The sequence below is a fragment of the Hymenobacter sp. DG01 genome (genome assembly GCF_006352025.1).
In the GTDB taxonomy this organism is placed as follows: domain Bacteria; phylum Bacteroidota; class Bacteroidia; order Cytophagales; family Hymenobacteraceae; genus Hymenobacter.
Map to the genome: position 1 here is coordinate 3,040,001 of NZ_CP040936.1, position 56,450 is coordinate 3,096,450.

Consider the following 56,450-nt stretch of genomic DNA (forward strand, 5'->3'; position numbering starts at 1 on the left):
ACCCATTAGTTGGCTTTTGCAAGGAAAAGTGAAAAGTTTTTTTGCTGCTCTCGCCCGCTTCCGGCTGAATCGGGGTGCAAAGGTAACACCACCCGTTTCACTTTCGCAAGCCTGAATCGAAAAAAACTTTTTGCGTGTTTTCTTCGAGAAAAGGGCCTGGGCCAGATGCCATCGGCTTGATCGGGCAAGAAGCGCACCGCGTCTTCTTCCGCCGCCCCTACCGCGTTTCGGTTTGGGAGTGCAAAAGTGCAGGGTCTGCTTCGGATTTCCAAACCCAGTCCCGCCTTTTTTCGTTCAAGGCCGTTGTTGTAAGGTCTGTTGGCACGGCTATTACCTGATAATCAGATTTCTACTTACCTGAGTGTTTTGATACTTTTTCACCTTACCGTTGCGGGTGAGAATACATCAGATAAAATAGGGAGGGTAGTACGTGGCCTTTGGGACTCGTAGCGGGCTATTGTTTCGCCTAGAGCAGCGAGAAAAGGCAGACCGATGGACTCGTACTCATAGACTCCATCATTAATAACACCATCTTTATTAACGTATAGGACCGCACTAAGGAAAAACTCTGTGCGGCGCGTGGAATCGGCAAAGTAGGCCACATCGGCGAGATAGCCGTGGGACATGCCCACTACATTATATATATGTACATCCGATTGGGCCGGGTTGGTGCGCTGGCGGCCGTAGTAGAGATATTTCTTGTAGGCATCGAAATAGCTTGATGATTTATACAGACTGTAGCCTGAGCTATGAGGAGTTTGGTGCAGGTAGTAGCGCAGAAACGCGTAATCGGTGGGGGTTAGCTGGAAACGCTGGTGCTCAGGTACGCTTGCCGGAAACAGAATAGACTTCAGTATATCTGTAACGTCTTGCAGAGGTAAGTAATTGGCGGTGGTAAAGTCATACGCGCGCTGGATTATACGGCCGCCGGCTTGGTGGGCGCGTCCTTTAGCAATAGGGCCTATGGGGTAGGTATAAGGAAGAGGATTCAGGGTAGCAGCCTGCCGGTAACTTATCTGACCGGTATGGGGGTCCTGGAACTCAATAGGGTTTGTGTGGCGGTTAGCAGTTGTATCACAGGGAGCGAAACGGCGAACAATGCGAGCATTTGAGTACCCGAGCTGGCTTAGACGAGCATTAATAGCTCCTTGGCCGAGAAATTCATAGAGCCGATTATAAGCCTGGTTGTCGCTGACCAGCAACATGCGCTTGATATAATTTCCGACGGTGTTGATTCGGTCTGAATCGGAGGAGGCAATGAATGGGGCCGCCGTCTGGCATCGGAAGCCTACCCCGGTGGCCATGGGTGAACGACGCGTAAGCCCGGGCCGGCGCAGCTGGTCAAGCTTTTCCAAGGCTAAGGCCGCGGTAGGGAGTTTGACCAGACTAGCTGGGTTGAAATACTGACGGGCATCGAGGCGGAAATCGTGCTGTACGAAATGAGGCTGTTGGTTGGCGTCGCGGTTAATTTGGGTATAGATGATTTGCAGCTCGTATTGGCTGGCGCGACTTACCACAGAGGTCAAGCGTGAATCAGTGTGCAGCAGACTATCCAGCAGGGAGCTGTTAGGGACCCGCACGGGAATACTGGCAGGGGTAACCCGGGCGGCGGGATACTGGCTACTGCACACAAAAGCGCACCACAGGAGCAGGATAGTAGAAGTGAACCGAGAGTACATACTATATAAGGTAGGTAAAGGTGGTCAGTCCGTTTCTATACCCCCTTCTAAAAGAATAAGAGCTGCTCCGGGAAGAAGCAACTCTTATTCTTTTAGAAGCAGGACCGATTCTGCTACTGCACGGGGGTAGTACGATGCGCCAGGAGAAGGTTTGACTCGTTGGGGCGCCAGTTGTAGCCGGTGCCGAAGGGTAGTAGCCGGGCCGGGTTGGCGGTGTCGGCGTAGGCTGTGGTTAGCTCCGGCTGGTAGTGCTTGGCAAAGAGGTTGATGGGGCGTTTATAGGTTCCGTAGAAGGTAAACTGCCAATCGGCAGCCGGCCGGAAGTACTTCATGGCAATACCCGAATCGTCCTGCAAAACATAGTTGCTACGCTCCAATACCAGATTCCGGACTTTGCTGAAATAGGTTTTATGCATGAGGTAGGTGGCCGATTTTACATAGGTAGTCAATGGACCTAAGGAACGGACATACTTCAGGGCAGCCTCCTGGGTAGTACCCAGTTTCCAGTCGCTGAGGTCAGCAGAGAAATACAGAACGGTCTTTTTCTGGCCGGCCGGGGTGCGCAGGATCATTTCAACCCCAGGTACCATTTTAGGTCCCGGGCGCTGAATGGCCGCCGTATCGGCCGCAGCTAGTTCTCCTTCGGGGGTAAGCTGGATGTAGCGCACGGCCTCTACCTGATGATTGGTGCGGGCAGCAAACAGCATCATCAGAGGTAGGGCCCCATCCAGCTCTACTGATTTCAGATCCACCGCCATGTCATTGGTGCGGAAAAAGCTGAAGTTGAGCACTGACCACAACGAGGCTTTTAGGGCCGTGAACAAACGGGGGTTCGCCAGAGTAGCCTGGCGCGGAACACTCCCTACCGGCTCCAGTCCCATAAGCACATACGTGGAGCTGGTGGGGAACATGGTGGTTACGTTCAGGAAATCGGGGCCACTAAAGGGGTAGAAGATGGTAGGACTGGCCGCGCGGGCAGAATCAAGCTCCTGCCGAGCCCAGGCTTCTATCTTAGTGGTGCGGGTAGCATGATAGTTGGTCCAGCTTTTGGCGGCATCGGCGGCGTAGGACTGCCAGCCCGGCTGGGCGGTCAGCGGCCGCAGGCCACTGGCCTTGCTGACGGGTAGCCCGGCCAGGTAGGCTGCTACGTTGTGGGTCGCCGATGTATCGGGGGCGGCGGGCTTGGCGGCCGGCACCGGCGAAGTGGTGGCTGAATCGGGCGGCGTGGCCGGGGATGCGGCGGGCTGCTCAGTACGAGCTGACTTTTGATCGGAGCAGGCGGCCAGCACCGCTACCATAACCGGCAATAGCAGCCGGGTGACGAAAGAACGCATACAAACTATACAGTGGAGAGAGGGCCGAAAGGTAAATAATATAGCGCTGAGCTTATGCGGCTCAGAGCTTCTCGCCGCAGCGCCAGCAAAATTCGGCTTCCGGCCGGTGCTCAGTGGCCTGGCAAACGTGGCAGATAACCTGTTTATAAGGAGCAGGTGTGTTTTGCGGTGAGGCCATCTGGGCGGAAACAATGCCGGTAGGCACGGCAATGATGGCATAGCCCAGAATCATGAGCACCGAGGCCAGTGTCTGACCCAGAACCGTAACCGGCGATATATCTCCGTAGCCTACCGTAGTTAGGGTAACGATGGCCCAGTAAATACTTTTCGGAATACTGGTAAAGCCGTTTTCGCCACCTTCTACTACGTACATCAAAGTCCCAATAACCACTACCAGCGTCAGTACGGCCGTCAGGAAGACCAGTATTTTGAAGCGGCTGGCTTTGAGGGCCCGCACAATAAACTCGCCTTCCCCAACGAAGTGGCCCAGCTTGAAAATGCGGAATACGCGCAGCAGGCGGAGCGTGCGAATGACGAGCAGGTACTGACTACCGGCAACCAGTAAACTTATCAGGGTAGGCGCCAGGGCCAGAAAATCGATGATACCCAGCAGGCTTAATGCGTAAGTGAGCGGGCGCCGCACCACAATCAGGCGGGCCAGATACTCCAGCATGAAAGCGCCAGTGAATATCCACTCCACTACCCGCAGGTAGGGCCCGTACTGCGCATTAATGCTTCTGACGCTTTCCAGCATCACTACTACCACACTCAGCAAAATAGCCCACAGCAAGGCAATGTCGAAGGAACGCCCGGCGGGCGTATCCGATTCGAAAATGATGCTGTAAGCCTTCTGTTTCCAGGAAGGCAGCGGGTGGGCGTCGGGGGTTTCCATACCGTAGAGAAAGTCTGATTACGACTGGGAGCTGGCCTGGGGTTGATGCCCCAGCCGCTGTCCCACGAAATAAACCAGCAGCCCAACGGCGAGCGTACCCAGCCCATACAGCGTTTCCCAGGGTTTGCTGCCGGCAATAAACCAGAGCGTCCAGCCATTGAGCAGCAGGAAAAGCAGCGGAGTAACCGGATACCCCCACGCCCGGTACGGCCGCGGAAGCCTGGGCTGCCGAAAACGCAGCACAAACAAGCCCAGAACCGTCAGGAACGTGAACAGGCTCAGTACAAAGCCAGCATAGAGCAGCACCTGCTCGAACGTAGCAGTCAGGATGAAAAGCAAGGTAAGCGCGGTTTGAAACAGGGTTGCCCGCACCGGAATACCTTTCGGGCTTACGCGGGCCAGGGGCCGCAGGGCCGGCAGGTCCTCCCCCATTACTTGCACAATACGCGGCCCAGCGAAAATCATGGAGCTAACCGTGGACACCAGCAAAACGGCAATGGCGCCGCCCATCACCCGTCCGGCCGTAGGCCCGAACAGCGTAGTTGCTACCACAAAGCCTACCTCCAACTGTCCTTTCAAGGCGCTGATAGGGGTTGAGTAGAGGAAAACGAAGTTCAGACCAACATAAAGCAGCAGAACGATAATTGTTCCGACGAGCAGAATCCGGGGCAGGTTCCGCTGGGGCTGGTGCACTTCGCCCGTCAGGTAAACGGCCGCGTTCCAGCCCGAGTAGGCATACGAAACATAAATCAGCGAAACGGCAAAGGCGGGGCTAAGCAGCTGGCCCCAATCGGCTGAGGTACGGGGCGCGAAGTGCATGGCCTGCGGACTAGCCACGGCCAGCCCTACCCCAATAAAACTCACCAATACCAGCACTTTCAGGGCTGTAATCAGTACCTGCAGGCGGCTGCCAGCCTGCCGACTGCTCATGTGCACGGCTGCCAGGGCCAGCACTACCCCTATCGACATGCCGACGGGTGACACCGCAGGCCATACACTCTGGGCGTAGCGCCCCAGAGCCATAGCAGCCAAGGCGGTGGGGGCCGCAAACCCTACCGTAGAGGATACCCACCCCGAGAGAAACCCCACCGCAGGATGATAAATGCGGGATAAATAGTGGTACTCGCCACCTGAGCGGGGCATGGCAGCGGCCAGCTCACCGTAGCTCAGCGCGCCGCACAGCGCAATAATCCCCCCTACCCCCCACAACATCAGCAAGGCAAATCCGCTCTGGATATCGGCTACCTGAAACCCCAAGCTGGTAAAAACCCCTGTGCCCACCATGTTGGCTACCACAATGGCAATACCCGTCAGGACGCTGATTTTGTAAGTAGAAGGAGCTGATGAAGGCATGCAATGGTTAGGTTAGAGGAAACCAAAGATGCGGAGGTTCAGGATAACGCTCTCGTGCAAACCCCATAAAAAGGCCTTCGGGTGAAGAGGCACCGGCCGGAAAACCAGCCAACGCCTCTTCACTCGAAGGCCTTTTTGTATTTCGCTTCAGTTGGAAACGTCCTACTGCTGTACTGCTTTCGGGCGCTTATACAGCGGAACCGTGCTGCAGGGCTCGCCATACATAATGCTGCTGGTTACCGGCAGCAGCTTCTGCATGATGGCTACATAGGCGTAAGTAGGCACAGGTTTGTCGCCGCAGCCTTTTACTACCACTTTCGCATCGTGGTACTGCGCTACATCAATGGCAGCAATAGCCTCATGGAACAACTCCTGCTCCAGAGCTTCCAGGCTCCCGAACACGTAGCGGTGCGCATGATTCTGAAGCTTGGTGGCCAGCAGCATGTAGGCCCAGGTTGGCACAATGGCATCGGCCGAGCAGATGATGGCCACGTTTTTGCCGTCGTACTGGCTCCAGTCGTGGGTTTTGATAAACTCGCGGAAGTCTTTCTCACGCAGCATCAGCCCGTGAAACAAATTATCCTTGATGTCATACTCTACCCGCTCGCCCGGATGAATAAACTCTTCGAGGTTGAGGGTAGTAAGGGCGCTTTGCGCCACGCGGTTGATGAATTCGTCCATGATATACGCCAACTTAAGGTTAGCTATTGACTGAAACGGTCATTGCCTTTTGAAACTACCGGGCCTGGGGGAGCAGCCTACTGGCCCGGCTTATTTTTGGGAGTGGTAGTGTGCACTTCCTTTAAGTAAAAAGGCTCGTAGTAGGCTACGCTCTGAAATTCCTGCTGCTGGTAAGCGGCTACGCCCAGCGCGCCCACTGCTACCGCCGAAGGCTCTACCCCTGACAGAAACTCAGCGCGGGTGTTAGACCCTACCAGCGGCTGGAACTTCTGCGCCCCACCACCAAAGAATAACAAGGAGTGGTGGGCTAAATGTTCGGCCAGTGTGGCCTGGTCCAGCACCAGGGGGGTAGGCGCCAGCACTTCCGTTGCGTCGGAGCGGTAGATGGCCGCGTATACTTCCATCCGGCGGGCGTCCAGCATGGGGCAGTACAGGTACTGCTCAGAGCGGGCCGTGCGGCTAGCTACCTGGTAGGCCATACTGCGTAGGGTGCTCACGGCCAGCAACGGAATATCCAGGGCGTAGCACAGTCCTTTGGCGGCAGCAGCCCCAATGCGCAGCCCCGTGTACGACCCCGGCCCATCCGATACAGCTACCGCCGCCAGGTTGGGTAGGGTATGCAGGGTATTCTCCAGCAGCTGATGGATGAGTACGCTCAGGTGCGAGGAGTGCGACTTTTCCAGCCGCAACTCCGATTGGCCTATCAGCTTCCCATCATCAATTTGATGCAGAGCAACAGAGCAAACCGGCGAGGAGGTTTCAAGGGAAAGCAGCAACTTAGACATGATGCAAAGGTAAGGCAGCTACCGGGAAGACGGTTGCAAAAGCAAAAAGCAGCTCGTTCTGAGCTGCTTTTTGCTTTCTGGAGTTCTTAGTTTCCTGCTGTGCTACTTCCCTCCTGCCGTGCTACGCTTGGCTTCGGGGCGGGTTTTGGCCTCCAGGGTGCCGGGCTTGAGCAGGGCGGTGTAGCGGGGCTGGTCGTTGAGCACGTTCAGAGCCATCAGGATGTTGGGGTCGTCGTCGAAGCTGGCCTCCACGCTGCCCTTCTGGAAGTAATAGCGCGACACAATTTCCTGCTCCAGCAGCTCCCGGATTTCAGGCTTGAAACGCATGAGGTCGTTGGCCTTGTTGGTAGTTACCTTTTTGCGCATGCCCTCCAGCTCCGTTTTCACGTCGTCGTAGTGCTTTTCCTCCTTCACTTTTTTAGTAAGCTCGGCCAGCGCTTTTTCCGCGTCGGTGCTGTAGCTGATGTCCTTGCCCTTCAGGTAATCAACAAACTTCTGGTAGTCGGCATCCGAGAGCTTGAACTGCCGGGCGGGGGCAATGCTGGCGTGCTCAGACCGGTAGCGGGTGGCGTAGTCGAACAGGTAGCTTTTCTGGAGCAGCACACGGGTGATGTCGGCAATTTCGCGGTCCTGCACTTCCACATCAGGAGCTACCCCGCCACCATCATACACCGTGCGGCCAGCCACGGTCCGGAAGGACGTACGCAGCGAGTCGGGCACTTTGCCCAGCGTCCCGTCTTCGGCCCGGTGCGTGTAGTCGATTTCCTGAATGCAACGGCCACTGGGGATATAGTATTTGGCCGTCGTCACTTTGAGCTGGGAGTTGTAGCTCAAGGGGCGGGTAGCCTGCACCAGACCTTTACCAAACGTACGCTCCCCTACCAGCACGGCGCGGTCGTAATCCTGCAGTACGCCGGATACAATCTCGGAGGCCGAAGCCGAGCGGTTGCTGGTAATAACCACCATCGGAATCTGGGTGTCCAGCGGGGCATCGAGGGCCTTGTAGGTTTTATTCCAGTCGGAAACTTTGCCTTTGGTGCTCACGATGTCGCGGCCCTTGTCCACGAACAGGTTGGAGATATTCACGGCCTCGTTAAGCAGGCCGCCCGGGTTGTCCCGAATATCAAAGATGAGCTTTTTAGCGCCCTGCTCCTTAAGCTTGGCCACGGCCAGCCGCACTTCCTTGCCCGCGTCCACGGTAAAGCCCGACAGCTGGAAATAGCCGACTTCCGAAGTGAGCATGCCGTAGTACGGCACATTATCCACCTGAATCTTGTCGCGGGTGATGTTGATTTCTACGGGCGCATCCTGGCCGTAGCGCGTCACCATCAGCTTCACCAGGGAGTTGGCCTGGCCCTTCAGCAGCTTGCTGATGTCGGAGTTGGTTTTCTTATCAACGCTGACCCCGTTAATGCTCAGAATTTCGTCGCCGGGCAGCAAACCAGCTTTTTGGGCGGGGTAGCCTTCGTAGGCTGCCTGCACAACCGTTCGTCCGCTTCGCTTCACGACTACTGCCCCGATACCCCCGTACTGCCCGGTGGTCATGGTCCGGAAGTCCTCGATATCGTCCTCGGGAATGTAGTTAGTGTAGGGGTCCAGCGACTTGAGCATCGCATCGATACCCGTTTTCACCAGCTTGGCCGGCGGCACCTCGTCCACGTAATAGGTATTCACTTCCTTGAACAGGGTAGCGAAAATGTCGAGGTTCTTGGCTATTTCGAAATACCGCTCATTATCAGAAGCCGAGCGGAAGGATACGAGCAGCGCCGCTCCACCAAGCAGGGCAACGGCGGCCAGGGATTTTTTGCGCATAAACGGGGCTGAAAGCAACTAAACGACCCTACGGTATGCCTTGCTTCCGTTCTTCACGCTCAGGGTGAACAGCCGGATAGCCAGGCATCTGTACCTAAGAACCGGCTCCTCCCGCAGGAGTTGCACGGGCTTCATTGAGCAAACGCTCTAGCCCTGAAATTAATTTTTTTTCAACCAGCGCGAAAGGCTTTTTTTCCTTGCCCGTGTAGATAATTGCCAGGCGGCCGAGGCAATGCCCCCCCTCGGCTTCCAGGAGCCGATATTTGTTGAGGCGGTAGGCTTCGCGCATCAGGCGCTTAAGGTAATTGCGGTCCACGGCGCGCTTAAAGCTGCGCTTGCTAACGCTTACCAGCACCTGGGGCGGCTCGGCGGTAGGCACTTCCGTAGGCAGCCACACGAGCCGCAGGGGGTATAAACCAAAAGAAGAACCCCGGCCGAAAAGCTCTTCGATAAGCTTTTTACGGCACAGATGTTCTTCTTTCGGAAACGAAAAGGAGCGCACGTCGGGTGTAGAGTTCATCGGCCCCGAGAGTGGCTGCACAGAAGCCGGCAGCGGCTTAGCGCTTATGACGGCCTTCGTCGGATACGGTCAGGCGCTTGCGGCCTTTGGCACGACGACGGGCGATTACGCTGCGGCCGTTAGCGGTTTCCATGCGCGAGCGGAAACCGTGCTTGTTGCGGCGCTTGCGCTGCGAGGGCTGAAAAGTACGTTTCATGGTATGGTTAAGTGACTCAGTGACAGGTAAGGCCGGCAAAGGTAACGGTATGAATTGGAAAAGGCAATGCCCCGGGCGGGTTTTTCACCTCTGATTCTTTGCCTTTTCCCAGAAATGTTCCTGCCGCCGGCTGGTTCTTTTCCGGGCGGAGCCGTATGAAACCCGGCGGCATCCGACCCGCAAATTCGTAGCTTTACGTCCAGGTATCCCGGCCTTTGCCGCCGCTTGCGCTTCCATGATTCACTACCACGTCTCGTTCGAGAACCCGCTGACTTTCTACGTTCAACTCCAGATGACCTTTGAGGTGCCGGCAACGGCTACCGAGGCCCTGGAACTACAGCTTCCGGCCTGGCGACCGGGTCGCTATGAGCTACAGAATTTTGCTCAGAAGCTGCAGCACGTGGTGATTGAAGACGCGGCTTCGGGCGAGGCCCTCACAACGCGGAAAACCACGAAGGACCGGTGGCAGGTGACGGGCGCGGCCGGCCGCACGGTGCGAGTACGCTACAACTTTTACGCCCACCAGATGGACGCGGGTGGCTCCTGGCTCGATGAAAGCCAGCTGTACCTGAACCCAGTGCAGGGCTTTATGTACGTGGAAGGGCGCCAGCAGGAAACCTGCCAGCTGCTGCTGGAGCTGCCGGAAGGCTGGCAGATTGCCTGCGGCCTACCCCAGAGCGGCCCCAATACCCTACAGGCCCAGAGCTTCGACCACCTGGCCGATTCGCCGCTGATTGCTAGTCCTACCCTGCAGTACCGTAACTACGAGGTGGGCGGGCTGCCCTTCTACATCTGGATTCAGGGAGAGTGCCCGGTTGACTGGACCCGACTGGTGGAGGACTTTCGAGCCTTCAGCCAAGAGCAGCTAGCCTTATTCGGCTCTTTTCCGGCCCAGGATTACCACTTCCTGAACCAAATTCTGCCCTACAAGCACTACCACGGGGTAGAGCACCTCAACTCCACCGTAATTACCCTGGGGCCGGCCGAGCTGCTTATGACGGAGGGTCTGTACAAAGAGCTGCTGGGCATTAGCTGCCACGAGCTGTTCCATGCCTGGAACATCAAGAGCATCCGGCCGGCTGAAATGCAGCCCTACGATTACGCGCGGGAAAACTACTTCCGCACCTGCTTTATTGCCGAGGGCATTACTACCTACTACGGCGAGTACCTGCTGGCCCGGTCAGGCGTGCGGAGCACAGAGCAATATTTCCAGGAGCTGAATACCGTGCTGCGCAAGCACTACGACGATTACGGCCGCTACCACCTCTCCGTGGCTGATGCCAGCATGGACCTGTGGCTGGATGGCTACAAGCCCGGCATTCCGGACCGCAAGGTTTCAGTGTACCACAAAGGGGCTTTGGTGGCGCTGCTGCTCGACCTTACGCTCCGGCAGCTTTCGGGGCACAAGCGCAGCCTCGATGATGTAATGCGCCGTCTGTGGGAAGAGTTTGGCAAAACCGGGGTGGGCTACACCGAGGAAGACTACCTCCGCATCGTGAACGAAACGGCTGGGCGCGATATGCAGGCCTATTTTGATAAGTTTATTTACGGTACTGCCCCGCTGGAAGAACCCCTGAACCGGGTGCTGGGTTTTGTGGGCTGCCGGCTGCAGCTCGACGAGAACCTATCCGTTTCGGAGGGCACTTACGGCTTCCGGACGGTAGTCAAGAATGGCCGCACCGAAGTAACCGACATCCTGCCCGACTCGCCGGCGGCGCTGAGTTTGACCGTGGATGATGAGGTAGTAGCCGTGAACGGCCGCCGGGTGGATATGAACCTGCAGAGCCTGCTCAGCGACGGCGCCGACCACCATGAGCTGACGGTTTTCCGCCAGAATCGGCTGGTTACCGTAGCACTGCTAGCCGATCCGGCCCACCGCTTCTGGCATAAGGTTACGGTAGAGAAACTGGCCGTCCCTACCCCGGAGCAGCAGGCCAGCTTCCGCCAGTGGATGAAGCAGGATTTTTAGCCAGTCAGCTGCCCTGCTCGCCACGGACAGGCTGTATAAGTCCTGGCCTTCTTTCTTCGTACTGCCCCTCCGGGTCCGGATCAACCACATTCGCTTATCAACGCTTCATTTTTATCCCCCTCGACTAAAAATTCTGCGTATTTTCTGATGCGCCGAACTTTCTGCCGGCATTTTTCTTTTCGCTCCCTGTCCACCAGACGTCGCGCATCTCGAATCAACTCTACCCCTATCATGTTTCGGTTTCGAACCGTGGCGGCCGTACTGCCGCTGGCTGTGGCTTTGCCGGCATGCTCGCTGCGGATGCAGCCGGCCGAAAAGCCTCGGCCAGGCGTTGCAGTGTATCCGGTGCCGGCCCCTAAGCCGCCGCGCATCTACCGCCTGGAACACCTCGATACCCTGGTGCAGGTACCGGGCCGCGTACTACGCATTTACCCCGCGGCCCGCCCCGTGTATGAGCGGCTGCCCAGTCCCGAGTGGGTAGCCAGCAAGCCCGCTTCGGCGGCCGAGGAGGAGTCCTTTCTGGATTTTGCTGCCCAGGAAAAGCGGCGCTTAACTCAGGCTGGCCCCCGAGTAGTGCGCACCGGCCGCATTCTGCGCCTGCGCCCTACGGCAGGCTCCGAAGTGCGCCTCGTGAACAACCCGGTAGAGGATGAGCGCAACATCGCCTACGAATACCTGGCCACACTCCCTGAAATCAGGCAGTGGCTGCTTTCAGTGCACCTCTATGAGGGCGGTTACTACATGCTGGTAGATCAGCGCACGGGCCACCGTACTCAGTTGATGGCCCCACCGGTTATTTCGCCCGATGGGCAGCACTTCGTGTGCGGCAACTCTGATGTGCTGGCCCGCTTTGAGCCCAGCGGCTTGCAACTTTGGACCATGGATGGGGGTAAGCCCCGGTTGCTTTGGGAGCGGCAGACAGAGTGGGGCTGCACTCAACCGCGCTGGCTCGACAACAAAACCATCCTGTTCGAGCAGGACTTCTTTGATAAGGGCGACGTGGACACCCGAGTAGTGCGCCTGAAGGTGGTGCCATAGCTTTTTCCAGTGACCTATATTGCCAAAAAAGCCCCTCCGACGAAAATCAGAGGGGCTTTTTTGGCGATATGCGCACTACTTAAGGTTCTGCTGACTTGGGTTTGGATTGTGCCGGGGCTTATTGGCTTGCGAAGTCCGCTGTTGTTCACTGTCGCCACCACCGGGGGCGTTATTTCGGGTATGATTACCGGCTTCGTTCAGGCCGTTTTGATTGTCGTTCTGTACGTGCGTGCCGCTACCCCGCATATCGGGGTCAACCGAAGATGCGTGTTGCAAGGCATCGGGGCCCATAGCTGAGTCGCTTTTTTGATTCGAAACCGGGGAATCTTTTTTATGCTTAGACATGGCAGTAGAGGCTTAAGGATGAGAAATGTATTCTCTTTTACCCCCTAGCTTTCTACAAGGTTGCCAAAAAGAAAGGGCCTTTGCCTCTGAGAAAGCTCAGAAGCAAAGGCCCTTTTCGCAGAAGACCGGAAAACCTACACGTTTTGCACGGCCGTAGCGGGAATTACCGCTACCAGGTCGGCAAACTGCTGCTCGCGAGCTTCAATTTCTTCCTGAGTCAGGTTCAGCAGACGTTCCGTACCGAACTTTTCCACGCAGAACGAAGCCATGGCCGACCCGTGAATAACGGCGCGCTTCATGTTGTCGAAGCTGATGTCGTCGGTGGCGGCCAGGTGGCCGATGAAGCCGCCCGCGAAGGTGTCGCCGGCTCCGGTGGGGTCAAATACTTCTTCCAGCGGCAGGGCCGGGGCATAGAACACCTTATTCTTGTGGAACAGCAGCGCGCCGTGCTCACCCTTTTTGATGATGAGGTATTTGGGGCCCATCGCCATGATGATTTTGGCCGCTTTCACCAGGGAGTGCACCCCCGACAGCTGCCGCGCTTCTTCGTCGTTGATGCTGAGCACATCCACCATTTCGATGGTGGTTTTCAGCTCATCCAGGGCCACATCCATCCAGAAATTCATCGTATCCATTACGATGAGCTTGGGGCGGTTCACGAGGCGCTGAATCACCAGCCGCTGAATCTGGGGTGTGAGGTTGCCCAGCATCAGATACTTGCAATCCTGGTACGAGTCGGGAATGATGGGGTCGAAATCAGCCAGCACGTTGAGCTCCGTTACCAGCGTTTCGCGCGAGTTCAGGTCGTTGGAGTATTTACCCGACCAGAAGAACGATTTCTCTCCCTGCTTGATCTGCAAGCCCTCCGTATCGACGCCGTGCTCCTGCAGCGACAGAATATCGGACTGCGGAAAATCGTCGCCGACTACCGCTACTACCTTCACGGGTTTCACGGAGTAGGAGGCCGACAGGCCGATGTAGGTGGCGGCACCGCCTACAATTTTGTCGGTTTTGCCGAAGGGCGTTTCCAGGGCGTCGAAGGCCACTGTGCCGATAACAACCAGACTCATAGATCAGAGGGGGAAAAGTGGTTCATGTTCTACTATTACTGCCCCGCAACACAGCGGTGTTCCAAATCCTTCCGGACTAAGCCAAAAAAGAATAAAAATGGACCGGCAGGGGCAAAGAAAAAGGCCTCATACGTTACGTTTGAGGCCTTTTCGGGGTGGGTAAGTAATGGGGCTCGAACCCACGACCTTCGGAATCACAATCCGACGCTCTAACCAGCTGAGCTATACCTACCGTGTTGGGTATTGGAGCCACAAAAGTAGCGGGCGGCAGGTTATTTGCAAATGTTTGACCGAGTTTTTTTCTAATCACGAGTCTAACTAGCTGGTAGGCTGAAGGCAAGGCTTAGGGCTCAACCCCTGCAGTTGCTACCCCATGCTGAGGGCCAAGCCTTGGCCGGGCACCGCGCACTGCCCGTATTACCCGTACCTTTGTGGTTTACAATACGCTTTTACCATGTCTGAGACGCCCCAGCCGCTGTCCTTCGCCGATTTCAAGCTCAACAAGCAACTCCTCATGGCCGTGGAGGAGGCCGGTTTCGAGCAGCCTACCCCCGTGCAGGAGCAGACGATTCCGCTGCTGCTGGCCGGCCACGACGTGCTGGGCATTGCCCAGACCGGGACAGGTAAAACCGCAGCCTTCGGCCTACCTCTGCTGATGAAGGTAAAGTATGCCCAGGGCATACACCCGCGGGCGTTGGTGCTGGCCCCGACCCGGGAGCTGGCTATGCAGCTGGAGGCCCACCTCAAGAAGCTGGCAACCTACACTGACCTGCGCATTTTCGCTATATATGGCGGTTTAGGCCCCAAAACGCAGATTGAAACCATTGCTAAGGGGGTAGATATTCTGATTGCTACCCCCGGTCGCCTCATGGAGCTATACCTGAAGGGCGACCTGGTGCTGAAAGAGCTGAAGACGCTGGTGCTGGATGAGGCCGACAAGATGATGGACATGGGCTTTATGCCCCAAATCCGGCGCATCCTGGAGGTGATTCCGCGCAAGCGCCAAAACGTGCTGTTCTCGGCCACCATGCCCGAGAAAGTAACCACCTTGAGCGAGGAATTCCTGGAGTTTCCGGTGCGGGTAGAGGTTACGCCGGCCGCTACCTCAGCCCAGAATGTAAGCCAAAGCCTCTACGAAGTACCGAACCTGGTCACGAAAATCAACCTGCTGGAGTATCTGTTCCTGGACTGGGATACGTTCCACCGGGTCATGATTTTTACCCGTACCAAGGAGCACGCCGAAAATGTAGCCAGCTTTCTGCAGCGCAAGGCCCACGGCGAGGTGCGGGCCATACACGGCAACAAGGGCCAGAACGTGCGCATCAACGCCATGGAAGCCTTCAAGGCTGGGGACGTGCGGTTTCTGGTAGCTACCGACGTAGCGGCCCGCGGCATTGATGTGCCCCAGGTTTCGCACGTTGTAAACTTCGATGTGCCGCTGGTGTACGACGACTACGTGCACCGCATTGGCCGCACGGGCCGGGCCCAACACACCGGCGCAGCCATCACCTTCGCCAATGAAGCCGAAATGCACCATATGCACCGCATTGAGGAGCTGATTCGGCAGCAGATTCCGGTGCTACCCCTCCCCCCCGAGGTAGAAATTGCCAAGACCAGCTTCGATGAGCAGCAGAGCATGGACCGCGAGAAAGATGAGCGCCGCAAGCGTGAAGACCCCACCTTCCAGGGAGCTTTCCACGAGCGCAAAGAGTGGATCAAGCCCGGCGTAACCATCGACAAGCGTACCGGCCGCGAGTTTGTGGCCGGGCCCAACCGCAGCCAGAAGGGTAAAAAAGCTAACCCCTCAAAAGGTAAGTCTTCGTCGCCCGCCGCTAAAGCCGCCAAGGCCGCCAAAGGCCGCGCCGAGCACCGGAGGAAGCGGTAAACTGTCATGGCGAGGACACCGAGGCCGCCCTTCCTCTGCATGTGCGAAGCCTGATAAACAGACAAGCCCCTGACGTATGGTATCGTCAGGGGCTTGTCACGTTTCAAGGGGGTAGGGAATTGTCAGGAAGGATGGCTTGGGTGCCCTCGCCATGACACACTTCAATCATTTACTCGCTACCTATAATGGTCGAAGATGGGGAGGTGGCTGAATTTAACGGCCAGCAGCGTGAAGGTGATGCCCCAGAGGGCGGCGCTCCAGAGCATGTGCAGCATAATGCGCCAGCGCGGTACGTGCAGTTGGGTGGCAATAACAGTTCCGCCCACCGGGCTAAACAGGATAGGCGTCAGGAAGGCAATGCCCACCATGCCGAAGCGCCGATAAATACTGACCACGGTCCGGCTGCGGCGGCTAAACAGGGGCTTGCCTTTCTCCTCGCGCTTGCGCCGCTGGTGCAGCGCCCAGCTCCGGCCCAGGCCCGAAATGAGAACCACCGTCGTCATCATGCCGGCCACCGATAACCCCCAGATCAGCATTACGGGCAAGCCTGCGGCTACCCCGGCAATGGGCGCGGCCACAAACTTGAACATGCCAATGGCAAAAACGGAGGCGTATTTGAGCAGGGCAGGTAACACGATACGATGAAATAGGCGGAAGAAATACAGCAGGCCGCATCTGTGAAGATAACAGGTTTGGGCTACCGCAAGGTTGTGGCGGTGTTACAGATTCGCTACGAAAAACCGCTGGCGTTGCTACAATTTACTGCCGTACGACAGGTCGCCGGCGTCGCCGAGGCCGGGGATGATGTAGGCCTGCTCGTTGAGGCCCTGGTCGATGGCGGCCACCCAGAGGGTAGCCTCGGGCACTTCGCGGGTTACGTACTCCACGCCCTGCGGCGAGGCAATAACGGCGGCAATGTGTACCTGCCGGGGCGTGCCGAAGCGCAGCATGGCCCGGTACGTTTGCACCAGCGACTTGCCGGAGGCCAGCATGGGGTCGGCCAAAATCAGGACCCGCTCATCGAGGCTGGGGGCCGAAAGGTAATCGACCTGCACCTGCACCTGGGCCGTGCCCTCGATGCGGTACGCGGCGGCAAAGGCCGAGGGCGACTGGTCGAAGTAATTCAGGAAGCCCTGGTGAAACGGCAGGCCCGCCCGTAGCACGGTGGCCAGCACCGGGAAGTCGTGGAGGAGCTTGCCGCTGGACTCGCCAAGCGGAGTGCGCACGCTTTGGTCGGTGTAGCTGAGGTGGGAGCTGATGCGGTAGGCAATGATTTCGCCGAGGCGCTGCAGGTTACGGCGGAAGCGCAGAGAATCCTGCTGCACCGTCACGTCGCGCAGCTCAGCCAGGAAGTGGTTGGCAATGGAGGGCTCGGCACACACCTCATGCACGCGGCTGCGGTCGGGAGCAGGGGTAGCGGCCGAGGCAGCAGGGGCAGAAGAATCGGCGGAAGGGGGCGTCAGCGCATCCATTTCAGATACCAGGGGCGTTGGGTGAACGATAGGGCCGCGTAGGGTACGGGCTCGGCCCCGAAATTGGCGAAAAAACGAGCAATTGACGGTATCGTGCCGCCTTCAAAATCCAGAACCAGCCCGGGCGTACCCGCGTGCCGCTGAATTACATCATCGAGCAAGACCAGCGGAGCCCCCGCCTTTTTTCCTTCCAAGGAAGCCGCCGCGAAAAAATAGATCAGCCGCGTCCGGTAACGCACAAATAAGGCCCCAGCCAACAGCTCCCCTGTTTCGAGCTGGCGCACTTCCAGGGTTTCCAGCATCTGGCGCTCCTGCAGGGCTTTTATCAGTCGGCGCAGCTTAGCGTAATGCCGAGCCTTCAAGCCAGCCTCGGGGCCTTTGGTTTCCTGGAATAGCTGAAGCAGAGGTTCCGCCGTACCAGCCTTCCGAGCTACCAGGGGGGTAGGGGCCGCTTGGTTGAGGCGCAGGCGGCGGCGGTAGTCGGGGGCGTAAGCGGCCAGGAGTTGCTCGTAGGGCTTAGTCAGGGGCAGGTGGTAGGTCTGGCGCTGATTTACCACCAAACCCTGGTTTAGCGCTGGTGTGAAGGCAGCGGACTCTCCCTCATTACCATCATTGAGTTGGGTGTAGAAACGGGGGTAGCGCGGCAGCTTCCCGGCTGTCAGCATTTGCCGAAGGGTTGGGCTGTGCTCATGGCACGTCAGCAAGCCCAGCTGCTGGGTAAAGGGCGGCTGATACACTTCTTGGCCCCAGGGGCGCCACTTTACGGGCAGAGGCCACACGGCCAGGTAGCGGCCGGTGGCTTCCTCCACCTCCACCAGCGCGTCCCAGCGGCCGGCTGTAGCCTGCAGCCACCATGCGCAGGCGTAAGGCACCACCTGCCGGGCCGAATTAACGCAGGCGTCCCAGGCAGCAAGGTCGATTTCGGGGTAGCGGAGCAGGCGCGTGGGCATGGGGCAAAGGTACTGCCGCGTAACTTGCGACGTTATACCCCGTGCTTCCCCGTCCAATACTGCGCAAACTCCGTAGGTTTGCCCACCCGAGCGCCCGCCCCGGCGTAAACGGCTCTGCTTATGAGAAAATCCTACCTTCTACCCCTGGCTTTTACCAGCCTGCTGGCTACCTCGGCGGGGGCCCAGGACACCCCTACCCGCCCCACCGACGGCAAAGGCACCTGGCTTGATTACTCGGGGGCGCCCAAGCCCTACCGGCCCGCCGCCTGGAACCTGGACTCCGATGAGCCGTCTAGGTCCACGATGGGCTCTACCTACGTGCCCCTGGATGCCGACGTGTATCGCCTCATTGACCGGTATGCTATTCTGCACGGCTCCGATTCGCTGGTGCGCCTGCACACCGGTATCCGGCCCTACACCCGCGCCGATGTAGCCCGGCTGGCCGAGCGCATGCTGCTGGATTCCACGGCCGGCTTCTCGCGCCAGGACCGCTTCAACCTTCGCTACCTGCTGCGCGACAACTGGCACGATGCCCGCCTGGACTCGGCCACGAATCTGCGCGAGCAACCCATTCTGAAGCATTTCTACGAGCGGCGCTCGGACCTGTACAGCATCGAAACGCCCGATTTCTCGCTGCGCGTAAACCCCGTGCTGGCCCTGAGCCTGGGCAACTCCGATGGCTCCAAAAGCTACAGCTTCCTGAACACGCGCGGTGTGCAGGTAGAAGGCACCATTGATAAGCGCCTGGGCTTCTACACTTTTCTGGCCGATAACCAGATGGCGGTGCCGCTCTACGTGCAGGAGCGCATAGCCCGCGACAGTGCCGTGGCCCACGAAGGGTTCTGGAAACCATTCAAGAACACGCCCGGCCAGTATGATTTTCTTTCGGCCCGCGGCTACCTCTCGTACGCGGCCGGCAAGCACGTCAGCCTGCAGCTGGGCCACGACCGGAACCAGATTGGCAACGGGTACCGCAGCCTGATTCTGTCGGATTACGCGGCGCCCTACCTCTTCCTGAAGATCAATACCCGCATCTGGAAGTTTCATTACCAGAACCTGTTTGCCCAGTTGGTGGCCGATAACCCGGCTCTTGACCGGGACTACCAGCGCAAGTATCTGGCCTTCCACCACCTGAGCTTCGACATCAAGCCCAACCTGAACGTGGGTGTGTTTGAAAGCGTGATGTACAGCGGCTACCAAACGGTGACTGACTATATAGGGCCCAACAAAACTCCGGTAAACCGCCAGCGCCGCCGCGGGTTGGAGCTGCAGTACCTGAATCCCATCATCTTTTACCGGGCTGTGGAGCAGAGTGCGGGCTCCGAGGATAACGCCCTGCTGGGGGCCGATTTTAAGTGGAACATCCGCAACCGGGTGCAGCTCTACGGTCAGCTGATTCTGGATGAGTTTGTACTGAGCGAAATCCGGAGCGGCAATGGCTGGTGGGCCAATAAGCAGGCCGTGCAGTTGGGGGCCAAATACCTCAATGTGGCCGGCATCCGCAATTTCGACCTGCAGGGCGAGTTCAACTTTATCCGCCCCTTCACCTACCAGCACGAAGACCGATTCCGGGCCTACCAGCACGCGGCTCAGCCCTTGGCCCACCCCATGGGCGCCAACCTCTGGGAACTGATTGGCATTGCCAGCTACCAGCCCCTACCCCGCCTGAATGTGGTAGCTAAGGGCTTCCTGGTAAAGCAGGGCCTCGACCCAGCCGGGGCTGATCCGGCACTCACCAACTACGGCAACAACGTGCTGCGCTCCTACAACACCCGGCCCACCGAGTACGGCTATAAAGTAGGCGCGGGCCTCACCTCCTACCTCTTCCACGGCGACCTGACCGGTACCTGGCAGGCCGCTCACAACCTCTGGCTCGATGGCAAACTGGTGTACCGCCACCGCTCCTTCGATGGCCCCGTAGCTCCCAACTTCACCGCCGATGGCGGGGTACTGGCCTCGGTAGCCCTGCGCTGGAACATCGCCCAACGCCTGCACGAGTTTTAATTTTTGGGTGATGGGGTAATAAGGTCAATAGAGAATGGGCAGGAATGCCCAGCCGGGCCAGACAGCGAAAACTCTCCACCTCATTACCCCATCACCTCATCACTCTATCACCAAAATGCGCCACGAGTCTGCCACGACGCTGCTGTACCGCCCCGTAAATCAGGCGGAGCTGGATTTGATTGCGGCATCGGGGTGGCTGGCGTTTCCGCCGCGCCTGCCGGAGCAGCCTATTTTTTACCCGGTCCTGAATGAACAGTATGCGGCCCAGATTGCCCGCGACTGGAACGTGCCTTATTACGGCGTAGGCTACGTACTCCGCTTCGCGGTGGAGGCGGATTATGCCGACCAGTTTCCGGTGCAGAACGTAGGCGGGCCGGAGCATGATGAGTTGTGGATACCGGCCGAAGAGCTGGCGGAGTTCAACCTTCATATCATTGGTCAGATTGAAGTGGTAAGCGTGTTTAAGGCCGAGTAAGCAGCCCGAGGCCCTACCCCCTCAGGCTCGTGAAGCCCTGCGCCCGATCCGGCGCGGGGCTTTGCTCTTATGGCAGCTTCCAGAATGCCCTACCTTTGCCTTTCCGATGAAGACCTACCTCCGCATTCTGCAGTACGCCCGGCCGTGGGCCGTATTTCTGCCCCAATACCTGCTGTTCACCGTGCTGACCATCTTTTTCAGCATTGCCAACTTCACCCTCATCATTCCGCTGCTGAAGGTGCTGTTCGACAAAACCGGCACCGTGGAAATGCAGGCTCCTGACCATATTCCGGCGTTTCGGCCTTCCATTCAGTGGGTGACGGACACGTTCAATTACTTCTTCGCCGATGTGCTGGCCGACCGCGGCAAGCTTGGGGCTCTGGCCTTTGTGTGCCTGGTAGTGGTAGGCTCGGTGCTGCTCAGCAACGTGTTTCGCTACCTGAGTTTGCGGCTGCTGGCCAAGGTGCGGGCCCGCGTGATTCGGAACCTGCGCCGCGACCTGTACCACCGCATCGTGGGGTTGCAACTGGGCTTTTTCAGTGGGGAGCGGAAAGGTGATTTGATGTCGCGCTTTACTTCTGATGTGCAGGAGGTGGAAACATCCGTGGTGAACACCATGACGGCCGTTATCAAGGAGCCCCTGACCATCATTGCCTACTTCGCGGTGCTGTTTCATATTTCGATGCCCCTGACCCTGTTCACGCTGATTCTGCTACCGATTTCGGGCGGCATTATTGCCACGGTAGCCAAGCGCCTGCGCACTCAGGCCAAACAGAGCCAGAGCACGCTAGGCACTATGCTGTCGGTGATTGACGAAACGCTGGGCGGCATCCGGGTTATCAAGGCATTCAACGCTCAGGACTACATCAAAGGCAAATTCGAGGACCAGAACGACCAGTACGCCCGCACGTCCCGCGCCATCGACAACACCCGCGACCTGGCCTCGCCTTTCTCGGAGTTTGCCGGCGTTTCGGTGGTAGCGGGCCTGTTGTACTTCGGCGGCACCCTTATTCTGGGCGGACAGTCGGAGCTGAACGGGGAAACGTTTATCGGCTATGTGATTCTGTTTTCGCAGGTGCTCACACCGGCCAAGGCTTTGTCGTCGTCGTTTGGTAACATTCAGCGCGGGCTGGTGGCCGGCGAGCGGGTGTTGAGCATTATTGACACCGAGCCCGTCATTCGGGACAAGCCCGAGGCGCGGGTCCTACCCCCCTTCGAGCAACAAATCGAGCTGCGGAATCTGCAGTTTGGCTACGGCGATACGCCCGTGCTCCAGGACATCAACCTGACGATTCCGAAGGGCAAGACGGTGGCGCTAGTGGGTCCCAGCGGCGGCGGTAAAAGCACCCTGGCCGATCTGCTACCCCGCTTCTACGACCCAACCGGCGGGCAGCTCCTCATCGACGGTCACGACGTGCGCGACTGCACCATTCATTCCGTGCGCGACCAGATGGGCATCGTTACCCAGGAAAGTATCCTGTTCAACGACACCATTTTCAACAACATCCGCTTCAATACCCAGGCCACCGAGCAGGAGGTGATGGAAGCCGCCCGCATTGCCAACGCCCACGATTTCATCATGGCCTCGCCGGAAGGCTACCAGACGGTTATCGGTGACCGGGGCTCGCGGCTTTCCGGGGGACAGCGGCAGCGCCTGAGCATTGCCCGCGCCATTCTGCGCAACCCGCCCATCCTGATTCTGGATGAAGCCACCTCCGCCCTCGACACCGAAAGCGAAAAGCTGGTGCAGGAAGCCCTGACGCGCCTCATGCAAAACCGCACTTCCCTGGTTATTGCCCACCGCCTAAGCACCGTGCAGCACGCCGATGAAATTGTGGTGCTCCAGCACGGCCGCATTGTGGAGCGCGGCACCCATGAGCAACTCCAACGCCGCGAAGGTGGCCTTTATCAGCGCCTGAGCCTGATGCAAACCAGCAACGCGGCCCTGGTATAACACCGGCGGTTGTAAAGTAACCCCTGTCATCCTGCGCTGGTAACGCAGGATGACAGGGTTTTTTGTCGATTAGCCAGCGGAGCTCCTACCCCCTTCCAGGCAAGAAGCCACACATAAAAGGACACACGCAAGCGGCCACTACAGCGAGCTGAACCATAGAGCCTATTCCCATTGTGAAAAGCCTATATTTAGTCCGCGAATTGGGCTGCTCCGTATGAGGGCTAGTTCTGTACTCCACCACAACCTGCTACTGCTCATGCTTGCTCTCAAACGACTGGTTACGATTCTGGTGATGGTATTCCTGCTGCTGGCGCTGCTGGTACTGCTGTTGCCCTCCGTGCGCGCCAGTTTTGTGGGCATGGCTGGCACCCCAGAAGCTTTGTACTTCGGGATGCTGGTAGCGGCCGTGGTGCTGCTAGGTCTGCAGCTCATCACCGAAAACCTGGATAGCGTGCTGCTACGCCGCGAAGTAACGGCCCGCGACGCGAAAATTAACGAGCTTAAGGCCCGCCTCTACGACTACCAGATGGAGCAGCGAACCACCGCCGAGCGGGCTCCCGGCGCCCCCCGGACTGGCACCACCACTTACCCCGATGGCGAGCCCCGGTCGGGCTATTCCGCCGCCGACCCGGGCCTGAGCAACGCCCCGCGCCCTACCCCCCTCTCGCCGCCCGATGCTCCGAACCGGCCGCTCTAGTATCTTTGGGGCGTGACTCAACTCCCGCTTTCTGACCTCATTCGGGCCGAGCTGACCGAAGCGCAGTCGGTGCTCGACCGTTTTCTGCAAGATCCCGCCAACCTGCAGGCCATTGAACAGGCGGCCCGCCTGATGGCCGCTTCCCTGGACCAGGGCGGCAAAATCCTGACCTGCGGCAACGGCGGCTCCCTCTGCGACGCCCAGCATTTTGCCGAGGAACTAACCGGCCGCTACCGCCAAGACCGCCGCGCCTTGGCCGCCATTGCCCTCACCGAAGCCTCGCACATGAGCTGCGTAGCCAACGACTTCGGCTACGACCGGGTGTTCAGTCGCTTCGTGGAAGCCCTGGGCCGCCCCAACGATGTACTGCTGGCCATCAGCACCAGCGGCAACTCGCCCAATGTGTTGCTGGCCGCCGAAGCCGCCCGGGCGGCTGGTATGCAGGTGGTAAGCCTGACGGGCAAGGACGGCGGCAAGCTGGCCGGCCTGAGCGATGTAGAAATTCGGGCTCCGCACTCCGGCTACGCCGACCGGATTCAGGAAATCCACATCAAGGCCATTCACATCATGATCATGCTTATTGAGCAGCTGGTGAAGTAACGTAGCACGGGCTTCAGCCCGTAGCCGGAGTTTCGGAAGAATATATTTCCAAACTCCGGCTACGGGCTGAAGCCCGTGCTATATTTCCTGTATTTTCGCTATCCGTTACCTTCTATCATTTTCTTAGTTACAGTATGCTTACCAAGACCTACGGCTCCGCCGTTCAGGGAGTTAACGCCAATACCATCACCATTGAAGTTGTAGTATCACAGGGCACGGGGTTCTTCGTGGTGGGCCTGCCTGATAATGCCATCAAGGAAAGCCAGCAGCGGGTGGAAGCGGCCCTGAAGTTTCGGGGGTACCGCATGCCGCGCACCAAAGTGGTGGTGAACATGGCGCCCGCCGATATCCGCAAGGAAGGCTCGGCCTACGATTTGCCCATTGCCCTGGGTATTTTACACGCCTCTCAGCAGCTCACCACAGAACGCTTGAACGAGTACGTCATCATGGGGGAACTGGCGCTGGATGGGGAGCTGCGCCCGATTCGAGGTGTACTGCCCATTGCCATTCAGGCCCGCAAGGAGGGATTCAAAGGGTTTATCCTACCCCGCGGCAACGCTCAGGAGGCGGCCATTGTGAACAACCTCGACGTAATTCCGGTGGACACCATGCAGGAGGCCGTCGATTTTCTGGAAGGCCGGCTGGAAATTGTGCCCGTAACGGTGGACACGCGCAACGTATTCCAATACACCGCCAACCAATACGCCGCCGACTTTGCCGATGTGCAGGGCCAGGAAAACATCAAGCGGGCCCTGGAAATTGCGGCGGCCGGCGGCCACAACGTTATCATGATCGGCCCGCCCGGCGCAGGCAAAACCATGCTGGCTAAGCGCCTGCCCAGCATCTTGCCCCCGCTGAACATGCAGGAGGCCCTGGAAACCACCAAAATCCATTCGGTGGCGGGCAAGCTCGGCGCTGATGCTTCCCTGCTGAACACCCGTCCGTTCCGCAGTCCGCACCATACTATTTCCGATGTGGCGCTGGTAGGCGGTGGGGGCAACCCGCAGCCCGGCGAAATCTCGCTGGCCCATAATGGTGTGCTGTTCCTGGACGAGCTGCCCGAGTTTAAGCGCACGGTGCTGGAAGTGATGCGCCAGCCGCTGGAAGAGCGGCGCGTGACTATCTCAAGGGCCAAAGTCAGCATAGATTTCCCGGCGAATTTTATGTTGATAGCCTCGATGAACCCGTGCCCATGCGGGTATTATAACCATCCGGAAAAAGAGTGCGTGTGCGGGCCAGGGGTAGTGCAGCGCTACCTCAACAAAGTGAGCGGCCCCTTGCTGGACCGCATCGACCTGCATGTGGAGGTGACGCCTGTTACGTTCGATCAGATGACGGAAATGCGCCGCGCCGAAGACAGCCGCTCGATTCAGGAGCGGGTGGAGCAGGCCCGGCAGCGCCAGGCGGAGCGGTTTCGGGAGTTTCCGGATATCCACTCTAACGCCATGATGCCCTCCCAAATGGTAAAGGACATTTGCCGGGTTGACGCGGCGGGACTGGCCCTGCTCAAAACCGCCATGGAGCGTCTCGGCCTCTCGGCCCGCGCCTACGACCGGATTCTGAAGGTAGCCCGCACCATCGCCGACCTGGCCGCCACCGACGACATCCAACTCCCCCACCTGGCCGAAGCCATTCAGTACCGCAGCCTCGATCGGGAAGGCTGGGCGGGGTAGCAGTGAGATAGAGATGGTGAACTAGTGAGTTGGCGAGGGCACCGAAACCGTCTGTCCTGACCAATTCCCTACCCCCTTGAGACGTAATAAGCCCTTGACGACTGTGCGAGCGTCAAGGGCTTGTCTGTTTATCAGGCTTGTCACACGGAGAGAAAGCATGGGTTCACACCGCTCACCATTTCACAATTTCACCACCTCACCACCTCACTCTCTCACCATTTCGCCACCTTTGCGGTGCCATGTACAAAGCGCTGCTTAAACCGCTCTTCTTCCGGCTCGATGCGGAGGATGCTCACCATCTGGTGTTTAACAACCTAAAACGGGCCCACCGCCTGCCGGGCGCGGCCGCCCTGCTGCGCGGGCTTTATGACTACCAGCACCCGAGCCTGGAGCGGGAAGTGTTTGGGTTGCCCTTCCGCAATCCGGTGGGCATAGCGGCAGGGTTCGACAAAAATGCGGAGCTGACTGATGAGCTGGCGGCCCTGGGTTTTGGCTTTGTGGAAATAGGCACCGTGACGCCCCGCCCCCAGCCCGGCAACCCCCAACCGCGCCTATTCCGCCTACCCCAGGATGAGGCCCTGGTGAACCGCATGGGTTTCAATAACCAGGGCGCCGAAGCCGCCGCCGACCGCCTGCGCCAGCGTCGCAACCGAAACCTGATTATCGGGGGCAACATCGGCAAGAACAAGGACACCCCCAATGAGCTGGCCGCCCAGGACTACGTGGCTTGCGTGGAGGCCCTGCACGAGGTGGTGGACTACTTCGTGGTGAACGTATCGTCGCCGAACACACCGAACCTGCGGCAGCTGCAGGAGCGGGAACCCCTGATTGCCTTGCTCCAGCAGGTGCAGGAGCGCAATCAGGCCCTGCCCACCCCGCGCCCCCTGCTGCTCAAAATTGCCCCCGACCTCACCGACTCCCAGCTTGACGACATTCTGCTGATTGCCCGGGAAGCCGAGCTGAGCGGACTGGTAGCTACCAACACCACCATCAGCCGCACCGGGCTTACTACCCCCGAAGCCCAGGTGAATGCCCTGGGCGCGGGCGGCCTGAGCGGCCGTCCCCTGCGCCAGCGGGCCACGGAGGTTATCCGCTACCTCAGCCGCCAGAGCCGGGGCAAAATGCCCATTATTGGGGTTGGAGGTATTCACTCAGCCCAGGATGCCCAGGAGAAGCTGGCCGCCGGTGCGGCGCTGGTGCAGCTGTACTCGGGCTTCATCTACGAAGGGCCTTCCCTGGTGAAGCAAATCAACCAGGCCCTGACGGTTTCCTGAGCCAAACCTGCCGGCTGGCGCCGCGTAAAATCCGGGTAGTTTTCACCTTCTAACCGTACGTAGCACCATGGGCAAAGGCGACATCAAAACCAAACGCGGCAAGCGTAACAACGGCAGCTTCGGCGTGCATCGTAAAAAGAAGCAAGCCGCGAAAAGCACCGTTAAACCGGCCGAGAAAAAGTAACTCTTTGGCCCCAAGCTACGGCTTGGGGCTTTTTTATGGGCTACGCCCGAGCACCGGGCCTACAGCTTCACCCCCAGCCGGCACTCAATTACATCGGCGGCGCCGCGGTGCACTTTTAGGTCCACGTTGCCGAACAGGTGCTCGGTGAAGTGGTATTTCAGCCCCAGCCGCTCGTAGTAGAACTTATTGGATTTGTACGGATTGTAGAGGTAAAAGCCCAGGTGCGACACAAATGCCAGCCGGCCGAACAGCAGCTCGTGGCCTACATACACACCGGCTTTTTTAACGTCGGGCAGGTTGGTGTCGGTGCGGGCAGTGTCCCGAAGCTGGGCCCGCAGGCTCCGGTCGTAGAAGCCTTCCAGCCCCGTTACCAGGTTGCTTTTGCGGTTGAGGCGCCACCCGGCGGCCAGGGTTACCGAGTTGACAAGGTAGCGGCGGGGGTCGGTTTCGTTACGCTGCTTCCAGCCCACGGAGGAGCTCAGGTTCAGGAAGGTGCGGCCTACATCGGCCGGCATTGGCTCGGGCGGGGTATCGAGCGGGCGCGCCGGGCGCTGCTGGTGGTAGTTAAGGCCCAGCAGCAGGGTAGGCAGGTTAATGCCAAAGTTGGGCTTGGTAGTAGCGCCGTTGGAATAGTGGTTGAGCCCTACCCCCACCAGCAGCCCCAGGTGCTCGGTCAGGGCCCTGTCGTACTCCAGCCGGGTTTGAATGGTGGCGTTCAGCCGCGAGCTGACGATGGTGTTCTTGTGGTTGCTGAGTTGGTCGTAGCGCACGGGAAAGTACCCTACCCCCGTGCCAATCCGGAAGCTGATTTCCTGTCCCTGACGCCGCCAGAAGGCCTTATTGATATAGATACTGGCCGCGTACGACTTGCCCAGCACCGGGTTGTGGTAGTCGTAATACACCAGGGCCAGGCCCACTTTGGGGTAGCGGTACCACGCATGCCAGGGTTCAGAGCCGTTGGTTTGCCGCTGCAGATTCAGCTCGAAGCCGGTGGGGTGCGAAACGGCCAGGTGCTTCACTGCCGGCGTATGGGCAATGATGAAACTGCCTTGGGCGTACGCTCCTACCACCACAGGAGCAGGAGCTACGGCCGGGGCCTGCCCGTAGCCCAAGGCCGCGCTACTGAGCAGAACAGCTACCAGCAGTCCGTTCCGAATTGTCATAGAAGGCCGATTGCAAAAGGTACCAAAGTACGAAAACCTGCCTGTGTTGCCACGGAAACCAGCCGGGTATAGGGCGCCGGTAAGATGCTTCTACTGTTGATGTTTACTGGAAACGAACAAGTTATCCTTTCTTTATTCTTAAAGAAAAAGCCTGCTCATCCGCAACCTTGTACACCAAATTTGCGCTAATAGGCCCAGAAATCCACACTGCGCGTGGTAGTTGTGCGTCTGACATTGTGTTGTTGACCGCGTCCCCTAACTCCTTCTCCTCTTTTGTTATGAAAAAACTTGCAGCCCTCTCGCTTGCACTCGTATCAGCCGCTTCTATTGCTCAGGCTCAGGACGCCGGCGGCTTCCGCATCGGCCTGAAAGTTGGCGGAACCTACTCTAACATTTCTGGCGACAACGTAAGCCAGATTACCGGCTCGGGCTACAGCACGGACCTCGGCGACTACAAGCTGGGCTACAACGCCGGCATTGGGCTGAGCATTCCGCTGAGCAGCGACGGGTTCTTCTCCTTCGCGCCGGAACTGCTTTACAACCGCAAAGGCTACGAAATCCAGTCGAAGCAAACGGGTAACCTGGGCACCGAAAACGGCAAGACCGTGGAAAGCCGCGAAATTGAGCAGAAGCGCGTGCTGCACTACCTGGATGTGCCGCTGCTGGCCAAAATCAACGCGGGCGGCTTGTTTTTCGAGCTAGGCCCGCAGGTAAGCTACCTGTTCGGCTCGAAAAACAAGCAGCAGACGACCACCAAATACACGGACGGCACCAAAAACAAAACCGATAACGACGGCGGCTTCCTGGATTACAGCGGCATTAAGCGCGGCGAATCGTCGAAGTCGGACCTGGCCCAGTTTGATATCAGTGGGGTGGCCGGCGTAGGCTACATGACCGATGGCGGCATCAGCCTGGGGCTGCGCTACGCCCGCGGCTTCAACTCCCTGATTGACACCAAGGACCAGGACAACGAGCCCAAGGCCTTCAACAACGCCTTTACCTTGCAGCTGGGCTATCTGATTCCGACCAAGTAAGCTGCCCTGCACACATTATACAAAGGCTGCTCTCCACGCGGGGGCAGCCTTTTGTTTTGGCCCTGTCTGTAAGCTACCTCATACCCTACTGAGCAAGAGAAACTTCAGCGCAAACGCAGCCAAGCGTGGAACTTTTTCGGGATAAAACTGCAAGGCTGGCACACTTTTCGAAGTTAGCTCAAGCGTGCATCTTTCACTCAACCTTCTTTGCACCATGAAAAAGACCGTCTTTTTTGCCGCTGCCCTGCTGGGTGTAGCCGCTGTTTCCTCTTCTTCCTACGCCCAGGGCGTGCGCCTGGGTCTGCGCGCCGGCGCCAACTACTCTAACCTGGCCGGCAACATCCGCAACGAAAATACCTTCAACAACAAGTTTGGCTTTCTGGGCGGCGTGATGCTAAACGCCGACGTTACCGGCGACGGGTTCTTCTCCATCCAGCCGGAAATTCTCTACTCTCAGAAAGGCTTCGAAAACAAGCCCACCGAGTACACCAACACCGTGCTGGGGGTAGGATACACCGAGAAGCGCGAGGGCAAGGTAAACTACAATTACCTCGATGTGCCCGTGTTGCTGAAGGTAAACGCCGGCGGCCTGATTGTAGAGGCCGGGCCGCAGTACTCCTACCTGCTCAGTGCCAACGATGAAACCCAGATAACCCGCACGCGTCAGCCCAACGGCACGCCCCAGGTAACGGAAGTGCAGAACAAGAAAGACGTGAGCGGCTTTAAGCGCAGCGAGTTGGGCTATGTGGCGGGGGTAGGCTACCAGGCCGATAACGGCCTCAGCCTGAACCTGCGCTACACCGGCGCGTTCAGCGACTTCGTGAAGAGCGACAATGGCAGCTACTTCAACGGCGACCTGGCCAACGCCCGTCACTCGGCGTTTCAGCTTTCTTTGGGCTACCTCTTCCCGAGCAAGTAAGCTCCGGCCCGACCCCACATCCCAGCCCCGACTGCCCTGCCCGGACCGTCGGGGCTTATTTTTGCTGATTCCGGCTACTTTTGCCCGGCTTTCACATTTCATCCTCATGAAAAAAATCACCCTTTCCCTGTTGCTGGTCGCTGGTGCGGCTGGTCTGGCCCGGGCACAGTCGGTGCAGGTAGGCATCAAGGCCGGTGCTACGCTGGCTACCATCACCGGCGACGACGCCAATGATGCCAACAAGTACAAGGCCGGCCTCAATGCCGGGGTAGCCCTGCAGTTTGGGCTGGCGCCTAAGAATTTCATTGCTCTGCAGCCTGAAATCCTGTACTCCATGAAGGGCGCCCGCACCGAAAACGGAGCGGTAGAATCGAAATCGACCCTACACTACATTGACGTACCGGTGCTGCTGCGCATCAATGCCGATGGCCCCTTCTTTGAGCTGGGCCCGCAGGTAGGCTTTCTGGTAGGCGTGAAAAACGAGTTGAAAAGTGGTACAGGCTCCATTTCGGGCACTGATAAAAGCCTTTACAACACGGTGGATATTGGGGGTATAGCTGGGGTAGGCTACCAGTTCGGCAGCGGCCCCAGCCTGGGTATCCGCTACAACATGGGCTTCACCCCGATTTACAAGGACGTGCTCGGCAACCGGATAAAGCAGTTTAACTCGGCTTTTCAGTTGCAGCTGGGCTACCGTATTGGGGGATAAGCCGCCGGGGCAAGTAGCTCTTGCGGCTAAGCGCACCGCTGTATAAAAAAGGCCTGCCCGGTTCCCCGGGCAGGCCTTTGTGCGCGAAACAAACCGTACGGCTACTGCATGCGGGCCGCGTAATTGCGGTAGAAGTGCGGAATGGTTTCGATGCCCTTCAGGAAGTTGAACACGCCGTAGTGCTCGTTGGGCGAGTGGATGGCATCGGAGTCGAGCCCAAAGCCGAGCAGCACGGAATCCAGGCCCAGCTCCGTCTTGAACATGGCCACAATCGGGATGGAGCCGCCACCGCGCGTTGGGATGGGGCGTTTGCCGAAGGTGGTTTCCATAGCATCGGCAGCGGCCTGGTAAGCCACCGAGTCGGTGGGGGTTACTACCGGCTCGCCACCGTGGTGGGGCTTTACTACTACCGTTACGCCGGCGGGCGCAATGCTCTCGAAGTGCTTCTGGAATATTTCCGTGATTTCCTCGGAGGTCTGGTGGGGCACCAGGCGCATAGAAATCTTGGCGTAGGCCTTGGAGGCAATAACGGTTTTGGCGCCCTCGCCGGTGTAGCCGCCCCAGATGCCGTTCACGTCCAGCGTAGGCCGGATGCCGATGCGTTCCACGGTGGTATAGCCTTCCTCGCCGTAGGTAGCGGGCAGGCCGATGCTCTGCTTAAACTCCTCATCGGAGTGAGGCACACGGTTTAGCTCGGCGCGCTCGTCTTCGCTCAGTACGGCTACCTTGTCGTAGAAGCCGGGGATGGTGATGTGGTTGTTTTCGTCGTGCAGGGAGGCAATCATCTTGCAGAGCACGTTGATGGGGTTGGCCACGGCGCCGCCGTAGAGGCCGGAGTGCAGGTCGCGGTTGGGGCCGGTTACTTCCACCTCGTGGTAGCTCAGGCCACGCAAGCCTACCTCAATGCTGGGCTGGTCGTTGCTCAGGATGCCGGTGTCGGAAATCAGGATAACATCGGCCTTGAGCTTCTCGCGGTTGTTGCGGACGAAGATGGCCAGGTTGTTGGAGCCGATTTCTTCCTCGCCCTCAATCATCACCTTCACGTTGCAGGGCACGCCGCCTTCCTGGTTCATCAGCTCCAGAGCTTTTACGTGCATGTACACCTGGCCTTTGTCGTCGCAGGCGCCGCGGGCGTAAATCTTGCCGTCCTTGATAACGGGCTCGAACGGACCCGAATCCCACAGCTCGTAGGGGTCAGCGGGCTGCACGTCGTAGTGGCCGTACACGAGTACCGTGGGCAGCGCGGGGTCAATGATTTTTTCGCCGTACACGATGGGGTTGCCGGCCGTGGGGCACAGCTCCACGTTTTGCAGGCCCACTTCTTCAAAGCGGGTTTTCAGGTACTCGGCGGCGCGCAACACGTCGCCATGAAACTTGGGGTCGGCGGATACGGAGGGGATGCGGAGCCAGTCAATCAGCTCACTCAGGAAACGTTCCTGGTTCTGCTCGAGGTAGGAAGCCATGCGGCGGTGGGGTTGGTTGGAAATGCGGGGGTAAAGGTAGTAGGCCTTACACGAACACTATAATTCAGCTAAACTGTTTTCTATACACTGACTGCGTCTTACTCAAAACGCATTGTCAGTAGATTGTAGAACAAGATTTTTTTTGTAGCGGCTACCTCAGGATTTAGTTCGGGTGTAACACAAATTCTTACCCTTTTAGAATTAACGTACTCTACACCGCAAGCCCACACAGTAGAAGAGGCACTTCGGGGAAAAGATGAAATGGGAAAAGGGCTAAAGTCTTTGAGCGAATAGCTTCGGCCTAGCATCCCTTTAGGTCCATAAGCAACAAACACATTAGCCCCGCGCCCCACAGAACCCCAATTATCAAGTGCTATAATGGAACTACCGTCGGGAGCTACAACTGCACTTGCAGGCGCTTCTTTATTCAGAAGATTTCGCTGCCATTTTAGCGCTACACCTTTTGCTCTGTTTTCATATACTTTTACATAGCAAGCAGTGGCACGGTTTGCTGGAATGACATCGGCAAAATATGCACGATTAGATGAATAATAGCGCTTCTTCTGTAGTTCCGGCCACTCGTCGGCGAAGCTGTATGATGATAAACAACACCAGAATAGTAGTAGGTTAATTTTCATATTAATGGCTTTTACTTCTTATCCCACGGCATGGGCACGCGGCTTTCGGTGCCGGCACGCAGGCGGCCAATGTTAGCGCGGTGGGTGTACACGAGCAGGGCGGCTAGCACGAAGCCAAACCAGAGCAGCAGCGAGTTATCGGGCCGGAACTGGGGTAGCAGCTGCAGCAGGGCAAATACCACCCCGGCCGTCATGGAGGACAGGGACACGTAGCGCGAAATCAGCAGCACCGTGATGAACACCAGAATGCACACGCCTACCGTGGCGGGGGCAATGGCCAGCATCATGCCCAGCACAGTTGCTACCCCCTTGCCACCCCGGAACCCTGCCCAGATAGGGTAAATGTGCCCTACCACCGCCAGTACCCCACAAGCCAGCTGATAATACAGTAGCTGCTCGGGCAGAATGGCGCCCTGGTTAAGCATGACCTGAGCCAGAGAGGTAGCAGCCCAGCCCTTGAGCACGTCCACGGCCATCACGAAGGAGCCCGGCTTCTTGCCCAGCACCCGGAAGGTGTTGGTGGCTCCGGAGTTGCCCGACCCATGCTCCCGAATATCCAACCCGAAAAACATGCGGCCTACCCACAGAGCCGTCGGGATAGAGCCAATGAGGTAAGCGGCCACCAGCAGGCCAAGCACTAAGGGGAGATTCATGGAAAGGGTGGGTAGCAGTTCAATCAATGAGGTAAAGATACGAGCCGAGTGGGGTGATGGTAGAGGAAGAAGGCAATGGAATAGCATGATGAAGCTATTCACCTCACTTGTCATCCTGAGCTAAGCAAAGGACCCTTACCGTTAGTAGTCACTACCCCCAACGAAGCGGGAGAGGTCCTTTGCTTAGCTCAGGATGACAAGCGGCGTGGCTCCTACCCTACCCTACCCTACCCTACCCTACTGGCCAGCAAAAAGCCCCGGCAGATTTTCTGCCGGGGCTTTTTAAGTTACTCGTCGCCGAAGGGGTCGTTGGCGTCTTTCTTCTTTTTCTTTTTCGACTCCTTCTTCGGGTCTTCAGCGGGAGGCGTGTCGGTAGGCGGGGTAGCCTCTATTGCCTCTTTCTTCTTTTTCTTGCCAGTGTCCTCGGCGGGAGCGGCCGTAGGAGCGGCCTCTACGGGCTCGTCTTTTTTCTTCTTTTTCTTGGAAGTAGGCTCTTCCTCAGCCGGGGGGGTAGCGTTGGGGTCGGCCTGCAGGGCCTCCTCTACCGGATCTTTCTTCTTCTTTTTCTTTTTAGAGTCAGCCTCCATGAAGTCGAAGTTGCCGGTGCTCTGGGGCTGGGTGGTGTTTACTTTCCGCTTGCCGGTTTCCTTGAGGTAGTCTTTGCGGAAGTGGTTGAGGAAGGTTTGCACCTCTTGGTCGTCGCCGAGGTAGAAGCCGTATTCCGTGGCCGTGTTGTAGTCGCCTTTGGCTTTCAGGCCGATGATTTCGTCGAAGGAGCCGTGCTGAGCTTTCGCCAGAACCACGTTGTTGGAGTACTTGATGTAGTACCAGGTCTGGGGCTCGGCTTCCAGGTACAGCTCCACGGCGTCGCCGGTGCTTTCCTTCTTGATTTCGATGTAGCCGTCAATCAGGGCGTTGATGTCCTTCTTGCCCACGCTCACCAGGCCTATTTTGCCGACTGAGTACCAGGCCTTGAACTTCTCATTCCAGCGCAGATTCACCTGGCTCAGGACCACCGTGTGCAGGAACTTAGCCGATACCTTCTGGAGCGGCACGTAGCCTCCCTTGCGGGTGCTGTAGTCCTGTACCACCTTGCTGCCTACAAACTCGCCCATCTTGTAGAGCTGAGCCGCCGAGCCATCGAGGGCCTCGGGGGCGCCTTTGGCGTTGGTGGCCAGGTCAGCGGCCATGGCCTCCACTGCCTTCTCCGGCAGGTTAATGTCGAAGGTCAGGAAGGAGTTCAGGTCGTAGATGGCGCTGTCGGGCTTGGCGTAGCCCAGACCGGCGGCCGTGAGGGTGTAATCTTTGTTGGAGTTGATGAGGTTGAACTTGCCCCGGAAGTCGAGGGCGCCCGTCGAGTCGGTGAGGGTCAGCACGGAGCCCTCGTACACGTCGGGGTTAGCGGGGTCGTGGCGGCTGATGGTGTACTGCCCGCGCTTTTGGTTGAAGCGCAGGTCACCGTCCACCTCAAACAGGTTCATATCCGTTACGCCGGGCTTGGTAGCCACGAACAGCGGGTACACCTTGCCGGTACCTTCCGAGAGGAACAGGCCCGACAGCATCGGCGTCCCATCCTGCGACTTGGGCTCATTCAGTTTGATGCGGATGCCTTTGGGGTCAATAGTATCCTGCACAGCAAACCAGTCAGAAGCCGCCGTCGATTTCACGAAGTTCAGCTTGGCTTGCCCATCGAAGGTAAAGCCCTTCTTCTGGGAGTTCATAGTTACGCCGCCCCGGTAGGCAATGCGCGGAGCCAGGTGAAACTTGTCGGTGGCCTGCAGGGTAGCTACGGCAATAGTGGGCGGCGAAGCCGGCTGGTCCTCGTCGGACGGGCCCCGCTTGAGCAGGCCTTTCACGCCGCCTTTGCTGCCGTTCTTGCCCAGTGAGGCTGTCATGGTCGCCATCGAATCGACGTGGAAGTTGGCGAACTTAATGGCGAACGAGTCGGCGGAGGCGTTTTTGTAGTTGTACAGGGCGTTGCCCGAGAAGGCCAGGCGCGAAAGCACCCGGATTTCGCCCTTGTACAGCTGGTGGTAGCGGTGCAGCGTATCCATCACCACGCCGGCATTCTGGAAGGCGCGCATCTCGGCGTTGGGCAGGATGTACACCTTGCTGGAGTCGGGCGTAACCCAGGCATCGGCCGTGGAAATGCGGGGCACGCCGCCGGCCACCAGCCGGTAGCGGCTCAGGTCGTACTGGCCGGTAGCGGCCTGGAACTTGAGGCCCTTCTGCTCGGGCTTGGTGCTGTAGAAGAAAGAGCGCGAAGAGTCGGCGCCGGGTGCCACGCGCAGCTGCACCAGCTTCTTCTTGAAGTCCCACTTACCACCCGAAAGCGTAGTGCGGTACTGCGAATACGGCAGCTCGATGCTCGATTTGTTGTCGCCTTCTTCACGGGCAAACTCGGTGTTGCCGGCTTTCAGGTCGTAGGTGAAGTTTACGTTGTTGGCCGTCAGGGCCGGCTTGTTCACCTCCGCCGACTTAATGTTCAGGGTAGCCTTTTTGCCGGTATAGCGGGTAGGCTTGAAGGCAAACTGCGTAGAGCGGATAAATGACTGGGGGCCATCCATGCGGCCGTCGCCGTAGAGGCCGCCGGGCGTGTAGGTGAGCGTGCCCTTGAAGCCGTTGAGGTTGTCGTAGAGCTTGAAGGACTCGCCCTGCTGCTGGGAGGTCAGGTACATCGAGTCCTGCTTCACGGCCCATTTCATCTGGTAGCCGGGCAGCAGGGTTACTTTGGCAAACTCCGTCCCGTTGAGGGGCCCCGGCAGAATAGTACCGGTTTTGCCCACCGTCACCACCGAGTCGCGGTAGAACACGAACTGCTCGCTGTTAAAGTCGCCGGTCAGGTACTTGATGTTGCCTACCCCCTGCAGGCCCTGGTTGTTCATGCGCACCTTGTTATAGAGGCGGCCCTTACCCCCATAAAGCGGGAAACCGTCTTTGGGCAGGTTGTACACAAAGCCCAGAGAACCGTCTTCCTGCATGCTGAGCTTGGTCTGGAAGTCGGGCATGATGCCGCCCGACACGAACGTGCCCTTGAAGCCCACGGCAACCCGGTTTTTGTTATTGAGCGAATCCAGCTTAAAGGGCGGAATGTCAAAGTACATGGTGGTATCGTAGGCCCCGCCCAGCACTTCGGGCTTATCGAAGTACACGTAGGCCCCGGTACTGGCATCAAAGGTGGGGTAGGCACCCAGCTTCTTGCGGCCCGATTTGTTGTTGGGCGCATTGATGTAGAGGCGGCCGGCCGAGGTTTTCTTTTTATTGGTCAGGGTCCAGTCCACGTCCTTGCGGGCCTTCATCACCGAGCCCTTCGAGCCCTTGCCCTTCACGATGATGGAGTCAATCTTCACCAGATCGATATAGAACCCGTCGTAGTCGAACTTAAACTCCTTGCCCTTAAACACGAAGGCCGAGGCCACCACGGTACCGTTGAACTGCACGCCCCGGTTTTTCTGGATGCGAATCACGCTGGAGTCGGGCTTCACGAACACCGTCACGGAGTCATCGGAGAAGTTGAAGCGGTCCACGCCCCGCACAATCAGGTCGTTGGAGTTCAGGTCGAGGGTAGCGTTTTTGCCCGAGGGCGAGAGGCTCTTAATGGCAATGTGGTCGTAGTCCTTTTTGCCCCGCGAGGAATTTACGTAGTGCATGGCTTTGGGCAGCAGCACTATCTGGTCGGTTTGGGGGTACCAGGCCACGTAGCCGTCACGCGCCAGGCCGGCCACCGCCGTGCGCACGTTGTCGGGCTTCAGCTGGCGGAAGGTGGCGATATCCTGCACCGTAAACACCTTTTTGTTGCCGTTTTCCAGGCTGTAGCCCACCACCATCTGCAGGGGGTGGAGCTTATTGATGGCCTTGATCTGCTGGTAGCGGGTGTTGGTATAGAATTCCTTGGACTCGAAGTTGGCCGTTACCTGGTTCTTGGCCGTCAGAATGGAAAAGTCGATGTAGGGCGTGCGCACGGGCCAAGTCAGCAGCTCGGCCGTCACTTCCATCTGGTGGTAAGAGTCGTAGAAGGGCGTGGTTTTGTAGAGGCCACTTTCGCGGGCCAGCTGCAGCACCTGGTTGTTTTTGCTGTACTTAAGCTTTACGCCGGGGTGAGTCAGCGAGTCCTGCTTGTCTTGGTAAATGGTTACGGAAGCGTGGGCAGCCGTAATTACGGAGTCGCCCAGCTCATACACCCGCGAGGCAGCCCGGAACTTGGGCTTACCGTCCACATCCACGATAATGCGCGACAAGGCCCCGTCCAGCGACGAGGACAACGCCCGGTTACCCGAAAGCGAAAAGCCCCCGAAGTAGCGGATGTTCTCCCCGATGTTTTTCACCTGGGCATCGTTGGTGTTGGAGATAAAGCGGGGGTAGCCCGTATCAGTAGTGGGCGTTTTGCGCTTGAGGCTGCGGTAGGCCAGCCAGCCCTGTACGGGTTGGGCCAGCACGGCAGGGTAGGTAAGCGTAACGGGCTGGGCCGTAAACTCGGGCCGGCTGATGTCGAAGTCGTAGGTGGTCAGGTCGGCCGTAACGGGGCTGGTGTTTACCTGCCAGCCAAACTGCCCCCCGTAGCCCACAAAGCGGCTGCGCGTAGCCACTACCGCCCCGCTGGTTTTGCGGATATACACCGAGTCGCCGGAGGAGGTCAGAAACAGGTCCGCGTCCTTCAGCAGCAGCACCGGGCCGCGGGTAGAAGGTGCCATGTAAGTGTTATAGCTAGGCGCCTGATCGGCCCAGCCATTGTCGGCGGCCGGCTTGGCCGCCGTGCCGCTGCCCTTCTTGGGCGTATCCCAGCCATTGTCGGAGCCCCAGGGGTCTTCGTCGCCCCAGCCGTTGTTTTTCTTGGCGGCTTTGGTGTCAAGCTTCTTGGTAGAAACCGTGGCGGGGGCCGGCGTTACCGGGGCCGCCGGAGCGGGCGGCGCCATGGAGGGCATGTCGGTTTCGTTGTAGGCGAAGCTGAACGTGCCGCCTACCACCCGCAGGGTGCTATAACGCGAGCGGTAGAGAAACTTGCCGTCGAGGAACTGGGCGGCACTGGCCAGAAACTTCTCGGCGTCGGTAGGCTGCTCCTTTTCCAAGGTTTTGCCGGCCACGCTCAGAAACTCGGTCATCTGCTGATCCGAGAAATTCTGCACCAGGTTACCGGCCGCAATAGCCGTAAAAAAATGCTCGAAGTGCGGTTTGGGCCGGAACTTACGGGCCAGCATGTACTGGCTCAGGGACACGATGTAGCGTTGCTGGGTGGCGGTAAGGCGGTTGCTGGCCCAGACCTGCAACAGCCGGTTGCCGGTGGCCCGGGCCGTACCGCTGTTGGTGCTGGCCATCATGGCCTGCACATCCAGCATAAACTGCTGGGGGTCTGAGCTGAGTTTACCCGACCATTTCAGGGGGGTAGCGGGCCCCGCCGTACCAGCGGGCTGCTTGGCTGGCTCTGGCTTTTGCTGGGCCCAGGCCGGAGCGCTCAATCCCAACAGCAGCGTGCAAACCAACCCAAAAAGAGTACGCTTCATATCAAATTCGTCAAAGCCTGGTTAATCGCCTACAATTTCAGCAAAACCCGGCACTTTTCGCGCCCAATTGGCGCGTCCCTCGTCACAATCATAAGGCACCCTTTTTTTGTACCATTCTGAGGCTCAGCCTGGTTCCTTATTGGGTTGACCGGGTTGAACCGCCCATTGGGAAAGCTCCCAAAACGACGCCGCCCAAGCAAAATTGTTGCTCGGGCGGCGGGACCAAGTGGGCGCGGCGGCTGCTTAGGCTGGCTGCCGGAACACAGCCGATACCCAGTGGTTTTGGGTGCGGTGGCCTTCGTACTGGAAACCGGCTTTCTCAGCGGCCTCCCGAATCAGGGGCAGGTCATCTTCATAAAAGCCCGAAAACAGGATAGGGCCGCTGGGCTTGAGGTAGCGGGCGTAGGCGTCCATATCTTCCAGCAGCACGTTGCGGTTGATGTTGGCCAGAATAATATCGAAAGGCTCCTCTCCTTCCAGAGCAGTTACGTCGCCGAGGCGGGCTTCTACTTTGTCCTGCACGTTGTTCTCGGCGGCGTTATCGGCTGCGTTTTCCGCGGTCCAGGGTTCCACGTCCACGGCCAGCACGTAGCTGGCGCCCAAGTGCACGGCCATTACGGCCAGAATACCAGTGCCGCAGCCCATATCCAGCACGCGCTTGCCCTGGTGGTCGATGCCGAGCTGGTTGGTAATCATGAGGGCGGTAGTATCGTGGTGGCCGGTGCCGAAGGACATGCGCGGCATAATCACGATTTCGTACTGCAGGTCGGGGCGCGCCTCGTGGAAAGGAGCCCGCACCGACACTTTATCGGCAATAACCAGGGGCTGGAAGTTCTTTTCCCACTCGGCATTCCAGTTTTGGCGGGTAATTACGCGGTGCGAAAATTCCAGCTCACCCAGGGCCTCGTAGCGGCTCATTACCTCGGCTACGGCATCGGGGTTGAACTGGTCTTCGTCGATGTAAGCACAGAAGCCTTCTTCATTGTCCTCGAAGGTATTATAGCCTACCTCGGCTAGTTCGGCCACTAAAATATCCGCCAACTCGCGGGGCGCTTGCACGCGCAGTTCAACGTAATCCATCTGGAGAGTTCGGTAAGAAAACGAATTAGACAACCGGCCAGGCCGGGCCTGCAAAGGTCGGCCAAAAAACCGGCTTGCTCCTAGTTGGCATATGCTGGTGCGTGTAGCCGTAGAATATATTACTATAAATACGTTTTTCTTTGACCATCCAAGTTCACTCCTCTCTTATCCTATGAAAAGGACACTTCGCTCCCTCACGCTTGCTCTTGTTGTTGCTACCACGTTTTCTGCCTGCGGCAGCAAAGACACAGCGGCCGAAACCACCACTGAGACTCCATCAGTAGCCACCACAACAACGGAGCCAGCCACCACAACGCCAACCGCAGAGGAAACACCTACTGCTTCGGCCGCAAGTTTTGATATCAATACTGTCCCGGTTTCCAGCGCCAACCTGGGCCAGTTCCCGTACCTGAGCGCCTTGAAAGGCTACGAAGAAAACACCAGCAACAGCGAGGACTACGACTTCGAGCGGGCCTACGTGTTCGATGGCAAAAGCCTGATACCAGTAGAGGGCAAAGTGTCGCAGCGGCTGTTCGACGAGCAGAATGGCGAGAAAAAAGCCTCTGAGCTGATGATTCAGCGGAACTATGAAACTTTACTTAAGGAGCTGGGCGCTGTAAAAGTGTTTTCCGGTGAGATTCCTCAGGAAGCCATTGATAAGGTTGGATCGGGAGAAGTGTATAAGCACAACAAGTGGAGCCTGAGCCCTGACCACGAAACATCTATCTATGTTATCCGCCAGAAGGACAAAGAAGTGTGGGCGCTGGTAACTGCGCTGGGCGGCGACGGTAACTACAACATCACCATGATTGAGCGCGCCGCTATGCCCCAGCAGGCCACCATCATCAAAGCCGACGAGTTAAAAAAAAACTAGATACGGATGGGCGCGTGGCCCTCTACGTGAACTTCGACACCGACAAGGCCACCATCCGGCCTGAGTCGGAGCCGACGGTGGCCGAGGTACTCACGCTGCTGCAGCAGAACCCGAAGCTGCGCCTGGCCGTGCAGGGTCACACCGATAACGCCGGTACCAGCCAGCACAACCAGCAGCTTTCCGAAGCGCGGGCAGCGGCCGTGGTGGCCTCCCTCAGCCAAGCCGGTATTGCCGCTGCTCGTCTGCAAGCCGCCGGATTCGGCCAAACCAAACCGCTGGCCGATAACTCTACTGAAGAAGGCAAAGCCAAAAACCGCCGCGTGGAGCTCGTGAAGCTATAAGCCTCCTACCCATCCAATAACAAAAAGCCCTTCTGCTTCATAGCAGAAGGGCTTTTTTGTGCTATAATCGTTCACACTACTGTTTCCGACAGCCGGCAAAGGAGCGCACCTTGGTGTAGTGAAAGGAGAAGTCGGCCAGGTTGCGGTTGTCCGTCACTAATAGCACGTAATCGGCAAAGTCGCGGGAGTCGGTCAGGTACCACAGGCCAGCCTTATCGGCGAAGAGCTTGTTGGTTTCCCGATATACCAGCACATCGGCAAAGGCTTCGTCAGGCTCCTGATACACTACCCCGAATGCCTGGCTGCGGCGCCGCGGGTCGGTTTCCAGATACACCGAGCCGTAGAGGCGGCACGGGTCCACGGAGCCGAGGGGGGTAGGCGCGGCCAGCGGAACAGCCGGCGCAGACCGAAACGGGTTCAGAGCTAGCAGTCCGGAAAGAAGCAGGGTAGTGAGCATGGCAGGCGTAATGCAGACAGATCAGAAAACGCATGTCATCCTGAGTTCTGGCGAAGGACCTCTCCCGCTTCGCTGTAACACTACTTGGCTACTAACGGGAGAGGCCCTTCGCCAAACGCTCAGGATGACAAGAGCAAACTTGCTGCCGGATACTTAGAACGACTTAATAATCTCGGTGAAGTCGCGCGACTTGAGAGAGGCACCACCGATGAGGCCGCCATCTACGTCGGGCTGGCTGAACAGCTCGCGGGCGTTCTGAGCATTGGCCGAGCCGCCGTACAGGATAGTCGTATTCTCAGCGGCTTCGGCGTCGTAGGCGCGGGCAATCTGTTCCCGGATGAAGGCGTGTACTTCCTGAGCCTGGGCACTGGTGGCCGTTTTGCCGGTCCCGATGGCCCAAATGGGCTCATAGGCTATTACTACCTGGTCGAACCCCTCATTGGAGAGGTGGAACAAGCCGTCTTTCAGCTGCTTGCTGATGAAGTTGAAAGTCTCGTCGGCTTCGCGGGTTTCCAGGCTTTCACCTACACAAAAAATGGGCTTTAGGCCGGCAGCCAGGGCAGCTTTCAGCTTCTGGCTCAGCAGCTCATCGTCCTCCCGGAAATACTGGCGGCGCTCCGAGTGGCCCAGAATCACGTACTCAGCGCCTACTGACCGTAGCATCTGCGCCGATACTTCGCCCGTGAAAGCGCCGGTTTCCTTCTGGTGGCAGTTTTGGGCGCCGAGGTGGAAACGGCCGCCTTCGGGCAGCTGCTTGCCAATGGCCGACAAGAACGGGAAGGGCGGGCACACGACTACCTCTACCTGGGAGCCGGTTACTTCGTCCTGCACCATGTTCACAATTTCGGAAATCAGCGCCTGGCCATCTTGGAGGGTGGTGTTCATCTTCCAGTTACCGGCCACAATATTCTTACGCATAGCGGAAAGGATTGAGGTTGGGAGTTGGGCCGCAAGTTAGGGAAGAAGTAATGGGGTGAGGAGGTGAGGAGGTGACAGGTAGTAGGTAACAAACGGAATGACGTTCTTTTACCCTTTACCTCATTACCCACTTACCTCATCACTTCCTTACCCCTACCCCACCACGCCAGCCCAAGCCCGGCCACTGCTACCAGCCCGGCGGCGGCCAGAGCCATCCAGGCCAGCACCTCGGTATCCGTCTCAAATCGGCGGGCGGCCCAGATGCCGGCCAGGCCCCAGGCCACGGCAGCAGGGTAGGCCAGCTCCCGGAACCGACGGGTCACATTCAGGGCCAGGCCGGCGATGATGCCCACCAGCACAATGGCTATTTCGATGCTTTCCTCGGGGCCGGGTTGCCATTGGGTACCCAAGGTAAGCGTGGTGTTGACCACCGTCGCCACCGAAATCCAGCCCAGATACAAGCCAAAGGGTACGCTGCTGTACCAGGGTGCCTCCTGGCGCCGCACGAAGTGGCGGGCCCGGCCGTACACTACCGCCAGGCTGGCCAGTATCAACAGCATGACTACCGCACTCGGCACCAGCAGCTCGTAAGCAAACACCACCAGCCACAAGCCGGTCAGTAAGTTAGTGAACACCAAGGGGCGCGCCACCGCGTCGGGCAGAGGGTTGCGGCGCTGGGCCGGTAGCAGCTGCCACACGGCATAGAACAACAGACTCAGGAAAATCAGCCCCCAGATGCTGAAGGCATAGCCCGCCGGCGTCAGTATCGTTGGGTATTTATAAGATACCTGAGCGTTGGTCTGCCCATTGAAGGGGTAGCGCTGCGACACATAGTTTAGGGCAATGTTGCCGACGATAGCCGCCGAAGCAGCCCAGCGCCACGCGCGGCTCTCGGTGGGAGCCGTCAGGGCGTTGAAGGTTTCTTGAGTGGTAGCAGAGTTCATAGAGCGAATAACTGGGAAATACTCGATTCTTCTCTTTACGAACCTGCAACAGTTCTGAAGGTTGAGCTTATCCCTCTTCCCTACCCCCTTTCACAACGCAAAGCCCGATTACGCTTCCCAGCATAATCGGGCTTTATAAGTGGTTAGGCCGCGCTTACAGCTTTTCGGCCAGGAAGCGGGCGGTGTGGTTGCTGTCCTTGAGCTTCACCATTTCTTCGGGGGTTCCCTCGAACAGCAGGTGGCCGCCGTTGATGCCGCCCTCGGGGCCAAGGTCGATAATCCAGTCAGCGCACTTGATGATGTCCATGTTGTGCTCGATGATGAGCACTGAGTTGCCTTGTTCCACCAGCGCATTCAGGGCCGTCATCAGCTTATTGATGTCGTGGAAGTGCAGGCCGGTGCTGGGCTCATCGAAAATGAACAGGATTTTATCGTTCTGCAGGGTGTTGCCCTTGGTCAGGAAGGAGGCCAGCTTCACGCGCTGGGCCTCGCCGCCCGACAGCGTGTTGGCCGACTGCCCCAGACGGATATAACCCAGCCCTACGTCGTCGAGAGGCTTCAACCGTTCCACTATTTTGGGCTGATCCTTGAAGAACTCGATACTGTCCTCGATGGTCATTTCCAGCACCTCGTTGATGCTTTTCTCCTTGTAGAGCACGTCCAAGATATCCTGCTTGAACTTGCGGCCTTCACAGGCTTCGCAGGTCAGGTAGATATCGGCCATGAACTGCATTTCAATCTTTACCTGGCCTTCGCCCTGGCACACCTCGCAGCGGCCCCCATCAATATTGAAGGAGAAATGCGAGGGTTTGAAGCCACGGGCCTTAGCCAGCTGCTGATCGGCAAACAGGCTTCGGATGGCATCGTAGGCCTTCACGTAGGTCACTGGGTTCGAGCGGCTGCTCTTGCCGATAGGGTTCTGATCCACGAACTCAACGTGGGTTACCTGCCCGTTCACGCCCATGAGGCGGTCAAACTTGCCGGTAGCTTCGCCGGCGCCACCGCCAAGCTGCTTGAGCAGGGCTGGCGCCAGAATCCGCCGAATCAGGGTGGACTTGCCCGAGCCCGAAACGCCCGTTACCACCGTCATCACGTTCAGCGGAAACTTGACGCTCACGTTTTTGAGGTTGTTCTCGCGGGCGCCGGTTAGCTCCAGGGCATTGCGCCAGGGGCGGCGCGTTTTGGGCACTTCTACCGCCATGCGGCCGCTCAGGTACTGGCCGGTGTAGGTGTCGGAAGCCAGGACCTCGGCATAAGTGCCCTGAAACTGCAGGGTACCGCCGCCGCTGCCAGCCTCGGGCCCGATGTCGATGATCTGGTCGGCCTGCTCCATCATTTTGTCCTCGTGCTCTACCACAATTACGGTGTTGCCGAGCTGCTGCAAGGAGCGTAGCACGCCAATGAGCTGCTCGGCATCCTTGGGGTGCAGGCCAATGCTGGGCTCATCGAGAATATACATGGAGCCCACCAGGGCCGAACCCAGGGAGGTAGCCAACGAAATCCGCTGGCTTTCCCCGCCCGAGAGCGTGCTGCTCAGGCGGTTCAGGGTGAGGTAGCCCAGCCCTACCCGGTTCAGGTACTCCAAACGGTTAGTTACTTCCGTCACAAGGCGCTCGGCTACTTTAGCTTCGTGCTCGGGCAAATCAAGGTTCTGGAAAAACTCCAGAGCCCGGCTCACGGGCAGCAGCACCAGGTCAGTGATGCTTTGGCCCTGAATCTTGACGTACTGGGCGTCTTTGCGCAGGCGCGTGCCGCGGCAATCGGGGCAGGTGGTGCGACCCCGGTAGCGGCTCTGCAACACTCGATACTGAATCTTGTGCGTCTGCGTCGATACCCAGTTGAAGTAGGCATCGAGGCCCTGGAAATACTTATTGCCTTTCCAAAGCAACGTCCGCTCAGCTTCGCTGAGCTCGTTGTAGGGCCGGTGAATGGGGAAATCGAAGCGGATGCCATTCTTAAGCAGGGGCTTCAGCCACTCGCTCTGTTTGTCGGTGCGCCAGGGAGCAATAGCGCCCTCATACACCGTCAGACTCTTATCCGGAATAACCAGATCCTCGTCGATGCCCAGCACCGAGCCGAACCCTTCGCAGGTCTGGCAGGCGCCGTAGGGATTATTAAAGGAGAAAAAGTTGACGCTGGGCTCCTCAAACACCATATCGTCCAGCTCAAACCGGTCGGAGAAGGTGCGGGTTTCCTCGTCCAGCTTCACCAGGCAGGTGCCATGGCCCTCGAAAAAGGACGTTTGCACCGAGTCGGAGAGGCGGAACACCAGGTCTTCGTCGCCGGGCTGAATCACGGCGCGGTCAATCATGATGTACACGTCGCCCTGCACTTCGGGCTGGCCTTCGGCAATCAGCTCTTCAATAAAAGCCGTTTCGCCGTTTACTACCACCCGGCTGTAGCCTTTCTGTAGCAATAGATCCAGCTCCTTGCTCATGGGCCGGCCATCTTCGGCAGGCAGCAGCGGCGAGAGCAGCATCACGCGGGTGCCTTCGGGCAGCTTCATGAGGTAGTCCACCACATCGGCCACGTTGTCCTTGCGCACCTGCTCCCCACTCACGGGCGAGTACGTGCGACCTACCCGCGCGAAGAGCAGCTTGAGGTAGTCGTAAATCTCGGTGCTGGTGCCAACGGTGGAGCGGTTGTTCTTGATGCTGACCTTTTGCTCAATGGCAATGGCCGGCGAAATGCCCCGGATGTAGTCCACATCGGGCTTGTCCATACGGCCCAGGAACTGGCGGGCGTAGGAGCTCAGGCTCTCCACGTACATGCGCTGCCCCTCAGCGTACAGCGTGTCAAACGCCAACGACGACTTGCCCGAGCCCGAAAGGCCCGTGACAACGATAAACTTATTGCGCGGCAGCGCCACGCTCAGGTTCTTGAGGTTATGAACCCGGGCGTTTTTTATCAGGATAAACTCGCGCGGGTCGAGCTGGTCAATGGGGTCGGCCGCGGGGGCGGCTACTTGCAAAGCGGAGTTATCGGCCATAGGTCGGGTAACAACTGCGGCCGGGGGTTTGGTTTCCGGCAGCTGCGGTTTGAATTAGCGAAGGTAAGGTGGGAGCAGTTGGGTTGCCTTATGCGCAACAGCCAAGCATACTGACTGCAGTATGTATATAACTATTAAAATATTTTACTTTATTATAGTAGGTTATAGAGACAAGCCGCCGTACGGAGCCCGACATAGCTCTGGGGGGCGCCGGCAACCTTAAGCAGCGGACAAGTGGCATGAAAACGACGAACCAACACTGGCTAAAGCAGCTACAGGCCTTTTTCGTTGCTCTTAGCATGCTGTGCGCAGTAAGCGTGCACGCCCAACTTCCGCCCGCAAACAAATACAACACGTCGTCTTATCCGGAAGACCGGAAAGCAATAGAGCTACTCAGCCGGAAAAACGACAGCACCCGCTTCCATAACGACGACTACATTGCAGTGGGGCCGGAAGGCAGAATATCGTATGGGTTTGCGGAATGGGAAAAGGGTTTCAAGGAAGCCGGAGCAACTTTCAAATCAGCTAGGCCGGTGCCGGGCAGCACAGTTCTGCGCATTTACAACGGAGACGCAGCTGTGAAAACCTTTATGCTGGATGTGGTATTCGCGACTACCAAAGGAGATTTTCCCTTAAGAGTAGTCCGGACGGAAACCTACATCAAGCAAAACGGCAAATGGTATTTCGTGGCCGGGCAAGGCACCAGAGTCCTATCAAAAGAGGAGTACGACGAGCACATGAAGCCCTAGGGACGGTGCAGCAACCTCACACCGCTAAACTCCAAAGCTGAACACTGTCTCTTCGCTTGATGCCTTATGAAAGCCCTACCTCCCGGCGTACTGCTGTTTCTGGCCACTGGTGTTGCATTTGGACAGCAGGGTCCTGCTAATGCTGCTCTACAGGAACAAATCAGGAAGCTGGACATGGCGCACGCCCGGGCCATATTCAGGAGTGATGCCGCCGCTCTGGACAGCCTGATGGATGACGACGTAACAGTTAATCATCCTACCAACCGCATAGTAAAGGAGAAAAAAGAGCTGCTGCAGCTTATGAAACAGGGTGTGATTCGCTACACCTCGTTTGAGCGCAGCCCCGAAACATTCCTGTTTTTCAAGGATATGGTAGTAGTGATGGGTAGCGAAGTGGTGGTACCGGCCGCAGGCGCTCCTAACGCCGGTAAAAAGCTACAGCGCCGATACGCTAACGTGTGGATGCTGCAGGGAAGTAAATGGCGCCTTACAGTTCGCCACGCCAATAACATCTGTGCTGGTATTTAGGCACCCGAACCGCGCAACAAGATTGATGGCCCCTACCCCCTCCCGTACCGGCTAATCTGGGGGTGTCATGTGCTGGATGTCGGGCACGCCTCTCTGTGGGTGAGGCTTGCTATTTGGACTAAGCATAAAGGGGTAGCATCGTCCCCACATAACGCAGGCATCTAGGAAGCTGCAGTTTAGATAAGGACGAATAGGCGGGGGAGAGAACAGCATCCTCCAGTGCTACTGGTTGCTGCCTACAAATTCATAACATTGTATTGCCGCCTATTCATTAGCTCAATGTCTTTTTCAAGTCCACTAGCTTCGCTCTATACAACTCTGCAATCCGTTCGTTTGAGTGCGGAAAACAACGCAACCTTGCTTCGCAAAAACGAAGCTGCTACCCGCGCTGCCCTCATTGACCCTATCCTACGAGCCTTGGGCTGGGATACTGCCAATGTGCAGATGGTGGAGCCGGAAAGAACTATAGGCGGCGAACTGCGAGTAGATTACCTGCTACATAATGCCGCTGGCAAGCCTCAGGTGGTCGTAGAAGCCAAATGCCTGGGGGCTAGTCTTGACAAGCACGGCTACGTGAGCAAGGTGCTGGGCTATGCGCTCGGATTCAAAGTGCAAACCGTTTTCATTACTGATGGCATGCAGTGGCATTGCTACTCCAACCTTCATAAAGGCAACACCGAGGCAACTATATTTTCTTTGGCTGAAGATGATCTGCTCACGGCTGCGCTGCAACTGATTCAGTGGCTGGATGCCGCCCAGAGCGGACATGGAATTGTAGAAGCTCCTACCCCTGATCTGGCGGCAAACCCAGTAGCGACGGAGCCTGCCAAGGCCCCAAAAAAAGCTATTGCTAAGACCTCAAAGTCTGTCACGGCTTCCGCGGACAGTTTCGTAGAGTTAAACCATATCAACACGCTACAGCTGGAGCCGAATCAGAAGCCGAAGCGGCTGCGGCTGCCAGACGGCTCCATGAGAGATATAAAATCCTGGAAGGATATTCTATTGGAGGCATGTGAACTGCTCCTTCAGAAAAATACGACCCTCTCGTTTCCTTTCCCTGATAAGTCAGGAAAGAAAACTGCTTTATTTTCTCGTCAGAAACCACTCAAAGGCAGCAGTTACGCTACTGTGTACCAGGGGCAGCCTCTTTACGTTTACACCAACTACAGCGCGCCATCTTGTCTGGCCAATGCGCTGTATGTATTTGGTAAGTTGTCAGACCAAGATAAGCAACAAGCCGCGGCAGTAGCTTTTTAGTTACTTCTTCAACGCCTTTTCCACTACCCCCTTCCACACAGCATACCCTGCCGGAGTCATGTGCAGGCTATCCGAAACGTAGAATTGTGGCTGCGGCTTACCGTTTGGCCCTAGCAGAGGGGTAGCCGTATCCGCGTAGCGCAGGCGTTTGGGGTGCTGCCGAATGTACTCCTGGATCAGGCGGTTGGCTTCCTGCACTTTAGGGTACAGCGCCCAGCGCGACGGACTGGGCTTGATGGCTAAGAACACCACCGGCACCTTGGGCAACTTCTGCTGCATCAGCTTCTCGAAGGCTAGGAACGATTGGAACACTTCCTGGGGGGTAGCACCCGAGCCGATATCATTGTCGCCCTCATAGAGCACCACCTGCCGGGGCTGGTAGGTCACCACCAGCTGGTCGAAGAGGGCAAGGGCATCGGGGAAGCGGGAGCCGCCGAAGCCGCGGTTGAGCACGGCCCGGCCTGGAAAGGCCTGGGGTAGCGCCGGCCACAGGCGCACCGATGAGCTGCCATAAAACAGAATGGGCCGCCGGGGCGGAGGCGTGAGACTATCCTGGCGGGCAAAAGCCCGTAGCTCCGTACCCCACGTTGTTGCCGGAGAAGCCGGCACCGTCTGGGCCAAAGCCGCGCCGGTGAGCAGCCACAGCAGCCCTAACTGTAGTCCGGTGAGAAGATGATGTTTCATCATGGGAGGCAAAAATATGGGCCGCAGCTCCCGGCAAACGGCTGCTCTGCAGTATAGTCATCTTTGAGGAGCCCGCATAAATTATCCAATAAGATCATTCGGCCGGAAGCAGCGACGTGCCTACCGCAGGCCACCGGAATTTGGGTCCAAAGCAATATTTATATAATATAAGCTACTTTATATGTTTGAAAGCTCGACTGTAACGCAGAGCAGCTAAAAAAAATTAGCCCTTTTAGCAGCCTCAACTCCTATTCTACCGTAACGGGCCAAGTACAGGATGGCAGATATGCCACAAGTTTGATATTTTCATTCCAAGTCTGCACCCCAAGCGGTAAAATACCCTTGTTGACTTTCACTTTATGAAGAAAACCCTACCCACGCTTTTTCTTTCCTGGCTGCTTTTTTGCCTTCCTCTACTGGCGCTGGCGGGCATTGAGCAGCCCCCTGCTCTCAACGGCCAGTGGAAGGGTCCGCTCAAGGTGCCGGGCGGTCAGCTCACCCTCATTATTACGCTGGTCCCACTCTCCAACGGCACGTACTACGCGGCCCTGGATGCCCCCCAGCAGCGCATCAACCGCATGCCGGCGGAGGTTACGCTCAAGGGCACCGATATTGTCATCAGCATTGAGCAGGCCGGCAGCAAGTTCGTGGGTAAGGTGAAGGATGCAGGGGCCACGTTCCAAGGAACCTGGACGCAGCCCGGCCTAACGGCTCCTCTCACGCTTACCCGCATGAAAGCTACGCCCCAACCCGTAGCCACCGGCAAGCCCCGCCTCACCCCGCCCTACCGCGAGGAGGAAATCAAGTTTCTGAATACCCAGGCGAACATTGCCTTGGCCGGTACGCTCACCATTCCGGCCGGGCCGGGCCCGTTTCCGGCCGTAGTGCTGCTCTCCGACAACGGCCCCCAGAACCGCGACGTGGAGCAACAGGATTACCGCATGTTCGGGTCGTTGGCCGACCACCTTACGCGCCGGGGCATTGCGGTGCTGCGCTTCGATGACCGGGGCGTGGGTAAGTCGCAGGGCAACAACCTGTCGGCTACCACCGCCGAGCTGGTGGGTGACGCCCAGGCCGCCATGGTATTTCTGCGGGCCAAGCCCCTCATCGACCAGCGCTACATTGGCCTGGTTGGTCACGGCGAAGGCGCCAACGTGGCCCTGCTGGCTGCCGCCGAGCAGCAGCCCGCGACTCCGGCCTTCGTGGTTTCGCTTTCGGGCTACGGCATTCTGGGGCGCGACGTGATTCTGCGCCAGCAGCTGGAAATTATGCGCCTGATCGGCTCTAACCCCGCTCAGGTGAAGGCGGCGCTGGAGCTGCACAAGGAAATGGTGGAAATCATCCGCCAAACCCCCAACGACAACCAGGCCCGCGGCAAGGTGGCCGCTACCCTGCGCTTCAACAACACCGACCTGGACCCCCACATGGCCCGCGCCCGCGCCGTGCAGCTTACTTCGCCCTGGTCGCGCTACTTCCTCGACTTCGATCCAACCCGCACGCTGGCCGCCGTGAAATGCCCAGTGCTGCTGCTGGGCGGCGGCAACGACCTGCAGGTGGACCCGTCCCAGAACATTTCCCCCCTGAAAAAAGCGCTGAAAAGTGCTTCCGTCGAGTCGCAGAAGCTGGCCGGAGTCAACCACTGGTACCAGCCCGAAATGAAGGACTGGCCCCTCGTGAACGGGGAGCAGCAGCCCGTTTTCTCGCCCAAGGCCCTGACCACCATCCGGGAATGGATTTTCGACAACACCGAGCGGCCCCGCCCCCTGCCTGCTTCCGCCACCGATGTGAAGGCTGCGACTTCCTCGGCCAAGGGCCCCCGCAAAGCCCCCAAAACTGCCCAGGCCAGCCGTTAGCCCTTTTGTTTTTACCTGGAAGCGCCGAAGCATAGCTTGGGCGCTTTTTGTTTTTGCCTACCCCGGAACCTCGCCCCAACGTTTAGGTTTGTACCCTATATGCTGGCCCTGCGCACTGATATACACGACATCCTCTCATTTGGTATGCTGAGCCGGCATACCCTCGAGATTCTGCGCCACAAGCATGGGGCCAGTGAGGGCGAGCTGTTTTCGGCTCTCATGCAGGCCCTGCGGGAACAGCGTATGGGTCAGGCCGACAAACCACTAGCGGGACCCCGTTTGGTCTGCGGGCCGGAAGAGCATATCTGTCGGCACTGTGGCGAAATCCTGCGGAAGAAAGATGCCATGAAGCACTTGTGGCAGGCCCACGACCTAGTAGTGCGGCATGCTCCTGAAGCACACTACAGCACCGACGTGCGACTGGCCGCGCTTTACCGGGAGGCCCGGGCCGCCGGAGCCGACCCGCAGGCGCTGGTAGCAGCCTGGGCCGCGGCGGAACAGTTCGGGGAGCAGTTTGCCGGCATCCGGGGGACGGGCGTGCGGCGCTACTTAGGAAGTGTTAACAGTGAATATCTTGCGGTATGGAGCAGATGTTAACCGAGGCACAATGGGCGCGGCTAGCGCCGCTGCTGCCGGGCCGGCCGGGCACGAGCGGGGGGCGAGGGCGCGACAACCGGCAGTTCGTGGAGGCCGTGCTGTGGCTGGCGCGCAACGGGGCCCGGTGGCGGGCGCTGCCGAAAGAGCGCGGCAATTGGCACACGACGTACACGCGCTTCCAGCGCTGGGCCGCCTCGGGCGTGTGGCAACGCGTGTTCGAAGCCGTACAGGACGAGGCCGCCCTGCACACGCTGCTGGTGGACTCGACCACCGTGCGGGCGCACCAGCACGCGAGCGGCGCGCGCAAAAAAACGGGCCGCAAGCCCTCGGCCGTTCGCGCGGCGGGCTGACATGCAAGCTGCACCTGGCCGCCGATGCGCGCGGCCGGCCGCGGCGCTGCCGCCTGACGGCGGGCCACAGCCACGACGCCCCGCAGGCCTTGCCCTTGCTGGAGGGCCTGGCGCCGGCTTATGTGGTGGCCGACCGCGGCTACGACTCGGACCCGCTGGTGGCCGCGCTAGCCGCCCGCGGCACGCAGGCCGTGATTCCGCCCCGGCGAAACCGCCGCCAGCCGCGGGCCTACGACGCGGCCCGCTACGCCCAGCGCCACGCCGTGGAGCGGCTCTTCAGCCGCCTCAAGCAGTTTCGCCGCGTCGCCACGCGCTACGATAAGCTCGATGCCCATTTCTTGGCCTTCATCCATCTCGCGGCAACCGTCGTCTGGTTACGTGATTGTTAACACTTCCTAGTAAAGCGCCGCGGCTACACCATGCTGATAGTAGGCAGTACTTCTCTCAATGGAACCTATCAGCGCCAGGACCTGAACCGCGACAGTCAGCGCAACGGCTTTACCCGGTGCTTGCGAGGTACTTTTCTGGTGGTACCTATGCGCACGTAGCGGGCAGTTTGAAATAAGCAGAAAATGTGTATAAGCTTATGGTTATCCACACACTTATCCACATTCAACAGAATACTCTGGGTTAGGTCCTGTTTTCTGTATCTAATAAGGCAATGGCTGCGTAGGCAATTCACCTCTCATAGCTGCTCCTTATGACTTTTTTTCGCTCATTTCTGTGTGCTGCATCCGGTTTGTATCTGCTGACGGCCTGCCAGGGCCGGGAGCAGGCCTACGGCACCGGCCCCGAAAATCCGGCGGCTGACAAAGATGCCGGGGCGGCCACCCTACCCCTTGCCGGCGTGTACGCCGATACCGTGCCGTGCAACGACTGCCAAGGCATTGCCACCCGCCTGACACTTAAGCCCGACAGCCTTTATGAGCTGCAGGAAACGTACCTGGGGCGCCCCTCACCCACCAACTACCGGCGAGGCCCATGGCGGGTACGGGGGCAGGTAGTAACCCTGGAGCCTAGCGGCAACGACCCCGTGCGCCGCTACCGTGTGGAGGCCGGACAAGCGCTGCTTTTGCTGGATGCCACCGGCAAGCCTATGCAGGATGACGGCCAAGACTACACGCTTAACCGTACCTCCGACGGCAACCTGAGTGAGGCCGGCGTCCGGCGCGAGTTTACCGGCAAATACATCTTTCAGCCCAACGCGGCCACCTTTGTGGAGTGTGGTACCGACAAGCGCTACCAGCTGGCTGCCTCCGGCGCTAATACGGAGCTGGAGCGCCGCTACGCTACCACCCGCAAAGACGCCGGCCAGCCGGTATTCGTGCGGGTGCAGGCCACCCTACAGGGCGGAAGCGGCGCGGAAGCGCTGGCAGTGGAGAAAATTCTGGAAATGAAGCCCGACGCCATTTGCCCGCAGGCCCAGAAGCAGGCCTTCCAGCAGTAGCTCTTCATTACTTCCTATTTTGGCCCCTTACCGGCCCGCGGAACTACCGTTCTGCGGGCCGTTGTCGTTTGCGGGGCCGTGCCGGGTGGATCAGGCCTGCTGCTTTTCCGGGGTCATGTCCAGCTTGCGCAGCTTGTCGGCCAGCACGGCCGTGGCTCCAACCACGCCCAGGGTCATGAAGCCCCCAAATACCACCGAGTTGACCACGCCCAGCAGCCGCGCCGCCACCCCCGACTCAAAGGAGCCGATTTCGTTGGATGACCCGATAAAGATGTTGTTCACGGCAGACACCCGGCCTTTCATGTGCTCCGGCGTAAAGGTGTGCAGCAGCGTAGAGCGCACAATCACCGATACCGAATCGAAGGCCCCCGTCAGGAACAGCAGAAACAACGACAGCTCGTAGCTATCAGACAGGGCAAACAGAATGGTGGCTACCCCAAAGCCAGCTACGGCCCAGAGCAGCTTGCGGCCCGCATGCCGCCGCAGCGGGAAATACGTCAGCAGCGCGGCCATCAGCACCGACCCAATAGCCGGCGCCGACTCCAGGTGGCCCAGCCCCGCGGCACCTACGTGCAGGATGTCCACGGCAAATACGGGTAGCAAGGCCACCGCCCCCCCGAACAGCACCGCAAACAGGTCGAGGGAAAGCGCGGCCAGCACCAGCTGGTTGCCCCAGATAAAGCGCAGCCCGCTCAGAATGCTTTCCTGCAAGCCAGGCTTTTCACCTTCCAGCGCGGGTAGGGGCCGCGAGGCAATAGCGGCAAACTGCACCAGCGCCACCAGCAGCAACACGCCCGCCACCATGTAGGAGTTAGCTACCCCCCAGGTAATGAGGTAGCCGCCAATGGCTGGCCCCAGCACCGCCGCGGCCTGGTAGGTGGTGCTGTTCCAGGTAACGGCATTGGCCAGCCGCTCCCGGTCGGGCAGCAGCTGGGGCATAAAAGAGAACAAGGCGGGCCCCAGGAAACCGCGCGCAATGCCGCTCACGAAAATCACGAGGTAGAGCGGCCATGTGTAGAAGGCCTGGCGGGAAAGCAGGGGTAGGCCGGCGGGCGAGGCCAGCAGCGCCAGCGCCAGGGCGCACAGCCCCAGCACCGCTACCGTAACCACAATAATATTCTTGCGCCGCACCGAGTCGGCAACGTGCCCGGCGTAGAGCGATACGCCAATGCTGGGAATGGCCTCGGCCAGGCCAATCAGCCCCAGGGCCAGCGGGTCGTCCGTGAGGCGGAAAATCTGCCAGCCCACCACCAAGCCCTGTATTCGGGTGGCAATGGTCAGGCAAACGCGGGCCGACACCAGCCGGCGGAAATCAGGAATCCGTAGGGCCGCGTAGGGGTCATGGGAGGAAGTAGAGGAAGCAGACATAGAGGGGAGTGCCTAAAACGCGCGGCCCGGCAAAGGTAGCCGCTACCAGCGGGTTGGGTGGCCCAGCCGCCGTACTTTTGCCGCTATGCCGGGCCCTGCCTACGCAAGCCCTTTTGCCTTCGTTACCGTATGCGGATAAAAGCGGGGCATCCGACCGGCACTTTACGTACCCGCGGCGCGGAGGTAGTTGCCCACACCTGGGCCCCAACGCCTCCGCCGCGGCTTTCAGCGTTTTCCCTACCCCCATGCCAGCTTCCGCTTCTGCCCCCGATTTTGTTGAGTTTCACCGCCGCGACGAGCTGGGGGTACTGGTAGTGCGCTGGACTCAGCCAGTTTCACCTCTGGCCCTGCAGCAGAGCTACACAGCCGCCCTGGCAGCTGCCCGCCCTACTCGTACGCGCTTTTGGCTGGTTGACCTGCGCCACCGTGGCCCGGCCAGCGAAGACGACACGCAGTGGGTGCTGTCGGAGTTTGTACCGCAGGCCTTTAAGCAGCTGAAAGGGCGCGTGTACTGGGCTTTTCTGGTGCCGGCCGCCCAGCTCAGCCCCGAGGAGCAGCAGGCGGGCTCCCCCATGGTTATGCATGATATGGCCCATGTGCGGCTATTCGGAACGGAAGAGGGCGCCCTGCACTGGCTGGCCGGCCGCCAGCACCACGACAGCGCCTGACCCCGCCGGAACCGGAGCGCCGTAGCCACAACAAACACTCATACGTATGTGCCTATACGTTCTGCGTTCTACCCTTTCCCAGCTGCTTTTCTATGTCTTTCCCCCTGATGCTTATTCGTTCTTTGGCGGTTGTAGCTTTCCTGGGCACAACCGGCGCCGAGGCCGTAGCCCAGACTAAACCCAAAGCTGCCACCGCCGCTACGGCGGCCCCGCTGAAAGATGGTGCCTTCCGGCGCAATGGCAAGGTGTACCGGCTACAGGCCGGCAAAGCCTCGCCGCTTACTGCCTCCCTGCGGTTCAGCAACGGCTCTACGCTGCTGACCAATGGCACACTGGTAACCAAAAACGGCGCTAGGCAGCTTCTCGGCGAAGGTAAAGCCGTGAACATGCAGGGCGACGTGGTCATTTACCGCGACGATATGATGAG

50 protein-coding genes, 1 tRNA gene and 1 pseudogene (1 of these 52 cut by a window edge) are annotated in these 56,450 nt (G+C 58.6%); 25 read left to right on the plus strand and 27 right to left on the minus strand.

From position 1 onward, the window contains the following. Window positions 1-377: 377 nt before the first annotated feature. The 9 genes from FGZ14_RS12875 to rpmH all read right to left on the minus strand — a co-directional run bounded on the left by FGZ14_RS12875 (window position 378) and on the right by rpmH (window position 9,252). Window positions 378-1,679, minus strand: coding sequence for a serine hydrolase (locus FGZ14_RS12875; protein WP_139924646.1), 1,302 nt, complete (start codon window positions 1,677-1,679; stop codon window positions 378-380). A 113-nt stretch (window positions 1,680-1,792) separates the two neighbouring features. Beyond that, window positions 1,793-3,013, minus strand: a complete 1,221-nt coding sequence (locus tag FGZ14_RS12880; protein ID WP_139924647.1) for a hypothetical protein — start codon at window positions 3,011-3,013, stop codon at window positions 1,793-1,795. A 61-nt stretch (window positions 3,014-3,074) separates the two neighbouring features. Next, a complete protein-coding gene (locus FGZ14_RS12885; RefSeq protein WP_139924648.1) occupies window positions 3,075-3,905 on the minus strand; it encodes an ion transporter in 831 nt (276 codons plus the stop codon). An 18-nt stretch (window positions 3,906-3,923) separates the two neighbouring features. Further along, on the minus strand, window positions 3,924-5,258 hold the full coding sequence (locus FGZ14_RS12890) for an APC family permease (protein ID WP_139924649.1): 1,335 nt from the start codon (window positions 5,256-5,258) through the stop codon (window positions 3,924-3,926). Between the two features lie 162 nt (window positions 5,259-5,420). After that, window positions 5,421-5,939: a DUF2480 family protein gene (locus FGZ14_RS12895; protein ID WP_139924650.1), complete on the minus strand. Its 519-nt coding sequence runs from the start codon at window positions 5,937-5,939 to the stop codon at window positions 5,421-5,423. 77 nt (window positions 5,940-6,016) lie between these two features. Then, window positions 6,017-6,724, minus strand: coding sequence for a tRNA (adenosine(37)-N6)-threonylcarbamoyltransferase complex dimerization subunit type 1 TsaB (gene tsaB, locus FGZ14_RS12900; RefSeq protein WP_139924651.1), 708 nt, complete (start codon window positions 6,722-6,724; stop codon window positions 6,017-6,019). A 102-nt stretch (window positions 6,725-6,826) separates the two neighbouring features. Then, entirely contained in the window at window positions 6,827-8,536 is a 1,710-nt protein-coding gene (locus FGZ14_RS12905) for a S41 family peptidase (protein ID WP_139924652.1), read from the minus strand. Window positions 8,537-8,630: 94 nt separating this feature from the next. Further along, on the minus strand, window positions 8,631-9,038 hold the full coding sequence (locus FGZ14_RS12910; protein WP_257883222.1) for a ribonuclease P protein component: 408 nt from the start codon (window positions 9,036-9,038) through the stop codon (window positions 8,631-8,633). A gap of 55 nt (window positions 9,039-9,093) precedes the next feature. Next, complete coding sequence (rpmH, locus tag FGZ14_RS12915; RefSeq protein ID WP_045689549.1) at window positions 9,094-9,252, minus strand: 50S ribosomal protein L34; 159 nt, start codon at window positions 9,250-9,252, stop codon at window positions 9,094-9,096. A gap of 235 nt (window positions 9,253-9,487) precedes the next feature. On the opposite strand from rpmH, the gene FGZ14_RS12920 reads away from it, so the two are divergent. Then, window positions 9,488-11,221, plus strand: a complete 1,734-nt coding sequence (locus tag FGZ14_RS12920; protein ID WP_139924654.1) for a M61 family metallopeptidase — start codon at window positions 9,488-9,490, stop codon at window positions 11,219-11,221. A gap of 231 nt (window positions 11,222-11,452) precedes the next feature. Then, entirely contained in the window at window positions 11,453-12,259 is an 807-nt protein-coding gene (locus FGZ14_RS12925) for a hypothetical protein (RefSeq protein ID WP_139924655.1), read from the plus strand. 75 nt (window positions 12,260-12,334) lie between these two features. Here FGZ14_RS12925 and FGZ14_RS12930 read toward each other — a convergent pair whose 3' ends face one another. From FGZ14_RS12930 to FGZ14_RS12940, 3 genes are all read right to left on the minus strand, one after another. Further along, window positions 12,335-12,604: a hypothetical protein gene (locus FGZ14_RS12930; protein ID WP_139924656.1), complete on the minus strand. Its 270-nt coding sequence runs from the start codon at window positions 12,602-12,604 to the stop codon at window positions 12,335-12,337. Window positions 12,605-12,738: 134 nt separating this feature from the next. Continuing rightward, window positions 12,739-13,674: a PfkB family carbohydrate kinase gene (locus FGZ14_RS12935; RefSeq protein ID WP_139924657.1), complete on the minus strand. Its 936-nt coding sequence runs from the start codon at window positions 13,672-13,674 to the stop codon at window positions 12,739-12,741. A 158-nt stretch (window positions 13,675-13,832) separates the two neighbouring features. Next, window positions 13,833-13,906 (minus strand) — tRNA-His (locus FGZ14_RS12940). Window positions 13,907-14,128: 222 nt separating this feature from the next. Here FGZ14_RS12940 and FGZ14_RS12945 point away from each other — a divergent pair. Continuing rightward, window positions 14,129-15,559 carry a DEAD/DEAH box helicase gene (locus FGZ14_RS12945; protein ID WP_139924658.1) on the plus strand — a complete coding sequence of 477 codons (1,431 nt, stop codon included), beginning with the start codon at window positions 14,129-14,131 and terminating at the stop codon, window positions 15,557-15,559. A gap of 176 nt (window positions 15,560-15,735) precedes the next feature. Here the strand turns inward: FGZ14_RS12945 and FGZ14_RS12950 are convergent, their stop codons facing one another. The 3 genes from FGZ14_RS12950 to FGZ14_RS12960 all read right to left on the minus strand — a co-directional run bounded on the left by FGZ14_RS12950 (window position 15,736) and on the right by FGZ14_RS12960 (window position 17,981). Further along, the gene (locus tag FGZ14_RS12950; protein ID WP_139924659.1) at window positions 15,736-16,194 is read right to left on the minus strand and encodes a hypothetical protein; all 459 of its coding nucleotides are present in this window, start codon (window positions 16,192-16,194) and stop codon (window positions 15,736-15,738) included. Window positions 16,195-16,311: 117 nt separating this feature from the next. Then, window positions 16,312-17,031 carry a uracil phosphoribosyltransferase gene (gene upp, locus FGZ14_RS12955; RefSeq protein ID WP_139924660.1) on the minus strand — a complete coding sequence of 240 codons (720 nt, stop codon included), beginning with the start codon at window positions 17,029-17,031 and terminating at the stop codon, window positions 16,312-16,314. After that, a complete protein-coding gene (locus FGZ14_RS12960; protein WP_139924661.1) occupies window positions 17,019-17,981 on the minus strand; it encodes a GNAT family N-acetyltransferase in 963 nt (320 codons plus the stop codon). Before FGZ14_RS12960 ends, upp begins: the two co-directional genes overlap by 13 nt. 120 nt (window positions 17,982-18,101) lie before the next feature. Between FGZ14_RS12960 and FGZ14_RS12965 the strand changes: the two genes are divergently transcribed. From FGZ14_RS12965 to FGZ14_RS13000, 8 genes are all read left to right on the plus strand, one after another. Continuing rightward, complete coding sequence (locus FGZ14_RS12965; protein ID WP_139924662.1) at window positions 18,102-19,985, plus strand: hypothetical protein; 1,884 nt, start codon at window positions 18,102-18,104, stop codon at window positions 19,983-19,985. A 115-nt stretch (window positions 19,986-20,100) separates the two neighbouring features. Then, complete coding sequence (locus FGZ14_RS12970) at window positions 20,101-20,460, plus strand: ADP-ribosylation/crystallin J1 (protein WP_139924663.1); 360 nt, start codon at window positions 20,101-20,103, stop codon at window positions 20,458-20,460. 106 nt (window positions 20,461-20,566) lie between these two features. Beyond that, entirely contained in the window at window positions 20,567-22,414 is a 1,848-nt protein-coding gene (locus FGZ14_RS12975) for an ABC transporter ATP-binding protein (protein WP_139924664.1), read from the plus strand. 256 nt (window positions 22,415-22,670) lie between these two features. After that, window positions 22,671-23,111: a hypothetical protein gene (locus FGZ14_RS12980; RefSeq protein ID WP_139924665.1), complete on the plus strand. Its 441-nt coding sequence runs from the start codon at window positions 22,671-22,673 to the stop codon at window positions 23,109-23,111. Window positions 23,112-23,123: 12 nt separating this feature from the next. Then, on the plus strand, window positions 23,124-23,711 hold the full coding sequence (gene lpcA, locus FGZ14_RS12985; RefSeq protein WP_139924666.1) for a D-sedoheptulose 7-phosphate isomerase: 588 nt from the start codon (window positions 23,124-23,126) through the stop codon (window positions 23,709-23,711). A gap of 134 nt (window positions 23,712-23,845) precedes the next feature. Further along, complete coding sequence (locus FGZ14_RS12990; protein ID WP_139924667.1) at window positions 23,846-25,384, plus strand: YifB family Mg chelatase-like AAA ATPase; 1,539 nt, start codon at window positions 23,846-23,848, stop codon at window positions 25,382-25,384. Between the two features lie 239 nt (window positions 25,385-25,623). Next, window positions 25,624-26,658 carry a quinone-dependent dihydroorotate dehydrogenase gene (locus FGZ14_RS12995; protein WP_139924668.1) on the plus strand — a complete coding sequence of 345 codons (1,035 nt, stop codon included), beginning with the start codon at window positions 25,624-25,626 and terminating at the stop codon, window positions 26,656-26,658. A gap of 67 nt (window positions 26,659-26,725) precedes the next feature. Continuing rightward, the gene (locus tag FGZ14_RS13000) at window positions 26,726-26,842 is read left to right on the plus strand and encodes a 30S ribosomal protein THX (RefSeq protein ID WP_139924669.1); all 117 of its coding nucleotides are present in this window, start codon (window positions 26,726-26,728) and stop codon (window positions 26,840-26,842) included. 59 nt (window positions 26,843-26,901) lie between these two features. Here the strand turns inward: FGZ14_RS13000 and FGZ14_RS13005 are convergent, their stop codons facing one another. Then, on the minus strand, window positions 26,902-28,005 hold the full coding sequence (locus FGZ14_RS13005; RefSeq protein ID WP_139924670.1) for an acyloxyacyl hydrolase: 1,104 nt from the start codon (window positions 28,003-28,005) through the stop codon (window positions 26,902-26,904). A gap of 278 nt (window positions 28,006-28,283) precedes the next feature. On the opposite strand from FGZ14_RS13005, the gene FGZ14_RS13010 reads away from it, so the two are divergent. The 3 genes from FGZ14_RS13010 to FGZ14_RS13020 all read left to right on the plus strand — a co-directional run bounded on the left by FGZ14_RS13010 (window position 28,284) and on the right by FGZ14_RS13020 (window position 30,667). After that, a complete protein-coding gene (locus FGZ14_RS13010) occupies window positions 28,284-29,039 on the plus strand; it encodes a porin family protein (protein ID WP_139924671.1) in 756 nt (251 codons plus the stop codon). Window positions 29,040-29,253: 214 nt separating this feature from the next. Beyond that, window positions 29,254-29,958 (plus strand): porin family protein, encoded by a 705-nt coding sequence (locus tag FGZ14_RS13015; protein WP_139924672.1) that lies wholly within the window; start codon window positions 29,254-29,256, stop codon window positions 29,956-29,958. A 106-nt stretch (window positions 29,959-30,064) separates the two neighbouring features. After that, a complete protein-coding gene (locus FGZ14_RS13020) occupies window positions 30,065-30,667 on the plus strand; it encodes a porin family protein (protein ID WP_180754349.1) in 603 nt (200 codons plus the stop codon). A 101-nt stretch (window positions 30,668-30,768) separates the two neighbouring features. On the opposite strand, the gene FGZ14_RS13025 is transcribed toward FGZ14_RS13020, so the two are convergent. From FGZ14_RS13025 to prmA, 5 genes are all read right to left on the minus strand, one after another. Next, a complete protein-coding gene (locus tag FGZ14_RS13025) occupies window positions 30,769-32,130 on the minus strand; it encodes a dipeptidase (RefSeq protein WP_139924674.1) in 1,362 nt (453 codons plus the stop codon). A gap of 98 nt (window positions 32,131-32,228) precedes the next feature. Continuing rightward, window positions 32,229-32,768: a hypothetical protein gene (locus FGZ14_RS13030; RefSeq protein ID WP_139924675.1), complete on the minus strand. Its 540-nt coding sequence runs from the start codon at window positions 32,766-32,768 to the stop codon at window positions 32,229-32,231. Window positions 32,769-32,779: 11 nt separating this feature from the next. After that, window positions 32,780-33,421: a glycerol-3-phosphate 1-O-acyltransferase PlsY gene (gene plsY / locus FGZ14_RS13035; RefSeq protein ID WP_139924676.1), complete on the minus strand. Its 642-nt coding sequence runs from the start codon at window positions 33,419-33,421 to the stop codon at window positions 32,780-32,782. Between the two features lie 287 nt (window positions 33,422-33,708). After that, window positions 33,709-38,919, minus strand: coding sequence for a hypothetical protein (locus FGZ14_RS13040; RefSeq protein WP_139924677.1), 5,211 nt, complete (start codon window positions 38,917-38,919; stop codon window positions 33,709-33,711). 243 nt (window positions 38,920-39,162) lie between these two features. Continuing rightward, window positions 39,163-39,999: a 50S ribosomal protein L11 methyltransferase gene (prmA, locus tag FGZ14_RS13045; RefSeq protein ID WP_139924678.1), complete on the minus strand. Its 837-nt coding sequence runs from the start codon at window positions 39,997-39,999 to the stop codon at window positions 39,163-39,165. A gap of 172 nt (window positions 40,000-40,171) precedes the next feature. Here prmA and FGZ14_RS13050 point away from each other — a divergent pair, with 172 nt between their 5' ends. Next, complete coding sequence (locus FGZ14_RS13050; protein ID WP_139924679.1) at window positions 40,172-40,873, plus strand: hypothetical protein; 702 nt, start codon at window positions 40,172-40,174, stop codon at window positions 40,871-40,873. Window positions 40,874-40,887: 14 nt separating this feature from the next. Beyond that, window positions 40,888-41,214, plus strand: a complete 327-nt coding sequence (locus FGZ14_RS13055; protein ID WP_139924680.1) for an OmpA family protein — start codon at window positions 40,888-40,890, stop codon at window positions 41,212-41,214. Window positions 41,215-41,290: 76 nt separating this feature from the next. On the opposite strand, the gene FGZ14_RS13060 is transcribed toward FGZ14_RS13055, so the two are convergent. The 4 genes from FGZ14_RS13060 to uvrA form a co-directional block, all read right to left on the minus strand. Beyond that, window positions 41,291-41,671: a DUF6150 family protein gene (locus FGZ14_RS13060; protein ID WP_139924681.1), complete on the minus strand. Its 381-nt coding sequence runs from the start codon at window positions 41,669-41,671 to the stop codon at window positions 41,291-41,293. A 153-nt stretch (window positions 41,672-41,824) separates the two neighbouring features. After that, a complete protein-coding gene (tpiA, locus tag FGZ14_RS13065) occupies window positions 41,825-42,589 on the minus strand; it encodes a triose-phosphate isomerase (protein ID WP_139924682.1) in 765 nt (254 codons plus the stop codon). Window positions 42,590-42,720: 131 nt separating this feature from the next. Next, a complete protein-coding gene (locus tag FGZ14_RS13070) occupies window positions 42,721-43,533 on the minus strand; it encodes a hypothetical protein (protein ID WP_139924683.1) in 813 nt (270 codons plus the stop codon). A 154-nt stretch (window positions 43,534-43,687) separates the two neighbouring features. After that, window positions 43,688-46,522 (minus strand): excinuclease ABC subunit UvrA, encoded by a 2,835-nt coding sequence (gene uvrA / locus FGZ14_RS13075; RefSeq protein WP_139924684.1) that lies wholly within the window; start codon window positions 46,520-46,522, stop codon window positions 43,688-43,690. A 299-nt stretch (window positions 46,523-46,821) separates the two neighbouring features. Between uvrA and FGZ14_RS13080 the strand changes: the two genes are divergently transcribed. The 3 genes from FGZ14_RS13080 (at window position 46,822) to FGZ14_RS13090 (ending at window position 49,056) form a co-directional block, all read left to right on the plus strand. After that, the gene (locus FGZ14_RS13080) at window positions 46,822-47,271 is read left to right on the plus strand and encodes a nuclear transport factor 2 family protein (RefSeq protein WP_139924685.1); all 450 of its coding nucleotides are present in this window, start codon (window positions 46,822-46,824) and stop codon (window positions 47,269-47,271) included. Between the two features lie 66 nt (window positions 47,272-47,337). Further along, window positions 47,338-47,799 carry a nuclear transport factor 2 family protein gene (locus FGZ14_RS13085; RefSeq protein ID WP_139924686.1) on the plus strand — a complete coding sequence of 154 codons (462 nt, stop codon included), beginning with the start codon at window positions 47,338-47,340 and terminating at the stop codon, window positions 47,797-47,799. A 279-nt stretch (window positions 47,800-48,078) separates the two neighbouring features. Beyond that, complete coding sequence (locus FGZ14_RS13090; protein WP_139924687.1) at window positions 48,079-49,056, plus strand: hypothetical protein; 978 nt, start codon at window positions 48,079-48,081, stop codon at window positions 49,054-49,056. On the opposite strand, the gene FGZ14_RS13095 is transcribed toward FGZ14_RS13090, so the two are convergent. Further along, window positions 49,057-49,740, minus strand: a complete 684-nt coding sequence (locus tag FGZ14_RS13095) for an SGNH/GDSL hydrolase family protein (protein ID WP_180754350.1) — start codon at window positions 49,738-49,740, stop codon at window positions 49,057-49,059. Between the two features lie 359 nt (window positions 49,741-50,099). Between FGZ14_RS13095 and FGZ14_RS13100 the strand changes: the two genes are divergently transcribed. From FGZ14_RS13100 to FGZ14_RS13115, 4 genes and pseudogenes are all read left to right on the plus strand, one after another. Continuing rightward, a complete protein-coding gene (locus FGZ14_RS13100; RefSeq protein WP_139924689.1) occupies window positions 50,100-51,593 on the plus strand; it encodes a S9 family peptidase in 1,494 nt (497 codons plus the stop codon). 144 nt (window positions 51,594-51,737) lie between these two features. After that, window positions 51,738-52,190: a hypothetical protein gene (locus tag FGZ14_RS13105; RefSeq protein WP_139924690.1), complete on the plus strand. Its 453-nt coding sequence runs from the start codon at window positions 51,738-51,740 to the stop codon at window positions 52,188-52,190. Then, window positions 52,184-52,929: pseudogene (locus FGZ14_RS13110) on the plus strand (IS5 family transposase). Before FGZ14_RS13105 ends, FGZ14_RS13110 begins: the two are co-directional and overlap by 7 nt. 311 nt (window positions 52,930-53,240) lie before the next feature. Then, window positions 53,241-53,987 (plus strand): copper resistance protein NlpE N-terminal domain-containing protein, encoded by a 747-nt coding sequence (locus FGZ14_RS13115; RefSeq protein WP_139924691.1) that lies wholly within the window; start codon window positions 53,241-53,243, stop codon window positions 53,985-53,987. A 90-nt stretch (window positions 53,988-54,077) separates the two neighbouring features. On the opposite strand, the gene FGZ14_RS13120 is transcribed toward FGZ14_RS13115, so the two are convergent. Beyond that, window positions 54,078-55,355: an MFS transporter gene (locus FGZ14_RS13120; protein WP_139924692.1), complete on the minus strand. Its 1,278-nt coding sequence runs from the start codon at window positions 55,353-55,355 to the stop codon at window positions 54,078-54,080. Between the two features lie 245 nt (window positions 55,356-55,600). Between FGZ14_RS13120 and FGZ14_RS13125 the strand changes: the two genes are divergently transcribed. Continuing rightward, window positions 55,601-56,023, plus strand: a complete 423-nt coding sequence (locus tag FGZ14_RS13125) for a hypothetical protein (RefSeq protein WP_139924693.1) — start codon at window positions 55,601-55,603, stop codon at window positions 56,021-56,023. A 92-nt stretch (window positions 56,024-56,115) separates the two neighbouring features. Then, window positions 56,116-56,450 carry the 5' portion of a DUF6799 domain-containing protein gene (locus tag FGZ14_RS13130; protein ID WP_139924694.1) on the plus strand. The gene runs 247 nt beyond the window's last position, so only the first 335 of its 582 coding nucleotides appear in the window; its start codon is at window positions 56,116-56,118; the stop codon falls past the right edge of the window.

What these genes read in the sequence shown, in the direction of transcription:
- FGZ14_RS12875 (WP_139924646.1), bottom strand. Translation starts at nt 1,679, where the DNA reads ATGTACTCTCGGTTCACTTCTACTATCCTGCTCCTGTGGTGCGCTTTT.
- FGZ14_RS12880 (WP_139924647.1), bottom strand. Translation starts at nt 3,013, where the DNA reads ATGCGTTCTTTCGTCACCCGGCTGCTATTGCCGGTTATGGTAGCGGTG.
- FGZ14_RS12885 (WP_139924648.1), bottom strand. Translation starts at nt 3,905, where the DNA reads ATGGAAACCCCCGACGCCCACCCGCTGCCTTCCTGGAAACAGAAGGCT.
- FGZ14_RS12890 (WP_139924649.1), bottom strand. Translation starts at nt 5,258, where the DNA reads ATGCCTTCATCAGCTCCTTCTACTTACAAAATCAGCGTCCTGACGGGT.
- FGZ14_RS12895 (WP_139924650.1), bottom strand. Translation starts at nt 5,939, where the DNA reads ATGGACGAATTCATCAACCGCGTGGCGCAAAGCGCCCTTACTACCCTC.
- tsaB (WP_139924651.1), bottom strand. Translation starts at nt 6,724, where the DNA reads ATGTCTAAGTTGCTGCTTTCCCTTGAAACCTCCTCGCCGGTTTGCTCT.
- FGZ14_RS12905 (WP_139924652.1), bottom strand. Translation starts at nt 8,536, where the DNA reads ATGCGCAAAAAATCCCTGGCCGCCGTTGCCCTGCTTGGTGGAGCGGCG.
- rpmH (WP_045689549.1), bottom strand. Translation starts at nt 9,252, where the DNA reads ATGAAACGTACTTTTCAGCCCTCGCAGCGCAAGCGCCGCAACAAGCAC.
- FGZ14_RS12920 (WP_139924654.1), top strand. Translation starts at nt 9,488, where the DNA reads ATGATTCACTACCACGTCTCGTTCGAGAACCCGCTGACTTTCTACGTT.
- FGZ14_RS12925 (WP_139924655.1), top strand. Translation starts at nt 11,453, where the DNA reads ATGTTTCGGTTTCGAACCGTGGCGGCCGTACTGCCGCTGGCTGTGGCT.
- FGZ14_RS12930 (WP_139924656.1), bottom strand. Translation starts at nt 12,604, where the DNA reads ATGTCTAAGCATAAAAAAGATTCCCCGGTTTCGAATCAAAAAAGCGAC.
- FGZ14_RS12935 (WP_139924657.1), bottom strand. Translation starts at nt 13,674, where the DNA reads ATGAGTCTGGTTGTTATCGGCACAGTGGCCTTCGACGCCCTGGAAACG.
- FGZ14_RS12945 (WP_139924658.1), top strand. Translation starts at nt 14,129, where the DNA reads ATGTCTGAGACGCCCCAGCCGCTGTCCTTCGCCGATTTCAAGCTCAAC.
- upp (WP_139924660.1), bottom strand. Translation starts at nt 17,031, where the DNA reads ATGGATGCGCTGACGCCCCCTTCCGCCGATTCTTCTGCCCCTGCTGCC.
- FGZ14_RS12960 (WP_139924661.1), bottom strand. Translation starts at nt 17,981, where the DNA reads ATGCCCACGCGCCTGCTCCGCTACCCCGAAATCGACCTTGCTGCCTGG.
- FGZ14_RS12965 (WP_139924662.1), top strand. Translation starts at nt 18,102, where the DNA reads ATGAGAAAATCCTACCTTCTACCCCTGGCTTTTACCAGCCTGCTGGCT.
- FGZ14_RS12970 (WP_139924663.1), top strand. Translation starts at nt 20,101, where the DNA reads ATGCGCCACGAGTCTGCCACGACGCTGCTGTACCGCCCCGTAAATCAG.
- FGZ14_RS12975 (WP_139924664.1), top strand. Translation starts at nt 20,567, where the DNA reads ATGAAGACCTACCTCCGCATTCTGCAGTACGCCCGGCCGTGGGCCGTA.
- FGZ14_RS12980 (WP_139924665.1), top strand. Translation starts at nt 22,671, where the DNA reads ATGCTTGCTCTCAAACGACTGGTTACGATTCTGGTGATGGTATTCCTG.
- FGZ14_RS12990 (WP_139924667.1), top strand. Translation starts at nt 23,846, where the DNA reads ATGCTTACCAAGACCTACGGCTCCGCCGTTCAGGGAGTTAACGCCAAT.
- FGZ14_RS12995 (WP_139924668.1), top strand. Translation starts at nt 25,624, where the DNA reads ATGTACAAAGCGCTGCTTAAACCGCTCTTCTTCCGGCTCGATGCGGAG.
- FGZ14_RS13000 (WP_139924669.1), top strand. Translation starts at nt 26,726, where the DNA reads ATGGGCAAAGGCGACATCAAAACCAAACGCGGCAAGCGTAACAACGGC.
- FGZ14_RS13005 (WP_139924670.1), bottom strand. Translation starts at nt 28,005, where the DNA reads ATGACAATTCGGAACGGACTGCTGGTAGCTGTTCTGCTCAGTAGCGCG.
- FGZ14_RS13010 (WP_139924671.1), top strand. Translation starts at nt 28,284, where the DNA reads ATGAAAAAACTTGCAGCCCTCTCGCTTGCACTCGTATCAGCCGCTTCT.
- FGZ14_RS13015 (WP_139924672.1), top strand. Translation starts at nt 29,254, where the DNA reads ATGAAAAAGACCGTCTTTTTTGCCGCTGCCCTGCTGGGTGTAGCCGCT.
- FGZ14_RS13020 (WP_180754349.1), top strand. Translation starts at nt 30,065, where the DNA reads ATGAAAAAAATCACCCTTTCCCTGTTGCTGGTCGCTGGTGCGGCTGGT.
- FGZ14_RS13025 (WP_139924674.1), bottom strand. Translation starts at nt 32,130, where the DNA reads ATGGCTTCCTACCTCGAGCAGAACCAGGAACGTTTCCTGAGTGAGCTG.
- FGZ14_RS13030 (WP_139924675.1), bottom strand. Translation starts at nt 32,768, where the DNA reads ATGAAAATTAACCTACTACTATTCTGGTGTTGTTTATCATCATACAGC.
- plsY (WP_139924676.1), bottom strand. Translation starts at nt 33,421, where the DNA reads ATGAATCTCCCCTTAGTGCTTGGCCTGCTGGTGGCCGCTTACCTCATT.
- FGZ14_RS13040 (WP_139924677.1), bottom strand. Translation starts at nt 38,919, where the DNA reads ATGAAGCGTACTCTTTTTGGGTTGGTTTGCACGCTGCTGTTGGGATTG.
- prmA (WP_139924678.1), bottom strand. Translation starts at nt 39,999, where the DNA reads ATGGATTACGTTGAACTGCGCGTGCAAGCGCCCCGCGAGTTGGCGGAT.
- FGZ14_RS13050 (WP_139924679.1), top strand. Translation starts at nt 40,172, where the DNA reads ATGAAAAGGACACTTCGCTCCCTCACGCTTGCTCTTGTTGTTGCTACC.
- FGZ14_RS13060 (WP_139924681.1), bottom strand. Translation starts at nt 41,671, where the DNA reads ATGCTCACTACCCTGCTTCTTTCCGGACTGCTAGCTCTGAACCCGTTT.
- tpiA (WP_139924682.1), bottom strand. Translation starts at nt 42,589, where the DNA reads ATGCGTAAGAATATTGTGGCCGGTAACTGGAAGATGAACACCACCCTC.
- FGZ14_RS13070 (WP_139924683.1), bottom strand. Translation starts at nt 43,533, where the DNA reads ATGAACTCTGCTACCACTCAAGAAACCTTCAACGCCCTGACGGCTCCC.
- uvrA (WP_139924684.1), bottom strand. Translation starts at nt 46,522, where the DNA reads ATGGCCGATAACTCCGCTTTGCAAGTAGCCGCCCCCGCGGCCGACCCC.
- FGZ14_RS13080 (WP_139924685.1), top strand. Translation starts at nt 46,822, where the DNA reads ATGCTGTGCGCAGTAAGCGTGCACGCCCAACTTCCGCCCGCAAACAAA.
- FGZ14_RS13085 (WP_139924686.1), top strand. Translation starts at nt 47,338, where the DNA reads ATGAAAGCCCTACCTCCCGGCGTACTGCTGTTTCTGGCCACTGGTGTT.
- FGZ14_RS13090 (WP_139924687.1), top strand. Translation starts at nt 48,079, where the DNA reads ATGTCTTTTTCAAGTCCACTAGCTTCGCTCTATACAACTCTGCAATCC.
- FGZ14_RS13095 (WP_180754350.1), bottom strand. Translation starts at nt 49,740, where the DNA reads ATGAAACATCATCTTCTCACCGGACTACAGTTAGGGCTGCTGTGGCTG.
- FGZ14_RS13100 (WP_139924689.1), top strand. Translation starts at nt 50,100, where the DNA reads ATGAAGAAAACCCTACCCACGCTTTTTCTTTCCTGGCTGCTTTTTTGC.
- FGZ14_RS13105 (WP_139924690.1), top strand. Translation starts at nt 51,738, where the DNA reads ATGCTGAGCCGGCATACCCTCGAGATTCTGCGCCACAAGCATGGGGCC.
- FGZ14_RS13115 (WP_139924691.1), top strand. Translation starts at nt 53,241, where the DNA reads ATGACTTTTTTTCGCTCATTTCTGTGTGCTGCATCCGGTTTGTATCTG.
- FGZ14_RS13120 (WP_139924692.1), bottom strand. Translation starts at nt 55,355, where the DNA reads ATGTCTGCTTCCTCTACTTCCTCCCATGACCCCTACGCGGCCCTACGG.
- FGZ14_RS13125 (WP_139924693.1), top strand. Translation starts at nt 55,601, where the DNA reads ATGCCAGCTTCCGCTTCTGCCCCCGATTTTGTTGAGTTTCACCGCCGC.